Genomic DNA, 42739 nt, shown 5'->3' with positions numbered 1-42739 from the left:
CAGCTGTCCATGTGGTCCGCGACCCGCGACAAGCAGTGCGCGGACGGCGCCAAGCCCCAGGCCGACGCGACGTGCAGCTCCGTCCTCCAGGAGGCCTCCGACACGGAGGCGGCCGCCCGTACTCGTGTCCGGTGGGCCTTCAGCGCGCGTCAGGCGCCCTGGCGCTGGTGCGGGGCCCTGTCCCAGCCCAGCGTCCGCAGAGCGGCGGAGATCCGCGTGTACACCCCGGGACTGCCGGGGCGCCCACAGCCGTTCCCCCAGGACACGAGTCCGATGAGTCTCCCCCTGGCGACCAGCGGCCCTCCGCTGTCCCCCTGGCAGGCGTCGCGCCCGCCGGCTTCCAGCCCGGCACACAGCATGGAGCCCGAGAGGTACCTGCCGTACGCACCCCCCGGATACGCGCGCTCACACTGGGCATCGGGCAGTACGCGCACGCGTGACGCCCGCAGACCGTTGGCGTAGTCCCCCGCGCCCGACGTGTCCCCCCACCCGTAGACCAGCGCCTGGGTGTCCGCTCCGTACGAGGGGTCTCCCTCGGCCGCCATGCCGATGGCCGAGCCGGCGGGCAGGGCACTGGAGAGGGTGAGGACGGCGAAGTCGCCGGCGTTGCTGACGTCGTCGTGCGCGGGGTTGACCCAGACGTCACGTACGGGGATCTCCTGCCCCTCGTCCGAGAGCAGGTCCGTACGGCCCGCGATGACCTTCAGATCACGTACCTGCTCGGGCGGTGATCCCAGGACCTCCTCGCCCAGGCAGTGGGCCGCCGTGAGCACGGTGGTCCGGCCGACGGCGACGCCCCCGCAGAACTGTCCCGCCCGCGTACCTCCGAACCGGTCACGGCTCGAGAGTGCCACGGTCCACGGACTGTCGGACACGTCGACCGGAAACCCCCCGACGACGATGCTGTCGGTGGATGCGGAGGCGGAGGCGGGCGCGGCGGACGCCAGCGGTATCGCGGTCGCCGCGGCCGCCAGGACGAGCGGCCGGGCGAGTACCCGGGCAAAGAGGCGACGCATGCAGACTCCTCACGGAGGGGTGGACAGGGAACACCCAGGGTGATCCAGCCCGTCGCGCCTCGCACCCGCTGGTCAGCACGAAGGCCCGGTCCCCCGTCGGGGGAACCGGGCCTCTCCGGTCGTGCGCCCGCCTACGCGGGACGCCCGGCCGTCCTAGTCGAGGTAGTCGCGCAGCACCTGAGAGCGCGACGGGTGACGCAGCTTCGACATGGTCTTGGACTCGATCTGGCGGATGCGCTCGCGCGTGACGCCGTACACCTTACCGATCTCGTCGAGGGTCTTCGGCTGACCGTCGGTGAGACCGAAGCGCATGGAGACGACGCCCGCCTCGCGCTCGGACAGGGTGTCCAGGACGGAGTGCAGCTGCTCCTGGAGGAGCGTGAAGCTGACGGCGTCGGCCGGGACGACGGCCTCGGAGTCCTCGATGAGGTCACCGAACTCGCTGTCGCCGTCCTCGCCCAGCGGGGTGTGCAGGGAGATGGGCTCGCGGCCGTACTTCTGGACCTCGATGACCTTCTCCGGGGTCATGTCGAGTTCCTTGGCCAGTTCCTCCGGGGTGGGCTCGCGGCCCAGGTCCTGGAGCATCTGGCGCTGCACGCGCGCGAGCTTGTTGATGACCTCGACCATGTGCACCGGGATACGGATGGTGCGGGCCTGGTCGGCCATCGCGCGCGTGATCGCCTGACGGATCCACCAGGTGGCGTACGTGGAGAACTTGTAGCCCTTGGTGTAGTCGAACTTCTCGACCGCGCGGATCAGACCGAGGTTGCCCTCCTGGATCAGGTCCAGGAAGAGCATGCCGCGGCCCGTGTAGCGCTTGGCGAGCGAGACCACCAGGCGGAGGTTGGCCTCCAGGAGGTGGTTCTTGGCGCGGCGGCCGTCCTCGGCGATGATCTCCAGCTCACGCTTGAGCTTGGGTGCCAGCTTGTCGGAGTTCGCCAGCTTGTCCTCGGCGAACAGGCCCGCCTCGATGCGCTTGGCGAGCTCGACCTCCTGCTCTGCGTTGAGCAGGGGGACCTTGCCGATCTGCTTGAGGTAGTCCTTGACCGGGTCGGCGGTGGCGCCGGCCGCGGCGACCTGCTGGGCGGGAGCGTCGTCCTCGTCCTCGTCGGACAGCACGAAGCCGGCGTTCTCGGTGCCCTCGGGCTCGTCGGTCGCGGCCTTCGGCTCCTCGATCGCCTCGTCCTCGAGAAGCTCGCCGTCGTCCTTCTTGCCAGTGGTCTTCTTGGCCGCCGTCTTCTTGGCGGTCGTCTTCTTCGTCGCCGTCTTCTTGGCGGTGGTCTTCTTGGCCGCCGCCTTCTTGGCCGGCGCCTCTTCCTCGACTGCGGGGTCGGTGGCGGGCGCCGCCGGGGTGGCGGGGGCGGTGGCCTTCCTGCTGGTCACCGTCTTCGCCGCGACCGTCTTGGTGGCGGTGCGCTTGGCGGGACTCTTCGCTGCGACGCTCTTTCGGGTGCGCTTGGGCTCTGCGGCACTGACCATCAGCGTCACACCCTCTTCCTCGAGGATCTGGTTGAGGCTGCGCAGTACGTTCTTCCACTGAGTGGCCGGAATCTGGTCAGCTTCGAAGGCCCGACGCACGTCGTCGCCGGCGATCTGCCCCTCAGCCTTTCCCCGCTCGATGAGCGCCATGACAGAGACGGATTCGGCGATCTCCGGCGGGAGCGTACGGGATGTGCTGGCCGACACGAACAACCTCTCGGAACGTTGGAAAACGGCTTCCGGCCCCGTCCAGGGAGGACAGGAGCCGACCGCCGGCTTGGGGATGGGCCGACGGCGCGGGCGGGGGCCGGGGAGATGCACAGCGCCGTGAACGGCGTCCGTATTCCCTCCGCGGCTGTCACCTCTTAGGTCATCGTGTTGTTCCCACGAGCGTTACGCCCAATCCGCGTGGCCCGAGTCACACCCCGTAAGCACACAAAACCGGTCTTACGCGATCAAAGAGGGTCACCAATCGCTCTGGTTCCACCGCACCCCAGCCTCAAGCGGTTCATCACACCGTCGGAACGCCGGGGCACCGTCGGACCCCGCGGGAGCCCGGAGGTCCCGCGGGGTCCACGGCGGCGGACCGGCCGGCCGCGGCCAGAGGAGGGGGCTGGTGCGGTCGGCCTGCGCCGTGTCGGCGGAGCCGGTCAGTGCTCCCGCGGGGCGGGGACCACGCGGTCCACCTCGGGGTGGACGGCCAGGAGCTGACGCATGGCCGCCTCGGCCGCGGCGCCGTCACCGGCCGCCAGGGCGTCGACGATCCGGCTGTGCTGCGCCAGCGAGGCGTCGTTCGGCCGGTCACAGCCCGTGACCGGTCCGCCGGAGACATGGAGGGCGGCGGAGACGATCCCCGAGAGGTGGCCCAGCATGCGATTGCCGGCTACCTGGATGAGCAGGGTGTGGAACTCGGCATCGGCGCGGGAGAAGGTGAGCGCGTCACCCTGCCCCATGGCGTGCCCCATGATCCCGACCATGTCGCACAGCCGCTGCTGCACATCCTCGCGCCCGTGCCCGGCGGCGAGGCGTGCGGCGAGCGGTTCGATGGTCCAGCGCAGCTCACTGAGCTCGCGGCGCTGGTCGTCGCGCTGCGGCCCGAAGGCACGCCATTCGATGATGTCGGGGTCGAGGAGGTTCCAGTCACTGACGGGACGTACCCGCGTACCGACGTTCGGGCGGGCACTGACCAGGCCCTTGGCCTCCAGGACCCGGAGCGATTCACGGACGACGGTGCGGGAAACCTCGAAGCGCTGGCCGATCTCCTCGGGCACCAGGGGACGGTCGGCCCCGAGGTCGCCCGAAACGATCATCTGGCCGAGCTGCTGGACGAGTTGCCCGTGCAGTCCGCGCCCCCGGCTGCCCGCGGTACGCCGGCCCACGCGCCCCAGCTCGGGCTCCACGCCTTCCCAGGCGGGCACTCCGACACGGTCGGCGGCGGGCGCCTCGGAGTACGGATAGCGGTCGAGTTCGCCCGGGTTCGCGAGGCCGGAGTCGGCGGAGCGGGCGGCGGTCATCATGGTGTGCGCAAGGGTAGTCACGCATCCTTTGTCGGCCTCGCCTCCAACTCCCTTGAGGTCTTTGGTGAAAAGCACACGAAAGGGTGATCGCTCACCCCGTCGCAATTGACGCCTTATCGGAAAGAAATGGGCTTTCCCCGGGGAGTTGCGCACACGGGCGAACCGGAAGGGATCGGACGGCCGTCATCGGGCCCTGCCGCGCAGGGTCATGAGCAGGTATGTGCAGAGCAGCGCGGTCAGCGACAACGTCATTGCACTGCCCACGGGTTGGGCGAACACCCGCAGGACCTCGCCGAGATGACGCTGCCCGCCGAACGGCCACTGCGTCAGGAGCACCTCCCGCATCCTCATCGGGAGACCGACGGCGGTCCGTACGGACGGGCCCTCCCAGACCCTTTGTACGAGGGGTACGACGACGACGGGAACGGCGACCACCGCGGCCAGCCCGGCCGAGGTGGACCGGAAGATTCCGGCGGCCAGCACACCGGACCAGGCGCATCCGACGCAGAGTCCGAGCCAACCGGCGCTCAGCGCGGGCCAGTCGGCGGGAACCCGTGAGAGCTCCTGCCCGTAGAACAGGTGGAGCATCTCGGCGTCGCAGCCCACCGTGAGGACGGCCAGGACGATCGCGGTGGCCGCGGAGACGACGAGTTTCGCGGTCAGGAGCCCGAGCCGACGGGGCACGGTCCCGCGGTCCGCGGCGAGGGCGGGGTGGCGGAACTCGTCGCCGAAGGCCAGTGCGCCGAGCAGTCCCGCCCCGAGCGCGGCGGGCGGCAGCGGCAGCTCCCGCGGCCAGGCGGCCAGCAGGCGCGGCTGCGGGGTGTGCCCGATGCGGGCGAGGAGCACCGCGAGGACGGCGGACAGGAGCAGGACGGTCGCCCCGGCGATGAAGCCGGTACCGACGCCGGTCGCGCGGCGCAGCTCGTACCTGAGCGGGCGCAGGGGGCTCGGGGCGGAGCGAACGGAGATGGGGGGCGGAAGGGGGGACAGGGGGCGGCCGGACGCCGCCGCGGCCGGGTTGAGCGTGGAGCGTGGGTCCCGTGGGCCTTGGGCGGTAGCAGTGGCTGCGGGCTCTGGGCGGGAAGGATCCGATACCGGGGCGCTTTCCTCGGCGTCCGGTTCGGCCTCGCCCTCGACTCGGGGTGCCTCGTCCGGCACAGGCACGCCGGGGGCCGAGGGGGCTGCTTCAGCACTTGAGGCCGGGACCCCGTCCGCCGTCGGCCGCCCGGCCTCGTCGGCGGTGGTGGCGGCCCCGGGGGCAGCGGTCCGCTGCGATCCGGCGGGGCCGGGGATCCGGTAGGGGCCGGTCGTCCCCGGCACCTCGACGGGCACCTGCCGCAGGCGGGCGGACGGGCGGCGGGTTTTCGGGGCCGCGGAGTCCTCTGCGGCGGCCGAAGGACCCACGCCGCCGGTGGAGGAGGGCCCCGCGGCGGGGGAAGGGCTCGTGCTGTCGGGGGCGGCGTCCGCGCCCGCCGTGTCAGGGTCAGCGCCGGTCGGCCGTCCGGGCGCCGGAGACACCTCCTCATCGAGGCCCCGGTGCCGGCGAGGCGGGCGCGACGGCCCCCCGGAGTCCCTCCCCGCTCCCGGCCCCATGTCACCCACCTCGTCGGCAAGTTGGTGTACGAGGATGCCGTGACGGAAGGCCGTCTCGCCGATGTCGGCACACGTACTGCCGTACACGGCCAGACGGTTGCCGCTCTCCTGCACGACCTCGACGGAACGGCGGCCCGTACGCGCCTCCTTGGCCAGGAGTGCGGCGAGACGGGCGGCGTGGGGAGTGCGCACGGCGACGCGGGGGCGCAGGCGGGTCCGCGAGAAGTCCGCGGCCTCCTGGTCGGCGACGACTCTGCCCCGTTCCAGTGTGACGACGTGGTCGGCGGTGCGCGCCGCCTCCTTGGGGTCGGACGTGCTGAACAGGACGGTGCCGCCCTGCGCCGCGTGGGCACGCAGGGCGCCGTGCAGCCAGCGGGCCTCGCGGGCGGAGAGCGCGCCGGCGGGGTCGTCGAGCACCAGGGTGTGCGGATCGGCCAGCAGGGCGCAGGCGAGACCGAGACGCCGGTCCATGCCGCGCGCCAGGGTGCCGAGGGGTTCGTCGCGCAGGCTCACGAGGCCCACCGACTCCAGCACTTCGTCGCCGCGCCGGACCGGCACACCGGCGGCGGCGCACAGCATCCGCAGATGACCGCGTACGGTGCGGGACGGGTGCCCGGGCACATCGCCCAGCAGCACGCCGACTTCGCGCGAGGGGTGGGCGATGCGGTGGAGGGGGCGGCCTCTGAAGTAGGTGATGCCACGGCCGCGTTGCAGTTCGAGCATGAGTCTGAGCACCGTCGTCTTCCCCGCGCCCGGGGCTCCGAGCAGTGCGGTGACGCGGCCCGCGCACGCCTCGAAGGTGACGTCGTCGACGGCGGGCGGATGCTCCTTGCGGGGGTTGCTGGTCAATCCGAAGGCCTGGATCACCCGCAGCAAGATAGCGCGCGATGCTGTACTTTTCGGGCATCATGGGACCTTTTGCATGCAAAGTGGACGATCGCGCTCGCCGTCGTCCGCCGCCCGCACCTGGCCCCTCTAGCCCCCGTCACACCTCGGGGCGCAGCATCGGGGGGTTGAGGAGCGTCGCGCCGCCGGCCCGGAAGAGCTGGGCCGGACGGCCGCCCTGGCGAGTGGTCGTACCGCCGGTGGGGACGAGGAAGCCCGGGGTGCCCGTCACCTTGCGATGGAAGTTGCGCGGGTCGAGGGCCACGCTCCACACCGCCTCGTAGACCCGCCGCAACTCGCCGACGGTGAACTCTGCCGGGCAGAACGCGGTGGCCAGCGACGAGTACTCGATCTTCGAGCGGGCCCGTTCCACCCCGTCCGCCAGGATCTGGGCGTGATCGAAGGCGAGCGGCACCACCGCCTCGCCGTCATGGCCGTGACCGCCGCGTTCCAGCAGCTCCTCGACCGGCGCCCAGCGCGCGTTGCTGGCGTCGCCGCCCGCCCGGGGTGCGGGCAGGTCGGGGGCGAGTGCGAGATGCGCGACACTCACCACCCGCATACGGGGGTCGCGCTCGGGATCGCCGTAGGTCGCGAGCTGCTCCAGGTGGGCGCCGTTGTCCTGGGCGGGCGCGGCGGGGTCGTGGACGCGCAGCCCCGTCTCCTCGACCAGCTCCCGTGCCGCCGCCTGCGCCAGGTCCTCGTCGGCCCGTACGAAACCGCCGGGCAGGGCCCAGCGCCCCTGGAACGGCGGCTCGCCACGGCGCACCGCCAGCGCACACAGGGAGTGGCGACGTACGGTCAGCACGACCAGGTCCACGGTGACGGCGAAGGGCGGAAAGGCTGACGGGTCGTAGGGCATGCGGCGATCATAGTCGTCTGCCTGACGATAAACACTCCCTTCCCCGGCCGCTTCGATGGCTGATCCACTTCGGTGCGGCGACGGCCCCTACGCCGGTGGTCCGGCACCGTGCGGACCACGTCGTACCAGGTCAAACAATCGGTCGCACCCCTACTCCCCCGCCGTTGCGGACTTCTCCGAACATGCGTCTCCCGGTCGGGTGCCGTGCCCGCCCATGGCCTCCTTGCCCGAGGCCCGAGGGCGCGTACGGCCCGGCCGCGTCCCGCCGGGGCGTGTGCCGTCCGACGCCCGGCGGCGGGCGGTCCCGTCGGTCACGGTGCCCGACCGACTCCGGCGCCGGCGGGCGAGGCGGGGCCTCACCGCGTTCGGGTCTTCGCCCGTCGCACGGCGCACCGGCCGGTCGGCCGGCTCCTCGTCCTGCGGCACACCCTCCTTCGGCCCACCGTCGTCCGGGGCACTGTCCTCCGTGGTGCCGTCGCCCGACGCGCCCGCTTCCGTACGCCCTCCCTCGGCGCGCTCGGCGCGCAGGCAGCGGCGGACCGACTCGGGGTCGAGACCCTCGTTGCAGGCCTGGTGCAGGAGCCGGGCGAAGAGGTAGTCCGGGTCTGCGCCCAGCGCCATGGCGAGGGCTTCCCGGGCCTCCAGCTCGTCCCCGGCCGACCAGGCGACCCATCCCGCGAGGGTGAGGGGCGCGGCGGCGTGCTCGCGGTACGGCCCGACACAGCGACGGGCCAGTGCTCGCCACAGGCGCAGCGCGGGACCCGCCTCGTCCCCCTCCATCCACGCCGCCGCGCGATCGCGGGTCGTGCGGTCCTGGAGGCCGAGGATCAGCGCCGCCGCCTCGTCGTGTCCGAGCAGCCGGTCGTCCCGCAGGTCCTGCGCGGCCGTGCCGGACGCCGGAGGGGCGTCGGCCAGGCGTGCCATGACCCGCTCGGTCAGGGCGAGCGTCTCCTCGGCCACGTCCGCGCGCCGGGCGTCGTCGAGGAGACGGGAGACGATCGTCAGGCCGGCCGAGTCCAGGGCGGCCTCCTGGTCCAGCGCCGCGGAGTGCTCCCACGGCTGCAGCCTGGCCCGCAGCTCGCGCAACGAGCCACGCACCTGGATCCCGGCGTAGGTGGCAGCCGCGGCCAGCACGGACGTGCCCGGCAGCCCCATGGGGACGCCCTCGGAGGGGCAGCAGGTCTCGTCGTCGCAGCAGTACGACCAGAAGCGCCCGTCGGAGATGCACAGCGCCTCGACCACCGGCACGTCGAGGGATCCGCACTCGATGCGCAGCTTCTGGGCCAGTGGCCGCAGGCGTTCCATCACCTGCCGGCCGGATTCGCCCGGGCAGGGTTCCTGGCAGAGGTAGGCGACCATCTGCTCGGGCCGGACGCCTCGCCGCTCGCTGCCGGTCACCAGGCCGTTGACCAGTTGCCCGGCCGCGCTCGGCCAGTCCTCCTCTTTCGCCGGGATGCCGAGGCGGGCCCGGCCGCCGAATCGGCCCCGCCCGTCCCGGTCGCGCAGGGCGACCAGGACGATGCTGTCCTCGGGGCGGTATCCGAGCAGGTAGGGCAGGGCGTCCGCCAGTTCCGCCGGGGTGCGCAGGGTGACCTGGGGCTCGTCACCGGGGTTGTCGTACGAGGTCCGGTCCGCCCGGTCCGGGACGGGGCCGGTGATGTCGCCGTTCTCCGCGGGTCCGGTCGTTTCGCTGTGGTTCGTCATGACCCGACGATCTCGCGGATCATGATGTTCCGCTTCACCCTGTGGATAACTTCCATCAGGGACACGTCATCCCGGGGTCCCTGCCCTCGCGTCCCATCGTCCTCCCGTTGCTCCTGTTCCACCGTCCTCCCGTCCTCCCGTCCTCCCGTCCTCCCGTCCCACCGCCCCTCACGCCGACTGTCAGTCCCGTCCTGTTGTATGGAACGCATGGAGCACACGAACAACGCGGACCTGCGGACAGCGGCCGACGCCGTCCTCGCCCGTCTCGTCGGGGACGCCTCCGGCGCCGCCCGCCTGCGGGAGGACCAGTGGCGGGCGATCGAGGCGCTGGTCGCGGACCGGCGCCGGGCCCTGGTCGTCCAGCGCACGGGCTGGGGCAAGTCCGCGGTCTACTTCGTGGCCACCGCGCTCCTGCGGGACCGGGGCAGCGGCCCCACCGTGATCGTCTCCCCGCTGCTCGCGCTGATGCGGAACCAGGTCGAGGCCGCGGCCCGGGCCGGCATCCGTGCCCGCACCATCAACTCCTCCAACACCGAGGAGTGGGGCGCGGTCCAGGACGAGATCGCCGCCGGCGATGTGGACGTCCTGCTGGTGAGCCCCGAACGGCTCAACAATCCCGACTTCCGCGACCAGGTGCTGCCCGAGCTCGCCGCCGCCACCGGGCTGCTCGTGGTGGACGAGGCCCACTGCATCTCCGACTGGGGCCACGACTTCCGTCCGGACTACCGGCGGCTGCGCACCATGCTCTCCGACCTCCCGCCCGGAGTGCCGGTCCTGGCGACGACCGCCACCGCCAACGCCCGCGTGACCGCCGATGTCGCGGAGCAACTGGGCACCGGCGGCACTTCGGACGCCCTGGTGCTGCGCGGACCGCTGGACCGGGAGAGCCTCAGCCTGAACGTGCTGCGGCTGTCCGACGCCGCGCACCGCATGGCCTGGCTCGCCGACCATCTCCACGAGCTGCCGGGCTCCGGGATCATCTACACCCTCACCGTGGCCGCCGCCGAAGAGGTCACCGCGTTCCTCAGGCAGCGCGGCCACACCGTCGCCCCCTACACGGGAAAGACCGAGAACGCCGACCGCCAGCAGGCCGAGGACGACCTGCTCGCGAACCGGGTCAAGGCCCTGGTCGCCACCTCAGCGCTGGGCATGGGGTTCGACAAGCCCGACCTGGGTTTCGTGGTGCACCTCGGCTCGCCGTCCTCCCCCATCGCCTACTACCAGCAGGTCGGCCGCGCCGGACGCGGTGTCGATCACGCCGAGGTGCTTCTCCTGCCTGGCAAGGAGGACGAGGCGATCTGGCAGTACTTCGCCTCGCTGGCCTTCCCGGCCGAGGACCTGGTGCGCCGCACACTCGACGTCCTCGCCCGCGCGGAGCGGCCCTTGTCGCTGCCGGCCCTGGAGCCTCTGGTGGAGCTGCGCCGCTCCCGCCTGGAGACGATGCTCAAGGTCCTCGACGTGGACGGCGCCGTGCAGCGGGTCAAGGGCGGCTGGATCGCGACCGGCCGGCCGTGGACGTACGACGCCGAGCGGTACGACTGGGTCGCGCGGCAGCGCCGGGCGGAGCAGCAGGCGATGCGCGACTACGCGTCCACGACGGACTGCCGGATGGAGTTCCTCCAGCGGCAGTTGGACGACGAGGGTGCCAAGCCCTGCGGCCACTGCGACAACTGCGCGGGCCCGCGTTTCACGGCCGACACCTCCCCCGCCTCCCTGGACGCCGCACGGGTCGACCTGGGCCGGGCGGGCGTCGAGGTGGAGCCGCGCCGCATGTGGCCGACCGGCCTCCCGGCGATCGGCGTCGAGCTGAAGGGCCGTATCCCCGCCGGGGAACAGGCGGCGACGGGGCGGGCGTTGGGACGTCTCTCCGACATCGGCTGGGGCAACAGGCTGCGTCCGATGCTGGCGGCGCACGCCCCCGACGGCCCGGTGCCGGACGATGTCGCGAAGGCCGTCGTGACAGTGCTGGCCGACTGGGCGAAGGGGCCGGGCGGCTGGGCCTCCGGAGCCGCCGGCGCCCCGCCGCGTCCCGTCGGCGTGGTGACCGTCGCCTCGCGCTCGCGTCCGCAGCTGATCCGTTCACTGGGAGCGCGTATCGCCGAAGTGGGCCGGCTGCCGCTGCTCGGCTCGGTCGAGTACACGGGAGAGGCGCCGGCGGTCTCCCGCAGCAACAGCGCGCAGCGGCTCAAGGCGCTCGACGGCATGCTCGCGGTGCCCCCCGCCCTGGCCGAGGCGCTCGGTGGCCAGGAGGGCCCGGTTCTCCTCGTGGACGACTACACGGAGACGGGCTGGACCCTCGCGGTCGCCGCCCGGCTGCTCCGTCGTGCGGGCGCCTCGGGGGTGTTGCCGCTGGTCCTGGCCGTGCAGGGCTGACAGCCCGCGGTCACTGGCGCGGCCGGTCCGGGGCCGCTCGCCGGCGCCCGGGGCGGTGCGCCCCATGCGTCGCCCGACACCTCCCTGGGTAGGGATATAGAACGCGCTTCATCCGATAACGGTCGACGGCCCCAATTGCTCGTTGCCGCATCCCAGTTCGACAGGAAGAATTGAAGTCCGCTCCCCGCACGGCTCGTCCGTGACCCGGCAGGGCTTCACTGCGGTGCGCGCTCCCCCGAATCCGACCCCGCCCGCAGTGTGGGCGCGTAGCCGAAGGGAGGAACGTGACCTTCGGATTCGCCTCGTCCTCGGCGGCGTCTTTGTCGCCGTCCACCGCCTCCGCCACCCGCCTGCTCGAGCCCGCGGAGTGGGCGTCGGCCGGAATCCCGCTGCTGCGCAATCCGCGGGAGGTCGTCAGCGGACTTCACTCGCGGCACCGCCCCGAGCCGGCGACCGCCATCGTGGCCGTGCTCGACCCGGACGAACGGCTGCGCGCGAGCGCCTCGTTCACCAGTCGCCGCGCACCGGCGGACGGCTGGCTGTTCCGCAACGCGCTGCTGGCCCAGCTCCGCCGGGTCATCCCGCACGACCTGCGGCGCCGCACCCCGGTGCGCACCGCGGTCCTGCTCTACTGCCGTGAGGGCGACGCCCGCTGGACGGAGGAGGACGGCGCGTGGATGTGGGGGCTGCGTGACGCCTGCACGTTGCACGGGCTGCGCTGCGGGGCGTACATCACGCTGACCCGTGACGGATGGCAGGTCCTCGGCGAGGGCCGCGGTGGCCGCCGGCCCAACGCGGATTCGGTGCCGGAGCCGTTCGCCACGTCGGAGGCACCGCCTCCGCCGCCGCGCACCGGCGGTGTCGCCTCGGACGTGCTGCGCCGCGCGGCGGCCCGCTGAGCGAGGGACGTCCAGGACGCCGGTTCCACGCACCCCCTGGAGCCCCACAAGACGCGGGGTGCCGCCCCTCCCCCGGCCCGGCCGGCACCGCTGGATGCTCCAGCCACGCCCGTGAGCCGGGCACCACCGGCAGATCCAGCCGCACCCGCCCGGCACGCCGTCCACACCGCACCGGCCGGACGGCGTTCCCGCCGGTCGCGCCGTCGAAGCACGCCGATGCCCGCACCATGCACGTGTGACGCGGCGGTCACCGGCGTCGTGCCCGGCCGCCACGGCCGAGCCCCGGCGCCCGGGCGCGAACGGATCAGGCGCTCGCGCCCAGCACCGAGTTGATCCGCTGCGGGTCACCGCAGACGATCAACAGGGCGCCCGCCCGGGAGTGGGCCGCCGACAGTGCGGTGACCGCGGCGGCCTCGGGACCGCCGTTGAGCGCGACGACGACCACGGGACGCGCCTTGGCACGGTCGGCGACGGCGGCGTCCGCGTAGAAGACGTCGTCGCCCGCGTCGTGCTGCGCCCAGTAGGCCGCATCGCCGAAGGACAGCTCGTGGGCGGCCCACGGGTGCAGCTCGCCGGTGGTGACCACCAGCACGTCACCCGGGGTGCGGCCCGAGTCCAGCAGCAGGTCCACGGCCTCCTCGGCCGCGTCGAGCGCGCCCTCGGGAGAAGCCGGGATCAGCTGGATCTGCGGGCCGGCCGGGGTTGCGGCCGGGGTGGCCGGACCCGAGGGTCCTGGCTTGGCCGGAGCCGCGTCGCGCGAGGTGCGTTGCGCCGGCGGCGCCGGCCGCACAGGGCCGGGGCGACCGGGGCGCGGCGGGGCCGCGGGACGGGGACCGGGTACGGGGCGGGGGGTCGGCGCGGTGCGGCCGCTGGCCGGAGTGGCGCGGGGACCCTGGGCCTTCTCGTGAATCTGAGGCTCCTCGGGAATGAGAGGCATGAGCTGATTTTTATCAAACGTTGGTGCGGCTCGCGTCGGCGGGTGGCGCATGCCTGCGAGCGGAACCGTCAGAAGTCGAAGCCGAGCTGGCCCTCGATCTCCGGAACGCTTCCGTCCACCCAGGTGCGGACCTTCTTGAGGTGCCGCCACCGGGGCAGCGCATCAAGATACGCCCACGACAACCGGTGGTACGGGGTGGGACCCCGCTCCGCCAGTGCGGCCTTGTGCACGGGCGACGGATACCCGGCGTTGTCCGCAAAACCGAAGTCTGCATGGTCGATACCCAGTTCGGCCATCATTTTGTCGCGCTGGACCTTGGCGAGCACCGAGGCCGCCGCGACCGCCACACACGACTGGTCACCCTTGATCACCGTACGGACCCGCCAGGGCGCCCCGAGATAGTCGTGCTTGCCGTCGAGGATGACGGCTTCGGGCCGGACCGGCAGGGCCTCCAGGGCACGCACCGCGGCCATGCGCAGCGCCGCGGTCATCCCCCGTTCGTCGATCTCCTCCGGGGACGCGTGCCCCAGCGCGTAGGAGGTCACCCAGGTCTGCAACTCCGCGGCGAGCTCGGTCCGCCGCTTGACGGTGAGCAGCTTGGAGTCGGTGAGGCCCGCCGGGGGGCGGCGCAGTCCGGTGATCGCGGCGCAGACGGTGACCGGACCGGCCCACGCACCGCGCCCCACCTCGTCGACACCGGCGATGACCTTGGCTCCGGTCGTGGCGCGGAGAGAGCGCTCGACGGTGTGGGTAGGTGGTTCGTACGGCATGGCGCCCTTAGCCTACGCCGCCCGGAGCCCCCGGTGACACCCCGGCCTCCCGATGCGTTCCGGACCTCGCCGAGCCATGGCTCAGGAGCCTTCGGGGCGCAGCAGCGGGACCATCAGCAGGTCGATCATCTCGTCGATCTCCTGGTCACTCCATTCGCTTCCGCGAATCTTCGATCGGTACATCATCATCGCCGGTACGGCGTCGAAGACATAGCTGTTGGCCGCCTCCTCGCGCACCTCCCCGCGCTCTATGCCGCGGGTGATGACCTCGTGAAGCATCTTGATGGTCGGCTCGATGACCCCTTCGAAGATCACCGCATGGAATCGCTCAGCCTGCATCGTGTCGCATTCGTGAATGACTGCCCGCAGGGCGAAACCGGGGCGCGAGAACATCGCGTCGCGAGCCCGCCGGCACAGCGCCAGGAGATCGTCGCGCACGCTCCCGAGGTCGGGCACGGTGTCGTAGTCCGGCAGCCCGGACCGCAGGGCGTCCGCGACGAGCTCCTCCTTGGACGACCAGCGACGGTAGACCGCCGCCTTGCCCGTCTGGGCACCGGCGGCCACGCCCTCCATGGTCAGGCCGTTCCAGCCGACGGTGCCGAGCTGCTCGAGCGCGGCGTCGAGGATCGCGCGTTCGAGGACCGCACCGCGTCGGCGGGAGGGCGTCTGGACGGGGTCGGCCCAGTGCGAGGGAACCATTTCGAGGGTCTCCAGGGAACAAGAAGCGGTTTTCGGGGGACGGAGACGTGGCGCGCGCCCACAACGGGGGACGGGACACGCGACAACGACGTGAGTGAACGCTTGCGTTCACTGTCGTGGAGTCACTACCGTTGACGCAACAGTGAACGCGATCGTTCACTAAGTCATTCGTGGGGGACACATAGTGACGACCTCTTCCTTGCTCAAAGACCAGAAGCCGGGAGCCGCCCGCCGGGAGGGGCATCCCGGCATCGCGTTGACCGTCATCGCGGCCTGCCAACTCATGGTGGTACTCGACGCGACGATTGTGAACATCGCGCTCCCGCACATTCAAGAGGCACTCGCGTTCAGCACCACCGACCTGACATGGGTCGTCAGTGCCTACACGCTCACCTTCGGCGGTCTGCTGCTGCTCGGTGGCCGCGCCGGTGACATCCTCGGCCGGCGCCGCGTCTTCATGACCGGCATCCTGCTGTTCACCCTCGCCTCGCTGCTCGGCGGCTTCGCCCAGGAGCCCTGGCAGCTGCTGGCGGCACGCGTCCTGCAGGGTGTGGGAGGCGCGATCGCGTCGCCCACCTCGCTCGCGCTCATCACGACGACCTTTCCGGAGGGACCGGAGCGGAACCGGGCCTTCGGTGTCTTCGCCGCGGTCTCCGCGGGCGGTGGCGCCATCGGCCTGCTGGCGGGCGGCATGCTCACCGAGTGGCTGGACTGGCGCTGGGTGCTCTTCGTCAACGTGCCGATCGGCGTCCTGATCGCCGTGCTGACCCCGCTCTACATCAGCGAGTCCGAACGGCACTCCGGGCGCTTCGACATCGCCGGAGCGGTGACCTCGACGGCGGGAATGGCCTTGCTCGTCTACGGTTTCATCCGCGCCGCGGACGAAGGCTGGCGGGACACCCTCACCATCGGGTCCTTCGCGGCTGCCGCCGTGCTGCTGCTGGCCTTCACGCTCATCGAGTCGCGGGCCAAGGAGCCGATCACCCCGCTGAAGATGTTCGCCGACCGCAACCGCTCCGGCACCTACGTGATCATGCTGTGCCTGGCCGCGGCGATGTTCGGCATGTTCTTCTACATCGTGCTGTTCGTCCAGAACGTGCTGGGCTACACCCCGATCCAGGCCGGTCTCGCCTTCCTGCCGGTCACGGTCGTGATCGCGATCGGGGCGGGCCTGTCGCAGCGCTTCCTGCCCGTGTTCGGCCCGAAGCCGTTCATGCTCGCGGGCTCGGCGCTCGCCGCACTCGGACTGGGCTGGCAGGCGCTCATCAGCTCCGACAGCTCCTACGTGGGCGGCGTGCTCGGCCCCATGCTGGTCTTCGGCTTCGGCATGGGCCTGAACTTCGTGACGCTGACGCTCACCGCGGTCTCCGGCGTCGCCCCGCACGAGGCCGGCGCCGCGTCCGGGCTGCTCAACGCGATGCAGCAGGTGGGCGGATCGATCGGCCTGGCCATCCTGACGACCGTGTTCGGCACGGCCAGCAAGGACGAGGCGGCCAAGGTGCTGCCGGACTTCCTCGCCAACAGCTCGCCCGAGCAGAAGGCGGAGTTCGCCAGGACCCACCAGCTGCCCGCTCCCTGGGGGCACGAGGTGCTGGCCGAGGGCATCTCGGCGGCCTTCATCCCCGCGGCCGCCATGGCCGTACTCGCCCTGGCCACGGCGTGGCTGGTGATCCGGGTCCGCAAGAGCGACCTGGAAGCACTCGCCGGCACGGCCGGACCCGGAATGGGCTGAGGAGCGAACCGGACGCAAGCACCCTCGGAGCCCGCGGGCCTCCTCCTCCCGGGCATGGGAGAGGAGGCCCGCGAGTCACCGGGCCGACGAGTCCGTACCGGCCGTCCAGCCCGGCAGCGCCTCGGTCCGGGCGACCCACTCGGCCGGCGGCGCGCCCGCCCGGCCGGAGGCGGCGATCACGCCGCCCACGATCGCGCAGGTCGTGTCCACGTCGCCGCCGACCTGGGCGGTCGTCCAGAAGGCGTGCTCGTAGTCGCCGAGGGCGCGGGCGGCGGACCAGAGCGCGAAGGGAACCGTGTCATGGGCGGTCGTCCGCCTGCCGCAGCCCAGTACGGCCGCGACGGTGGCCGCGTCGCCGTAGTCGAGCATGTCCCGGGCGCGGCGGAGCCCGGCGCCGACGGCGCTCTTCGGCACGAGGGCGATCACATCGTCGAGGAGCGCGTGCGCCTCGGGCGGACCGTCGGCCGACGCGGCCAGCGACGCCGCGGCGGCGACCGCCATGGCGCCGACCACCGCCTCGCGGTGCTGGTGCGTGGGATAGGCCGAGATCTCGGCCTGGTGGGTCGCCTGCTCCGGGTCGTCCGCGTACCAGGCGCCCAGGGGCGCGATGCGCATCGCGGCACCGTTGCCCCAGGAACCCTGGCCGTTGAACAGGGCGGCGGCGAGCTCGCGCCAGTCGCCGCCCTCCCGGACCAGCCGCAGCAGCCGGTTGACGGCAGGACCGTAGCCGCGGTCGAAGTCGTGGTGGCCGGCGAAGGAGTGGGCCAGGGCGTCCTGGTCGATGCGGTGGTGGACGGCCAGTACGGACACCACGGAGGCGGCCATCTCGGTGTCGTCGGTCCACTGCCAGGTGCCCGGCGGCAGCTCCCGCCGCTTGAGCAGCGGATAGTTCTCGGGCACGAAGAACTGTGAGCCCAGCGCGTCCCCCACCGACAGTCCGCGGAGGCTGGCCAGGGCCCTGTCCAGGCGCCCGTCAGGAGATGAATGAGCGGTCATCGCCCTGCCACCTTATCCCGTGATCCCATACGGTTCCGGATCCCGCCAGCGGGCGAAGGGCCGGTCCAGCGTGTACTTGCCGTCCTCGCCCAGAACGAGCATCCGGACTTCCCCGTTCCCGGGGTTGGACAACGACTCGAACTCCGCGACCGTCCAGTGGAACCACCGCATGCAGAACAGGCGCATCGCCAGTCCGTGGGTGACCAGGAGGACGTTCGGCGGGTGATCGGGGTCCTCGAAGCTGCGGAACAGGCTCTCCAGGAAGTTGCCGACCCGGTCGTAGACGTCGGCGCCGGACTCGCCCTGCGCGAAACGGTAGAAGAAATGGCCGTAGGCGTCGCGGTAGGCCTTCTGCAGGCGCACGTCGTCGCGGTCCTGCCAGTTCCCCCAGTCCTGCTCGCGCAGCCGGGGCTCCTCCCGTATCCGTATGAGCCCGGGGTCGAGATGCAAGGCGCGCAGCGTCTCGTGCGTGCGGCGGTACGGGGAGACGTACACGCTCACCCGTTCGCGGCCGAACACCTCGCGCAGCAGCTTGCCCGTCTCCTCGGCCTCCGCCCAGCCCTGCTCCGTCAGGGCGAGCGCGTGGTCGGGTTCGCGCTCGTACACGGAGTCGTCGACGTTGCCCGTCGACTCGCCGTGCCGGACAAGAACGATGCGCCGTGGTCGTGCCATGCCTGAACCCTAGATCGTGGAACGCGGGAGGGAGGACTCCCGCCTGCCCCGTACGGCGTAGGTCACACGGTCCAGGAGGGTTCCAGCTGCACGATGTCCCCGGTGAGGGCCGCGACGTCGGCCTCCGTCTGGGCGCGCAGGGCGAGCCGCTCCACCCGCTCGGCACGGTACTTGCCGTGCTCGGCGGCCGACCGCCACATCGACAGCACGAGGTACTCGTGGCCGGGTGCCTCGCCGAACAGCCCGCGGATCATGCCGGGCGAGCCGGCCATCGCGGGGTTCCAGACCTTTTCCTGCATCAGCACGTAGTGCTCGGCCCGGTCCTCGTGGGCACGGCAGAGCGCCACCCGCAGCAGGTCGGCGTCGGTGAAACGGGGCTCGAACCCGGTCTTCACGTCGAACCGGTGGTCGAACAGTCTGACCTGGGCGTCCTTGAAGGTGCCGGCCTGGGCCGCGGCCAGCCGGTCGTGCGAGCGAGCCATGAAGGAGTCGTAGAAGGCCCTGCTCTCCCAGAAGGCGAAGACGTGGGCCACGTCCGGCCGCCCCCGGCTCCAGCCACCCCCTTGCCCCCGAAACCCGGGCTCCCCCGGAAGCCCCGCCCACTTCCGCTGCCCACGCTCGAAACCGCGGCGGTCCACCACGGTGCAGCGCATCCACTTGACCAGCACCGCGCCATGGTAAGGCCAGGGAACGTGGCACCGGTCACTCTCCGGCCGACCGCTCCTCCGCTGCCGCCCGCGGCCACATGGCAGGATGGACAACAGGCCGGCACCGCTCGGCAGTTGGGGTGGCGGGGCAAGCAGGACCGGGGAAGGGGAAGTCTGTGAACGGCCTCAGCAAGGGGATCCGCAAGGTCGAGGTCGCGCTGCGTTGGGACCCGAGCCCGGCGGGACAGCCACCCGCCGACCTGGACATCGTCGCCGGGACCTACACGGCGGACGATCCGTACGGGGATCCCTCGTACGTGGTGCACTTCGACAGCCGCTCCCCCGACGGCACCATCTATCTGAACCGGGACAGCCGGGACGGCAAGGGCTTCGGGTACGACGAGGTCATGATGCTGGAGCTGGAGCGGCTCGACGCCCGGTACGCGCGCGTGGTCGTGGGCGTCGTGATCCAGCAGCGCTCCGGGGAGCGGACCTTCGCCGGCGTGGCCCGTCCGGGCCTGCGCGTCCGGGAGGGGTACACGGAGCTGGCCGAGGACGGTTTCGCCGGTGTCCCCGGGGCGACCGCGGCGACGGTCGCGGAGTTCGTCCGGGACGAGACGGGGGCGTGGGAGTTCCGCGCCGGTGTCCACGGCTTCGAGGGCGACCCGGCGACGTTCACCGCCACGATGGGCGCGGCCCGCAGGCCCTGACCCCGGTGGCACGAGTGAGGGGCGCGGGCCGTGGCCCGCGCCCCTCACTCATGGGGTCCTACCGCTCAGCTGCAGCCGCTGGTCGAGCCGCAGCCCTCGCAGATGTAGCAGGAACCGGCCCGCTGCATCTTCGTGCCGCAGGAGAAGCACAGCGGGGCGTCGGCCTGGATGCCCAGCTGCATCTCCACCAGCTCGGCGCTGGTGTGCGCCTGCTTCGGAGCCGGCTTGGCCACCTCGGCCTCGGCCTTCGGCGTGGCGACGGCCTTCAGCTCCTGGGCGCGGGGCGCCGACTGGGCCAGGCCCTCGACGTCGACCTCGTCGTCCGACGGCTCGTACGAACCGGTCTCCAGGTGCCGCTGGCGCTCCTCGGCGGAGTGGATGCCGAGGGCGGAGCGGGTCTCGAAGGGCAGGAAGTCCAGCGCCAGGCGGCGGAAGATGTAGTCGACGATCGACTGTGCCATCCGCACGTCAGGGTCGTCCGTCATGCCGGCCGGCTCGAAGCGCATGTTGGTGAACTTCGAGACGTACGTCTCCAGCGGCACGCCGTACTGGAGGCCGACGGAGACCGCGATGGAGAAGGCGTCCATCATGCCCGCGAGGGTGGAGCCCTGCTTGGACATCTTCAGGAAGACCTCGCCGAGACCGTCGTCCGGGTAGGAGTTGGCGGTCATGTAGCCCTCGGCGCCACCGACGGTGAAGGAGGTGGTGATGCCGGGGCGTCCCTTCGGGAGGCGCTTGCGGACGGGGCGGTACTCGACGACCTTCTCGACCGCGGCGCGGATCGTCTCCTCGGCCTTCTCGGTGACCTCGGCCTTCTCCTTCTCCTTGGTCTTCGCGGAGAGCGGCTGGCCGACCTTGCAGTTGTCCCGGTAGATCGCGAGCGCCTTGACGCCGAGCTTCCAGGCCTCGTAGTAGATCTCCTCGACCTCCTCGACGGTCGCCGTCTCCGGCATGTTGACCGTCTTGGAGATGGCGCCGGAGATCCAGGGCTGGATCGCGGCCATCATCCGGACGTGGCCCATCGGCGAGATGGCGCGCTCGCCCATGGCGCAGTCGAAGACCTCGTAGTGCTCGGTCTTGAGGCCGGGGGCGTCGATCACATTGCCGTTCTCGGCGATGTGGGCGACGATCGCCTCGATCTGCTCCTCCTGGTAGCCCAGGCGGCGCAGTGCCTGCGGCACGGTGCCGTTGACGATCTGCATCGAGCCGCCGCCGACCAGCTTCTTGAACTTGACCAGGGCGAGGTCGGGCTCGACACCGGTGGTGTCGCAGGACATGGCCAGACCGATGGTGCCGGTCGGGGCGAGCACGGAGGCCTGCGAGTTACGGAAACCGTTCTTCTCGCCGAGCCGCAGCACGTCCTGCCAGGCCTCGGTTGCGGCGGCCCACACCGGGGTGTCCAGGTCGTCCATGCGCACGGCGGTGCCGTTGGCGTCGGAGTGCTGCTTCATGACGCGCTGGTGGGCGTCCGCGTTGCGGGCGTAGCCGTCGTACGGGCCGACGACCGCGGCGAGCTCGGCGGAGCGGCGGTAGGCCGTGCCGGTCATCAGGGAGGTGATGGCACCGGCGAGGGCGCGGCCGCCGTCGGAGTCGTAGGCGTGGCCGGTGGCCATCAGCAGGGCGCCGAGGTTGGCGTAGCCGATGCCGAGCTGGCGGAAGGCGCGGGTGTTCTCGCCGATCTTCTGGGTCGGGAAGTCCGCGAAGCAGATGGAGATGTCCATCGCGGTGATGACCAGCTCGACGACCTTCTGGAAGCGCTCGGTCTCGAAGGTCTGGTTTCCCAGGCCGTCGTCGTTGAGGAACTTCATCAGGTTCAGCGAGGCCAGGTTGCAGGACGTGTTGTCCAGGTGCATGTACTCGCTGCAGGGGTTCGAGCCGTTGATCCGGCCGGACTCCGGGCAGGTGTGCCAGTGGTTGATGGTGTCGTCGTACTGGATGCCCGGGTCGGCGCAGGCCCAGGCGGCCTCGGCCATCTTCCGGAAGAGGGACTTGGCCTCGATCTCCTCGATGACCTCGCCGGTCATGCGGGCCCGCAGTCCGAACTTGCCGCCCTGCTCGACGGCCTTCATGAACTCGTCGTTCACGCGGACCGAGTTGTTGGCGTTCTGGTACTGGACGGACGTGATGTCGTCGCCGCCCAGGTCCATGTCGAAGCCCGCGTCGCGCAGGGCGCGGATCTTCTCCTCCTCCTTCACCTTGGTCTCGATGAAGTTCTCCACGTCGGGGTGGTCGACGTCCAGGATGACCATCTTGGCCGCACGGCGGGTGGCGCCGCCGGACTTGATGGTGCCGGCGGAGGCGTCGGCGCCGCGCATGAAGGAGACCGGTCCGGAGGCGTTGCCGCCGGAGGAGAGAAGCTCCTTGGAGGAGCGGATCCGGGAGAGGTTCAGGCCGGCACCGGAGCCGCCCTTGAAGATCATGCCCTCTTCCTTGTACCAGTCGAGGATCGACTCCATGGAGTCGTCGACGGACAGGATGAAGCAGGCGGAGACCTGCTGCGGCTGGGGCGTGCCGACGTTGAACCAGACCGGGCTGTTGAAGCTGAAGATCTGGTGCAGGAGGGCGTAGGCCAGCTCGTGCTCGAAGATCTCGGCGTCGGCGGGCGAGGCGAAGTACTTGTTGTCCTCACCGGCCTTCCGGTACGTCTTCACGATGCGGTCGATCAGCTGCTTGAGGCCGGTCTCGCGCTGCGGGGTGCCGACGGCACCGCGGAAGTACTTGCTGGTGACGATGTTGACCGCGTTCACCGACCAGAAGTCGGGGAACTCGACGCCGCGCTGCTCGAAGTTGACCGAGCCGTCGCGCCAGTTGGTCATGACGACGTCACGACGCTCCCAGGTCACCTCGTCGTAGGGGTGGATCCCGGGAGTGGTGTGGACGCGCTCGACACGGAGTCCCTTGCCCGCCTTGGTGCCCTTGGCGCGGGAGCTCCGTGCCGGACCGCTCGCCGTCTCTGTCATGCCGCCTCCCTGTACGGGCGAAAACGCCCTGAAGTGCCGCGATTGTTCCCGTGGCACGGTGTTCTGTCTGGTGTTGCGGGCACCTCTGGCTCCGCCCGCAACAGGTCTTTTCTCTCGCCGCCGCCCGGCCGGGCCCGGACCGCCGGGTCCGGATCCGGCCCGCCGGTCAGTCGGCGGCGCCTGCGGGCTCGGGGACCTGTGCCGTCCCCGTGGACCCGCGATCGTCTTCCCGGCTCCCCGCGTCGGCCTCGTCGCAGTCTTCGCCGGGACGCCCCGTCGCCTCCCTCAGCTCCGCGATCGCGGCCTCGAAGTCCTCGAGCGAGTCGAACGCCCGGTAGACCGAGGCGAACCGCAGATAGGCGACCAGGTCGAGTTCCTGCAGCGGGCCAAGTATCGCCAGCCCCACGTCGTGAGTGGTCAGCTCGGCGCTTCCGGTGGCCCGCACCGCCTCCTCGACCCGCTGGCCCAGCTGGGCGAGCGCGTCCTCGGTCACGGGCCGGCCCTGGCAGGCCTTGCGCACGCCGTTGATGACCTTGGTGCGGCTGAAGGGCTCGGTGACCCCGGACCGCTTCACCACCATGAGCGAGCACGTCTCCACGGTCGTGAAGCGGCGAGAGCAGTCGGGGCACTGACGGCGCCTGCGGATCGACGTGCCGTCGTCGGTCGTACGACTGTCGACGACGCGGCTGTCGGGGTGCCTGCAGAAGGGGCAGTGCATGAACTCCCAACCCTCCTCACAGCAGACTCGAATAGCCTCGTGAGGGCCTTCAGGCCCCTCGAAGCAGCCCCCAGCATAGGCGATCGCGGCGGGCTCGAAGACCCGGGGAGACACAACTTGTGGGCTGCTCTCGCAATCCAACCACTAGATGTGGTGCTTGACTCATACATTCACGCCCCGCACGCGTGTCGCGTCGGTGCGTACAGGGCCGCGAGGGCCTCCAGCGCGCACGGGCGCGTACGGACGCGCCCGTGGGACCCCGGGGCATGCGGAGATACGGTGGGCGCGGCGGGGAGGGGCCGTGGGACTACCGCAGAGATGGGCACCGGCCCCCGTCGAACAGGACGCCTGATGGCAGACTGGAGCGGCAGCCGGCGAGGTCGCCGCCCGGCGGTGAACAGTACAGCAATGAGCCCATTTGTCCGCTGGGCATCGCGACAGCTATACACCCAGTTTCCTTCTCCGGGCGGTCGATTCGCGTTTTTTCACTCGAACGTGTGTTTGGCGCAACCTTTCGAAAGCCACTACCGTTGTGCTGCAGGGAGACCATCGAGAGGGGCCGACGTGACCACCACCGCCGACAGTGCCGCGATCACTGCCCAGGACCGCCCCCAGGGCCGACCTGAGCCGGTGCATGCGATGAGCGACGCCACGCTTGCCGAGGGGCCCAAGCGCTCCTTGCCGGGCCGACCTCCCGGCATCCGGGCGGACAGTTCCGGACTGACCGATCGCCAGCGCAGGGTGATCGAGGTCATCAGGGACTCGGTGCAGCGCCGCGGCTACCCGCCGTCGATGCGGGAGATCGGCCAGGCCGTCGGCCTTTCCAGCACCTCCTCCGTCGCACACCAGCTGATGGCGCTCGAGCGCAAGGGCTTCCTGCGCCGCGACCCGCACCGCCCGCGCGCGTACGAGGTGCGCGGCTCCGACCAGGCCGCCTCCGTGCAGCCCACGGACACTGCAGGCAAGCCCGCCGCGTCGTACGTGCCACTGGTCGGGCGGATCGCGGCCGGTGGCCCGATCCTCGCCGAGGAGTCCGTGGAGGACGTCTTCCCCCTGCCCCGCCAGCTGGTCGGTGACGGCGAGCTGTTCGTGCTGAAGGTCGTCGGCGACTCGATGATCGAGGCCGCCATCTGCGACGGCGACTGGGTCACGGTCCGCCGCCAGCCGGTCGCCGAGAACGGCGACATCGTCGCCGCGATGCTCGACGGCGAGGCCACCGTCAAGCGCTTCAAGCGCGAGGACGGCCACGTCTGGCTCCTCCCGCACAACGCGGCGTACGAGCCCATCCCCGGTGACGACGCGACCATCCTCGGCAAGGTGGTGGCCGTACTGCGCCGCGTCTGAGCGCCACGCTGCGCGGGTCCTGCACGACAGCGACCCGCCGCCCCGACCGGGCCCCGGGACCTCTGCGCCGGTTCCGGGGTCCTGCGCTGTCCGGGCTTCCTCAGCCGCCTTCCGTCTGCCGCGCCGCCGCGTCGATGGCGGCCAGCGACTTGCGCACCTGGTTACGGTCCGTGGTGAACCAGAAGTCGGGCAGCGACGCCTTCAGATAGCTTCCGTATCGGGCCGTGGCCAGCCGCTGGTCCAGTACGGCGACGACACCGCGGTCGCCCGACGCCCGGACGAGACGGCCGGCGCCCTGCGCCATGAGCAGCGCGGCATGGGTGGCGGCGACCGCCATGAAACCGTTGCCGCCGGCCTCCTCGACCGCCTTCTGGCGGGCGCTCATCAGCGGGTCGTCGGGGCGCGGGAACGGGATCTTGTCCATGACGACCAGCTGGCAGCTGGGGCCCGGGACGTCCACGCCTTGCCACAGGGACAGCGTGCCGAACAGACAGGTCCGCGGATCGGCGGCGAAGTTCTTGATCAGCTCGCCTAGGGTCTCCTCGCCCTGGAGGAGGATCGGGTACTCGGGGATACGGGAGCGCAGCTCCTCCGCGGCCAGCTGGGCCGCCCGCATCGAGGAGAACAGGCCCAGCGTGCGGCCGCCGGCCGCCTGGATCAGGTCCGTCAGCTCGTCGAGCATGTCGCCGCGGTCGCCGTCCCGTGCGGGCCGGGCCAGGTGCTTGGCGACGTACAGGATGCCCTGCTTGCGGTAGTCGAAGGGCGAGCCGACGTCGACGCCCTTCCACTGGGGCACGTCCTCGCCCTGGGTGCCCTCGGGGGCGAGGCCGAGGGAGGCGCCCACGCCGTTGAAGTCGCCGCCCAGCTTCAGGGTGGCCGAGGTCAGCACGACCGAGCGGTCGGTGAAGAGCTTCTCGCGCAGCAAGCCCGAGACGGACATGGGAGCGACGCGGAGCGAGGCACCGAAGCGGTCGTGGCGCTCGTACCAGACGACGTCCCACTCGGAGCCGTTGGTGATGCGCTCCGCCACGTCGTGGACGGACTCCACCGAGGCCAGGGCCTGCTTGCGGACGGCGTCCTCGTCCTGCACGGACTTGTCCCGCGTGGTGCCGATCGCGGAGATGACCGTGCGGCAGGCGTCCCGCAGTGCCATCAGGGCGTAGCCGAGGTCCTCCGGGATCTCCTCCAGCCGGCCCGGCAGCGCCAGCTCCATCAGCCGCTCGAAGCCCTCCGCGGCCGTCTGGAGCTGGTCGGCGGCTTTCTCGTTGACGAGCTTCGCGGCCCGCCGCACCGCTCGGTTGACCTGGCCGGGGGTGAGCTCGCCGGTGGCCACGCCGGTGACCCGGGAGACCAGCTCGTGCGCCTCGTCGACGATCAGCACCTCGTGCTGCGGCAGCACCGGCGCGCCCTCGATGGCGTCGATGGCGAGCAGCGCGTGGTTGGTGACGACGACCTCGGAGAGCTTGGCGCGCTCGCGGGCCATCTCGGCGAAGCACTCCGCGCCGTAGGCACACTTCGAGGCGCCCAGGCACTCCCGCGAGGACACCGACACCTGCGCCCAGGCCCGGTCGGAGACGCCGGGCGTGAGGTCGTCGCGGTCGCCCGTCTCCGTCTCGTCCGCCCAGTCCCGCATCCGCAGCAGGTCCTGGCCCAGCTTGCTGGTGGGGGCGGCGGCCTCGAACTGGTCGAACAGGCCCTCTTCCTCGTCCTGTGGGACGCCCTCGTGGAGGCGGTGCAGGCACAGGTAGTTCGACCGGCCCTTCAGCATCGCGAACTCCGGGCGGCGGCGCAGCTGGGGGTGCAGGGCGTCGACCGTGCGCGGCAGGTCCCGCTCCACGAGCTGGCGCTGCAGGGCCAGCGTCGCGGTGGCCACGACGACGCGCTCCCCGTGCGCCAGCGCGGGAACCAGATAGCCGAGCGACTTGCCGGTGCCGGTGCCGGCCTGGACCAGCAGATGGGAGCCGTCGTCGATCGCTTCCGCGACCGCTTCGGCCATGGCCACCTGGCCGGGACGCTCCGTACCGCCGACGGCGGCGACGGCGGCGTGCAGGAGTTCGGGGAGTGAGGGCTTCGTCATAGCGCGACCACCCTACGGCCCGGGACTGACAAACGGGTCACGGCGGCGGTGAGCAGGGACGGAAGGCGGCGCGGGAACGGCGGGGGCACGGTCGGGCTCCTCGGCAGGCGGGACGGGTGGGCAAGGTCTACGCCGGCTCTCCCGCGCCCCGCTCCCGCACCAGGAGGGCTGCTCGCTTGCCGGGCAGGTCGATCTCGGCGACGGCGTGGAATCCGGCACCGAGGAAGGCCGCGACGGACGGCGTGTTGCGCACGTCCGGTTCGGCGAGGACGCGGGTGCAGCGGGCCCGGCGGGTGAGGACCAGGCCGGCCACCGCCCTGATCAGCGTCGTGCCGAGGCCCCGCCCACGGTCCGCGGCGTCGCCGATGAGGAGGTGGAGGCCGGTGTCGTGCGGCCGGACGGGGCAGTGGCGGGCCAGGGGGTCGAGGTCGGCGCGGTAGATCTCCCAGTAGCTCATCGGCGTCCCCTCCAGCAGGCCGAGGCACGGGACGCTGCGCCCGTCGCCGGCGAGCTGGGCCCGCAGGTGGTCCTCGGTGACGCTCTGCGGCCCGGTCAGCTCCCAGAACGCGGCGACGGCGGGGTCGTTCATCCAGCGGCAGATGAGCGCCGCGTCCTGGTCGAGGCGGACGGGCACCAGCTGGAACAGGCCCTCGGGGGTGGCGGTCGGGCCCCAGTCGGCGACGTGGTCGAGCAGGTCGTCGCTGCCCGAGGCGTCAGGCACCGGGGCGGCCGGCCGTTCCCGGAAGAGGGTGACGAACTCCTCGGGCAGTTCCAGGTCCAGGGTGTCTTCCTCGTCCGTGTCCGTGTCCGTGCCGGGTTCCGGGTCGGTGCCTGCGTCTGGGCGCGCGTCGGTGGAAGCCACGGTGTCGCTCCTTGCGGAAGGTCGGGTCGGGCGTGGGCATCGGGTGATCGGTCGGGTGTCGTCGGGTGATCGGTCGGGTGTTCAGGAGTGCAGGGGGTTGGTGATCGTGACGTAGACGGACTGGGTGTCGACCGGGCCGACGAGTTCGTCGAGGCCGTGCAGCCGGGTCAGCAGGTTGGCCTTGCAGCGCAGCACGGGCGAGTCGAGCAGCCGGGCGGGCAGCGCGCTGCGCAGCGGGGCCGGGCCCGAGGCGAGCCGGCCGAGGAAGCGGCGGAGGGCGGCGAGCAGCAGCCGCTCGTCGGCGAGGCCCTGGGAGCCGAGGGCCCCGACGAGGCCGAACACGTTGTTGACGGCGAGGTAGTAGGCGAAGCGCTCGTCGGTGACCTCGTCGCAGACGAACGTGTCGCTGCGGACGCCGATGCCGGGAAGCCTGGCGTCGAGTTCCGCGCGGCGGGACTCTCGGAAGTAGTAGCCCTGGTTGTCGCGGTAGCGGCCGCCGGCGGGCCATCCGTCGGCGTCCAGCAGGATCAGCGTGTTCTGCTGGTGGGCCTCCAGGGCGATACCGGCCTCCCCGTCCAGCCACAGCACGGGACGGACGACGTGCTCCAGGTACCGCAGGAACCACTCGGCGGCGACCGCGCCGCGCGGCCGGCCGGTGCGCGCGGCGATACGCGTGAGGATCCCGCCGAGCCGAGAGTCCGCCACGGGGCCGCTCCCGAGCGCCCCGTCGGCCGGCCGGGGCGGTCCGGGCGCGACTAGTGCGGCCACGCAGGAGACGTCGTCCGCGGGACGGAACGGGTTGTGCCGGATGACGGCGTCGAGCCCCCGCACGGGCGTGCCGTCAGGGGCGTCGACGGCGATCCAGGCCGGGTCGCGGACGATGTCGAAGTCCGGGTGCGCGGCCCGCCACCGCCGGGCGAGACCGGAGCGCAGCAGACGGTGGACCTCGACGCCGCGGTGGAGTTCCTTGCGGAGGTTCTCCCGGCGGGAGTTGGTGATGTGCAGCGCGAGGGACAGCTTGAGCATGGCCGGCGCACCGCTGCGGTGGACGGTCCGCACGGAGGAGGTGGGGTGCCAGCGGTCGCCGTGCGGGCCGAGGTCGTGCAGCAGGCCCGCGTCCAGCAGGGCCCGCGTCCCGGGCCGGTGCCGGACCTCGCGGAACTGCCAGGGGTGCAGGGGCAGGGCCGCGTAGCCCTCGGGGAGGGCCAGGCCGGTTCCGGCGAGGCGTGCGGTGAGCCGGGCGGCGGGGACGGGGCGTCCGCGCTCGGTCCAGGCCGAGTCGGTGGCGAGCACGGAGGGTGCGACGGCCAGCCAGTGCAACGGGAAGGAGCCGCGCAGTTCGGGTGAGTACGGCGGGGTCTCGGCGTCGGTCAGCCCCTGACGGCTCTTCGGGGTGGGGTGGAGGGGGTGCCCGAGGAGGAGGGCCTGTTCGGCGGCGAGGAAGAGGTCCGGGCCGTCGCCGCGGCGTTCCCTGCGGTCCCGGAGGAAGAGGGCGGTTCGGCGCACGGAGTCGGCCACCCGGGCGACGAGGTCGGTGCCGTGGGTGCTCGCCTTCCCGGCCGTCTCTCTCGCGAGGAGCGCGGCGACGGTCACCGCGTCCGCCGGCGGTGCGCCGACGGGGGCGCCGGCCAGGCGCGCGGGGCCGAAGCGGTGCAGTCCGGTCGGGGACCAGTAGCGGACGGGGACGACGAGGGCGGTGCCGCTGGCCGGCAGCGGCACGCGCAGAAGGCCGTCGTCCGGCTCCGGCAGTCCGGCCTCGCGGGTCCAGCAGCGCAGCAGGTTCTCCACGGCGGCGGCCTGGGCGGTGGGGTGCGGGTCGGGCGCGTCCGGGTCCATGTGGACCAGGGGCCCGGGGATGCAGGGGGTGGTGGCTGCGGGTGTGGGGGTGGTGTGCAACGCGAGTCCTCGATGACGTGCTGGGACGACGTGCCGTGTCGCGCGGCGTCGGGGGCGTGCGGGGCTCAGCGCGGAGCACCCGCGGTGGGGGACGGGGCATGACGGATGCGGGGCGGCGGGGCCGCCGTCACCGCTCGGACCGCGTCGGCCAGCCGGTCCAGCACCGCCGTCGCCTGTTCATCCGTGATGGTCAGCGGCGGCAGCAGCCGTACGACGCTCGCGGACGGGTCGGCGCGGTCCACGATGAGGCCGCGGCGCAGGCACTCCCGCTGAACGGCGGCGGCGGTCTCGGGGGAAGGGGCGCCGTGCCCGGCGTCCGCCGCCACCAGCTCGACCCCGATCATCAGCCCCCGTCCGCGCACCGCGCCGACGCGGGGATACTCCCCGGCCAGGCTCCGCAGCCGGGTCAGCATGCGCGCGCCCAGGGCGGCGGCGTGCTCGGCGAGCCGGTGGGCGCGGACGTGGGCGAGGGTCGCCGCGCCCGCGGCCAGGGCGAGTTGGTTGCCGCGGAAGGCGCCCTCACCGGAGTCCCGTACACACAGGTCGTCGTGGTGGACGACGGCGGCCAGCGGCAGGCTGCCGCCGATCGCCTTGGAGAGGACGAGGACGTCGGGGGTGATCCCGCTGTGCTCCACGGCCCAGAAGGCCCCCGTCCGTCCGACTCCCGTCTCGGACTCGTCGGCGATCAGCGGTACGGCCCGCTCGGCCGTGGTCCGCCGCATGTGCCGCATCCAGGCGTCGGGGGCGGGCACCACCCGGTCTTCGCCGAGCACCGGCCGGAGCATCACCCCGGCGGGCGGCGCCTGTTCCGCCCAGGGGTCGTCGAGCACGGACTCGGCGCGGTGCGCGCCCGGTTCGGCGCCGTCGGGTCGGCGGTCCTCCCGCGGGCACGGCGGACGCACCAGCCGTGTGCCGCCGCCGGCACCGTCCGGTGCCGTCAACTCGTCGGTCGTGGTGCCGTGGTGGGCGTCGGTGAAGGTGAGCACCCGGTCGCGTCCGGTGGCGGCGCGGACGAGTCCGACGGCGGCGGCGACCGCGTCCGTGCCGGCCGGTCCGCAGAACCGCACGCGCGCGTGGTCGGCCAGGCCGGGCGGCAGGGTCTGCAGCAACTCGGTGACGAAGGCGTCCTCCACGGGCGTGGTGAGGTTCATGACCTGCAAGGGGGCGCCCGAGTCGAGCACCTTGCGGATCGCCTCCAGCACCACCGGGTGGTTGTGCCCCAGGGCGAGCGTCCCGGTGCCCGAGACACAGTCCAGGTAACGCCGGCCGTCCGCGCCCTCGATGGTGAGACCGCGGGCCCGGACCGGCACGACCGGCAGGGCGCGCGCATAGGTACGGGCCGCGGACTCGCGCGCCCCCTGCCGCTTCGCGTACGCGGTTTCCGCCACGGCTCCCTGTCCTCCCGCTGTCCAGAGGCGAGTCGCGTCACGTGTCGCCCAAGTCGCCGCCCTCGGCACGGGGACCGCGTCGGACAGCAGGCCCCACCCCTACCAACCCCCGGCCGACGGCCGGGTTACGGGTTGCCTCAAGATCCTTGCCGTGACGTAACCGTTGCCGTTCCGTCGGAACTCCCCCACAGCGACCGCATAGTGTGTGGTGCCGTTCCAGGACGCCGTGCGGACCTCGCGGACCCGACCCGGGTCAGGCGAGAAGCTCGGCCGCGGCACCACTCGTTCACAGCAGGGGGAGTCAACACCATGCGATCCATACGGCCGTCGTTCACCATGCGCGGGCACAGGGGCGGGCGGCGCAGAACCTCCTCCCTGCCGGCCGCCGTGGCACTCGTCTCCGCGCTCGTGCTCACCGCCACCGCCTGCGAGGGAGGCGACGCCGAGGCGGGCGGTGACGCGTCGGCCTCCGCGACCACGGCGGACGGCGGCAACGGCGAGATCAAGATCCCGGACCACATCAAGGACAAGCTCAAGGAACACGGGATCGACATCGACGAGTGGAAGAAGGGCGCCTGGAAGAACTGGGACAAGGACGACTGGCTGCGCGAGGCGCAGGACTACGTCAACCCGGTCATCGAGGGCCTGTGGGACCCGGACCGCATGCGGGACGCCGAGGAGCCCGGCAAGGAGGTCGACGACAGCGACCTCTCCGGTGACCAGGGCGTCACCGACCCGGAGCCGGCGCCTGTCCAGGCCGAGGCCGTGCCGCCCGCGTACCACGAGAACGCCGCGACGGCGGGCAAGGTGTTCTTCGACTCCCCCGAGGGCACCATGGTCTGCTCGGCGACGGTCGTGCAGGACCCGGCGCACCCCGGCAAGTCCAACATGGTGTGGACGGCCGGCCACTGCGTGCACGCGGGCAAGAAGGGCGGCTGGTACCGCAACATCGCCTTCGTGCCGTCGTACAACGACTCCGGCAGGTCGACCGCCCAGCTGGAGGACGCGACGAAGGAGGAGGTCGCTCCCTACGGCGTGTGGTGGGGTGACTGGGCGCAGACCTCGGACCAGTGGATCGAGCAGGGCGGTGCCACGGGCGGCGACGGCGCACCGTACGACTTCGCGGTCATCCATGTGACGCCGGAGAAGGGGAGCGACGCCAAGTCGCTCGAGGAGACGGTCGGTTCGGCGCTGCCTGTGGACTTCAAGGCGCCCGCCGTGCCGCAGGTGGAGAGCATCACCGCGACCGGCTACCCGGCCGCGCCGCCGTACGACGGACAGAAGCTCTTCCAGTGCGCCGACAAGCCGGGCCGGCTGTCGCTGAACGCCACCGACCCGACGATGTACCGCATCGGCTGCTCCATGACCGGCGGTTCCTCGGGCGGCGGCTGGGTCGCCGCGGGCCCCGACGGCAAGCCGGCGCTGGTGTCCAACACCTCGATCGGCCCGGTGACGGCCGGCTGGCTGGCCGGTCCGCGGCTGGGCGAGGAGGCCAAGGGCGTGTACGACGCGGTCAGCGGCAAGTTCTCCGGTCAGTGACCGGGCGCTGAGCACACAGCGCGGTGGGGTGCGCCCGGCGCACGCCGGCACCCCACCGCGCGTTTCCATGAGGTTCGTCGATCCGACGGGGGTCTTCTCACCATGCGTTCCACACTTGTGTCCGTCGCGCCACGGCGTGGGCGGCGGCGCACCGCACTCGCCGCCGGGCTGGTCGCCGCCCTGGCGCTCACCGCGACCGCCTGCGGCGGTGCCGGCGACGACGAGGCCGACGCCAGGCCGAGCGGCAGCACGTCCCAGGCGGCCGGCGCCGGCGACGACGGCACGCTCGAGGTTCCGGCCGGCCTCGCGGACCGGCTCAAGGAGCACGGCATCGACGTCGACGACTGGAAGGACGGCGGCTGGAAGGACTGGGACAGGGACAAGTGGCTCAGTGAGGCCCAGGATTTCGTCAACCCGGTGATAGAGGGCCTGTGGAAGCCGGACCGGATGAAGTCCGCGAAGGCAGCTGACAAGACGCTCACCACGAAGGACGCCGCGGCCGACCAGGGTGTCAGCGATCCGGAGCCGGCGCCCGTCCGGGCCGAGGCGGAGGAGCGGCCGTACCACGAGCACGCCGCCCCGGTCGGCAAGGTCTTCTTCGACTCGCCCGAGGGCCCGATGGTCTGCTCCGGCACGGTCGTCACCGACGTGAACCACCCGGGGAAGTCGAACCTCGTGTGGACCGCCGGTCACTGCGTGCACGCGGGCGGCAGCGGCGGCTGGTACCGCAACATCGCCTTCGTGCCGGCGTACAACGACCTCGGCAAGTCGGAGGCCGAGTTGTCCGGCGCCACCTCCGTCGAGATGGCGCCGTACGGCACGTGGTGGGCCGACTGGGCGTCGACGTCGAACCAGTGGATCCAGGGCGGTTCGGAGTCCGGCGGTGACGGGGCGGCGTACGACTACTCGGTGCTGCACGTGAAGCCGGAGCAGGGCAGCAAGTCGCTGGAGGAGACGGTGGGTGCCGCGCTGGACGTGGACTTCTCCGCCCCGTCCGCGGCCGAGGCCGGCAGCATGGGCGCCTGGGGCTACCCGGCCGCGCCGCCGTACAACGGCCTGAAGATGTTCAAGTGCGTCGACCGGCCCGGCCGGCTGTCGCTGAGCCCGTCGCTGCCGACGATGTACCGCATCGGCTGCTCCATGACCGGCGGTTCGTCCGGCGGCGGCTGGTTCCGGGTGGTGGACGGCGAGACGAAGCTGGTCTCGAACACGTCGATCGGCCCGCTGGAGAACACCTGGCTGGCGGGCCCGCAGCTCGGCCCGGAGGCCGAGGCGATGTACCAGAACATGAGCAGGACCTACGGCGGTCAGTGATCCCCACGGGCGATCACCGATCCGCACGGGCCGAGGGCCCGCCCCCTGCGTCGGCAGGGGGCGGGCCCTCGGTCGTCACCGTCTTCAGGCGAGCGGCGCCGGAGCGTACGGGGTGAGCTCCGCCGCCAGCTCCTCGTGCACCCGGACCTTGATCAGGGTGCCCTCCGGGGTGTGCTCCTCGGAGATCACCTCGCCCTCGTCGTGGGCGCGGGCGACCAGCTTGCCGCGGGTGTACGGCACGAGCGCCTCGATCTCGACCGACGGGCGCGGCAGCTCGCTGTCGATCAGTGCGAGCAGCTGGTCGATGTTCCGCCCGGTGCGGGCCGAGACGGCGATGGACCGCTTCTCGACGCGCATCAGCCGCTGGAGGGTGAGCGGGTCGGCCAGGTCGGCCTTGTTGATCACGACGATCTCCGGCACGTCGGTGGCGCCGACGTCCCTGATCACCTCGCGCACGGCGGCCAGCTGCTCCTCCGGGGCCGGGTGCGAACCGTCCACCACGTGCAGGATCAGATCGGCGTCGCCGACCTCCTCCATCGTGGAGCGGAACGCCTCGACCAGGTGGTGCGGCAGATGCCGGACGAAGCCGACGGTGTCCGCCAGCGTGTACAGCCGCCCGCTCGGGGTCTCCGCGCGGCGCACGGTCGGGTCGAGGGTGGCGAACAGCGCGTTCTCCACCAGCACGCCCGCGCCGGTGAGGCGGTTGAGCAGGGAGGACTTGCCGGCGTTGGTGTAGCCCGCGATGGCCACGGACGGCACCTTGTTGCGCCGGCGCTCCTGGCGCTTGATCTCGCGGCCGGTCTTCATCTCCGCGATCTCCCGGCGCATCTTCGCCATCTTCTCGCGGATGCGGCGCCGGTCCGTCTCGATCTTGGTCTCACCGGGACCACGGGTGGCGAGGCCGCCGCCCTTGCCGCCGCCCATCTGCCGGGACAGCGACTGACCCCAGCCGCGCAGCCGCGGCAGCATGTACTGCATCTGCGCGAGCGCGACCTGCGCCTTGCCCTCTCGGGACTTGGCGTGCTGAGCGAAGATGTCCAGGATGAGGGCGGTGCGGTCGATGACCTTGACCTTGACGACGTCCTCGAGGTGGATCAGCTGGCCGGGGCTCAGCTCACCGTCGCAGATGACGGTGTCGGCGCCCGTCTCGATGACGACGTCCCGCAGCTCCTGGGCCTTGCCGGAGCCGATGTAGGTGGCCGCGTCGGGCTTGTCGCGGCGCTGGATCACGCCGTCGAGCACGAGTGCGCCCGCGGTCTCCGCGAGGGCGGCGAGCTCCGCGAGGGAGTTCTCGGCGTCCTGCACGGTGCCCGTGGTCCAGACGCCGACGAGGACGACCCGCTCCAGGCGGAGCTGGCGGTACTCGACCTCGGTGACGTCCTCGAGCTCGGTGGACAGGCCCGCCACCCGGCGCAGAGCCGCGCGGTCGGAGCGGTCGAACTGCTCGCCGTCCCATTCCGAGTCGATCTCGTGGCTCCAGGCGACGTCCTCTTCCATCAGGGCATCGGCCCGAAGGCCCTCGGGGTAGGTCTGCGCGAGACGCTTGGTGTCCTGGGGGGAAGAAGAGGAGGTCATTGGATCCTTACGTAGCTGGGAACGTGTCGCGCGGCCGTGCTGCCGCGGCACTGTGTACAACGCGCGAGCCGCCGGGGAGATTCCCGCGGCCCGTACCGCGCCGTCCCGAAGATGGTCGCACGGCACGGGCCGTCTCGTCACCGGCTTATTCGCCGCGGGCCTTGTCGGTGGGGGCCGGGGGTGCCTTGTCGGCCGTCGCCGGCTTCCAGTCGGGGTGGCCGGGCATCGGCGGGGTCTTCTCGCCGTACAGCCAGCCCTGGAGGAAGCCGCTCAGGTCACGGCCCGCGACCTCGGAGGCGAGGCGCACGAAGTCCGCGGTCGTCGCCGTGCTGTCCCGGTGCCGGGCGACCCACTCGCGTTCGAGGCGCTCGAAGGCCGGGGTGCCGATCTCCTGGCGCAGGGCGTAGAGCACGAGGGCGGCGCCGTCGTACACGTTGGCGCGGAAGATGCCGGTCTTGGCGCCCTTCTCGGGCGGCTTCGGTGCGGCCGGGGGTCCACCGGCCGCGCGCCAGCGGTCGGACGCGCCGTACGCGGCCTTCATCCTCGCCTCCAGGGGCCGGTCCGCCTTCTCCTCGGCGTACAACGCCTCGTACCAGGTGGCGTGGCCTTCGTTGAGCCAGAGGTCGGACCAGGAGTGCGGGCTGACGCTGTCGCCGAACCACTGGTGGGACAGCTCGTGCACCATGATCGACTCGACGTACCAGCGGGGGTAGGCGGAGTCGCCGAACAGCTCCCGTTCGAAGAGGGACAGTGTCTGCGTCTCGAGTTCGAAACCGGTGGTGGCGTCGGCCATGAGCACGCCGTAGGTCTCGAAGGGATAGCGCCCGGCCTTGCTCTCCATCCAGGCGATCTGGCCGGGGGTCTTCTTCAGCCACGGTTCCAGTGCGGCGCGGTGCTGCGTCGGCACGACGTCGCGGACGGGGAGCCCGTGGGGGCCGGTGCGGTGCAGCACGGTGGAGCGGCCGATGGAGACCTGGGCCAGTTCGGTCGCCATGGGGTGGGCGGTCCGGTACGTCCACGTCGTCGCCCCGCCGGCCCGGTCGACGGCGGCGGGCAGTCCGTTCGCGACCGCGGTGAGCCCGTCGGGGGCGGTGACCCGGATGGTGAAGCGCGCCTTGTCGGAGGGGTGGTCGTTGCAGGGGAACACCAGGTGGGCGACGTCGGCCTGGTTGGCCATGGCGAGCCCGTCGGCGGTGCGCACCCAGCCGCCCTGGCGCTCCTCCGGGTAGACGGGATCGCTGCTGTGCCGCACGGTGATCCGCGTCCGCTCGCCCTCGCCGAGCGGCTTCTCGGGCGTGACGACGAGGTCCTCCCCCGCGGTGACGAAGGGGGCGGGCTCGCCGTCGACCTCGACCGAGTCGACCTTTCCGTGGGCGAAGTCGAGGTTGATCCGGTCGAGACCGGCCGTCGTCCGGGCGTCGATGGTGGTGACGGCCTTCAGCGGCTTGCCGTTGTTCCCGGAGTAGGTGAAGGACAGGTCGTACGCGGCCACGTCGTAGCCGGGGTTGCCCAGGTGCGGGAAGAGCCGGTCGCCGACGCCCAGGGGGGCCGGCGGGGCGCTCGCGGAGACCAGGCAGACGGAGACGGCCGAGGCGAGCAGCGCCGTGGCCCTGAGCCGGCGGCGGGAGCGCGTGCGAGGGCGGGAGGCCGGGGGGTGAGGGGTGTGCAGCATCCCTCACGGCTATCAGCGCGCACGGGCGCCGCGGCGACGGCGCGCGCCCGGAGCACCCGAATGGACAGAACCCCGCACCGGCACCGTACGGGTGCGCTGCCGGCGCTGCCCGGGCTCAGGCGCCGGTCGGCTGCGGCTGCGCCCTGCTCACGTCGTAGACACCGGCCACGTCACGCATGGCGCGCATCAGGGCGGGCAGCCTGGCGGCGTCGGGGAGCAGCACGGTGTAGGAGTGCCGGACCCGCTGCCGGTCGGGGGGCTCGACGGTGGCGGAGATGATCTCGGCCCCTTCGAGGGCCATGGCCTCGGTGAGGTCGGCGAGCAGATGCGGGCGGCCGAACGATTCGGCGAGCAGGGTGACCCGGCACTCGCTGGTCTCGCCCCAGCGCACGCCGACCTCCGGGCGCCCCCCGCTCTTCATGCGCGCCACCACGGCGCACTCGGCGCGGTGCACGGTGACCACTCCCCCGCGCACGGCGAAGCCGGTGATCTCGTCGGGCGGTACGGGTGTGCAGCAGCGGGCCAGCCGTACGGTCGCGCCGGGCCGGTCCACGAGCACGTCGGCGGGCTCGGGACGGGCGGCCGGTCCGCCGGACGCCGGACGCGGGGCGGGCGCGTCCGGCTCCCGGGCGGGCGCGGCGGGCCGCTCGCGGGGCACGTCCTCGGCGTCCGCCGGCGCCGGCGCCGGGCGGGCCGCGAGCCGGCGCTGGATGGCGATCCGGGCCGCGGGGGTGTGGGCGTGCTCCAGCCACTCCCGGGAGGGCTCGGAGGCGGGGTCCTGCCCCATCAGGAGCTGCACGGTGTCGCCGTCCCGGAGCACCGTGCTCATCGTCGCCAGGCGGCCGTTGACATAGGCGCCCATGGCGGCGTGCGCGTCCTCGCCGTACTGGGCGTAGGCGGCGTCCACGCAGGTCGCGCCGTCGGGCAGTCCGAGGGTGCCGCCGTCGGGGCGGAAGACGGTGATCTCGCGGTCCTGCGCCAGGTCCTCGCGCAGGGTGGACCAGAAGGTGTCGGGGTCGGGTGCGCCCCGCTGCCAGTCGAGCAGCCGGGAGAGCCAGCCGGGCCGGGTGGGGTCGGCGCGCTCGCCGTCGCCCGCGCCCTGTTCCTCGGCCGGTGTGGCGTACGGGTTGCCGAGTGCGACGACGCCGGCCTCGGCGACCTTGTGCATCTGATGGGTGCGGATCAGGACCTCGATCACCTGTCCGTCCTGAGCGCGGGCGACGGCCGTGTGCAGCGACTGGTACAGGTTGAACTTGGGTACGGCGATGAAGTCCTTGAACTCCGAGACGACGGGCGTCATACAGGTGTGCAGTTCGCCGAGGACGGCGTAACAGTCGGCGTCCTCCTGGACGAGGACCAGCAGGCGGCCGAAGTCGGCGCCGGAGAGCGGGCCGCGTTTACGGGAGACGCGGTGCACGGAGACGAAGTGCCGGGGGCGGATGAGGACCTCGGCGGTGATGCCGGCGTCGCGCAGCACCTTGCGCACCTCGTCGGCGACGGTGGCGAGCGGGTCGTCCGCGCGGGCCGCGTTCTCGGCGATCAGCTCGCGGGTGTGGGCGTGCTCCTCGGGGTGCAGCACCGCGAAGACGAGGTCCTCGAGCTCGGACTTGAGCGCCTGGACGCCGAGCCGCTCGGCGAGCGGGATGAGGACGTCCCGGGTGACCTTGGCGATGCGCTCCTGTTTCTCCTGGCGCATGACGCCGAGGGTGCGCATGTTGTGCAGGCGGTCCGCGAGTTTGATCGACATCACGCGGACGTCGTTGCCGGTGGCGACGAGCATCTTGCGGAAGGTCTCGGGCTCGGCGGCGGCGCCGTAGTCGACCTTCTCCAGCTTGGTGACGCCGTCGACGAGATAGCGGACCTCGGCGCCGAACTGGTCGCCGACCTGATCCAGCGTCACGTCCGTGTCCTCGACGGTGTCGTGGAGGAGGGACGCGGTCAGGGTCGTGGTCTCCGCGCCGAGCTCGGCGAGGATCAGGGTGACGGCGAGCGGGTGGGTGATGTACGGCTCGCCGCTCTTGCGCATCTGACCGCGGTGCGAGGACTCGGCCAGCAGATAGGCGCGGCGCAGGGGGTCGAGGTCGGCGTCGGGATGGTGGGCGCGGTGGGCCTCCACGACGTGGCTGATGGCGTCGGGCAGCCGGTCGCGCGCGGCCGGCCCGAGGAGCGCGGCACGGCCCAGCCGGCGCAGGTCGATCCGGGGCCGGGCCTTCCTGCGGGGCGCCGCCGGGGTGGCGGCACCGGTGGCCGGCGGCGTCACCGGGCCTGAGCTCGCGGGATTCACGGCCTCCGCATTCATGGGCACCTCCGGCTGCACGGACCGGCGGACGGGGTGCCCCAGGGCGGACACGGCTCAGGGGATGGCATCGATCCCCCGTCCGGGCCGGTGCTTGATGCTATCGAGCCCATCACGTGCCGCTGACCGCCTCTCGCCGAGCGTGAAACGGATCACCCATTCGAGCGAAGGCCCGAGAGTTTACGTTTTCGCACTGAGTGTCATGGACCGGGCTGTGGTTCAGTTCAGGACCCCCTCCAGCCATGAGGCGTCGATCTCGCCCGCGGCCACGATGACCGCGGGACCGGTCATCTCGATCTCGCCGTCGGGCCTCTCGGTGATCACCAGGGTGCCGCCGGGGACGTCGACGGTGTACGTCACCGGGGTGCCGGTGACCGCCGGGTCGGCGCCGTCCCTGCGGGCGGTGGCGACGGCGACGGCGCACGCGCCGGTGCCGCACGAGCGCGTCTCCCCGGAGCCGCGCTCGTGCACACGCATCGCCACGTGGCGGGTACCCCGGTCGGCCACGAACTCCACGTTCACCCCGTCCGGATAGGCCTCGGCCGGCCGGAACGGCGGCGGGTCGTACAGGTTGCCCGCGTGGTCCAGGTCGGTGACGAAGGCCACGGCGTGCGGATTGCCCATGTTCACGTTCCGCGCGGGCCAGCTGCGCTCGCCGACGCTCACCTCGACGTCGCCCTCGGGAAGCAGTGCCCGGCCCATACCGACGGTGACGTCGCCGTTCTTGGCGAGGTGGACCCGCTTCACACCCCCTCGGGTGGCGACGGCGAGGTCGCCCGCGGTGACGTGGCCGGCGTGCTGGAGGTAGCGCGCGAAGACCCGCACGCCGTTGCCGCACATCTCGGCGACCGAGCCGTCGCCGTTGCGGTAGTCCATGAACCACTCCGCCTCGGCCGCCATGTCCTTGGCCTCGGGGTGCGCCGCGGACCGCACCACGTGCAGCAGTCCGTCGCCGCCGATGCCCGCGCGGCGGTCGCACAGGGCGGCGACGGCGGCGGGCGGCAGGTCGAGGGCGTTCTCCGGGTCCGGGACGATCACGAAGTCGTTCTCGGTGCCGTGACCCTTGAGGAAGGCGATCCGCGTGCTCATTCCTCGATCGTACGGCGTGGCGGTGCCCCGACGACGAGCGCTTCCGGTCCCTGGGACAGGGCGTCCGCCCGCACCGGTGCGCAGGGCCTCGGCAGGCCGGTCGTGCTGGGCGGTGGTGTCAGCCGCGCAGGCGGGCCACCCGCCACACGGCCAGGACGACGACGGCGGCGACGGCGACGGCGTAGGCGACGATCACCCGCCAGTCGGCACGGCGTGCCGAACCGCGCTGCGGCAGGCCCGGCCAGGTGTAGCCGACCCGGCGGGCGGCCATCATGCCCCAGCCGGCCGCGCAGGAGCAGATCAGCAGCCCCAGCATCGCGATCACGGCCCCGCTGTCGCCGAAGTCGAAGGCGAGCGGGAAGGCGAACATCAGGGAGCCGAGCGAGGCAAGGCACACGATGGGGGCGAGCTGCCAGATCCGCAGGCGCCGCTGCGGACGCAGCTCCACCTCGACCTCGTCCCCGTACATCTCGTCGGGCGCGGGGCCGTCGTCCGCCACGCCGTCCGGCGCGTCGTCGGGACCGTCCGGGCTCAGACGGGCTCCGTCGGGCTCCGTCTCGCCGGGGCCGGCGGTGCCGTGCTCGGTGCTCGGTGCGGTGTCGCGAGGGCCGGCCTCCATCGCCACGCGCCCTCCCAACTTGGACTCACTCGGTCGATCGAAGCTCGATGATGGCACGGCGCCGGAGGCCGCGATGACGGCCGGGGCGTCCCGATGCCATCACGTGATCAGGCTGTAACCGGTCGTTCGACCAACGACAGCGCCAGCCGCGGAAGTTCCGTGCGATCCGCCACAGTCCCGCTCAGCCAGTGCACCCGCGGATCGCGCCTGAACCACGAATCCTGACGGCGCGCGAAGCGCTTGGTGGCACGGACGGTCTCGCTCCGTGCCTCGTCCAGCGTGCACTCACCGGCGAGCGCCGCGAGCACCTGCTGATAGCCCAGCGCGCGCGAGGCCGTACGCCCCTCGCGCAGTCCCCGCGCCTCCAGCGCGCGCACCTCGTCCACCAGACCGGCCTCCCACATCCGGTCGACGCGGCGCGCGATGCGCTCGTCCAGTTCGGGACGGGCCACGTCGACGCCGATCTGCACGGTGTCGTAGACCGAGTCGTGTCCGGGGAGGTTGGCGGTGAACGGCCTGCCGGTGATCTCGATCACCTCCAGGGCCCGCACGATCCGGCGTCCGTTGCTCGGCAGGATCGCGCGCGCGGCCCCGGGGTCGGCGGCGGCCAGTCGCGCGTGCAGTGCCCCCGAGCCGCGCAGCGCGAGCTCCTCCTCCAGCCGGGTCCTGACCTCGGGGTCGGTGCCGGGGAACTCCAGGTTGTCGACGGCGCCGCGGACGTAGAGCCCAGAGCCGCCGACGAGGACCGGCCAGCGTCCCGCGGCGAGCAGCGCGTCGATCCGCTCCCGGGCGAGGCGCTGGTACTCGGCGACCGACGCCGTGACGGTCACGTCCCAGATGTCGAGCAGGTGGTGCGGGACGCCGCCGCGCTCCTCGGGCGTCAGCTTGGCGGTACCGACGTCCATCCCTCGGTACAGCTGCATGGAGTCGGCGTTGACGACCTCGCCGCCGAGCCGCTGGGCCAGGAATACGCCCAGATCGGACTTTCCGGCCGCGGTGGGACCGACGACGGCGATGACGCGGGGTGCGGGGGGTGCGCTGCTCACCGCCCCAGTCTCCCAAACCTCGCACCCTGCTCTCGAACGAGTTACGTGACGGTGCGGGACGGGGGCTCGTTGCCCGTTGCGGGGTCCTCGCCCCTGACGCCCGGGGCCGCGACCGCGCTGCGCGAACGGACGCACCGGAGGCCGCGGGATGTCGCCCGCACGAGTAACGTATGGAGTTGATATGGGCGTTTTTGCACGGCTTTTCCGGAGGTCGACGACCGCCGAGGAAGCGTCGGCCGCCGAGTCGCGGGCCGGGACACCGGTCCCCGAGAACGCGGCGGACGAGAGCGCGGCCGGGACGGACGGACCGGCCGGCGCCGAGGAGACGGCTCCTGCGGTGGCGGGCACCAGGGAGGCCGCCGACTCCGAGAGCGTCGGCATCCCCAGGCAGCAGTCCACGGGGGAGGCCGTCGACAACGAGGCCGACAAGGGCGCCCGCACCTGACCGCCCCGTGAGGGAAGGCGAACCATGGGTCTGCTGGACAACTTGAAGGCCAAGCTGGAACCGGCGAAGGGCAAGGTCTCCGACCTCGCGCAGCAGCACGGCGACAAGATCGACCGCGGCCTCGACAAGGTGGCGAAGACCGTCGACGAGAAGACCAAGGGCAAGTACAGCGACCGGATCCAGACGGGTACGGGCAAGGCCAAGGGCGCCATGGACCGCCTCGCGCACAAGGAGCACGAGGGAGGCGCTCAGGGCACCCCGCCCGGGGACACGCCTCCGGCGGGACCGCCGCCCGCGTCCTGATCCACCCGCGCACCACCGGCACGCCGACCGGCACCTCGGCGGACGGCCGCGCACTCGGCGACGAGGAGGCCGAGGCCGGCACCTGCGACTCACGGCGCGGAAAGGGCC

Annotated in this window: 33 protein-coding genes; 9 read left to right on the top strand and 24 right to left on the bottom strand. The window is 72.2% G+C overall.

What is annotated here, in order from left to right; all coding sequences use genetic code 11:
• Positions 1-149 precede the first annotated feature (149 nt).
• From AB0E77_RS31340 to AB0E77_RS31315, 6 genes are all read right to left on the bottom strand, one after another.
• Positions 150-1016, bottom strand: a complete 867-nt coding sequence (locus AB0E77_RS31340) for a serine protease (protein ID WP_361577489.1) — start codon at positions 1014-1016, stop codon at positions 150-152.
• Positions 1017-1169: 153 nt separating this feature from the next.
• Positions 1170-2702, bottom strand: a complete 1533-nt coding sequence (locus tag AB0E77_RS31335; protein ID WP_361577486.1) for an RNA polymerase sigma factor — start codon at positions 2700-2702, stop codon at positions 1170-1172.
• A gap of 443 nt (positions 2703-3145) precedes the next feature.
• Positions 3146-4033 carry an FCD domain-containing protein gene (locus AB0E77_RS31330; RefSeq protein ID WP_361577483.1) on the bottom strand — a complete coding sequence of 296 codons (888 nt, stop codon included), beginning with the start codon at positions 4031-4033 and terminating at the stop codon, positions 3146-3148.
• Positions 4034-4195: 162 nt separating this feature from the next.
• Entirely contained in the window at positions 4196-6472 is a 2277-nt protein-coding gene (locus tag AB0E77_RS31325; protein WP_361577480.1) for an ATP-binding cassette domain-containing protein, read from the bottom strand.
• Between the two features lie 118 nt (positions 6473-6590).
• On the bottom strand, positions 6591-7349 hold the full coding sequence (locus AB0E77_RS31320) for an NUDIX hydrolase (protein ID WP_361577477.1): 759 nt from the start codon (positions 7347-7349) through the stop codon (positions 6591-6593).
• A 150-nt stretch (positions 7350-7499) separates the two neighbouring features.
• Positions 7500-9053, bottom strand: a complete 1554-nt coding sequence (locus AB0E77_RS31315) for a DUF4192 domain-containing protein (protein WP_361577475.1) — start codon at positions 9051-9053, stop codon at positions 7500-7502.
• Between the two features lie 207 nt (positions 9054-9260).
• On the opposite strand from AB0E77_RS31315, the gene AB0E77_RS31310 reads away from it, so the two are divergent.
• Together AB0E77_RS31310 and AB0E77_RS31305 are read left to right on the top strand one after the other, a co-directional pair.
• Complete coding sequence (locus AB0E77_RS31310) at positions 9261-11426, top strand: RecQ family ATP-dependent DNA helicase (RefSeq protein ID WP_361577472.1); 2166 nt, start codon at positions 9261-9263, stop codon at positions 11424-11426.
• 284 nt (positions 11427-11710) lie between these two features.
• Positions 11711-12325: a hypothetical protein gene (locus tag AB0E77_RS31305; protein ID WP_361577469.1), complete on the top strand. Its 615-nt coding sequence runs from the start codon at positions 11711-11713 to the stop codon at positions 12323-12325.
• A 304-nt stretch (positions 12326-12629) separates the two neighbouring features.
• Here AB0E77_RS31305 and AB0E77_RS31300 read toward each other — a convergent pair whose 3' ends face one another.
• The 3 genes from AB0E77_RS31300 to AB0E77_RS31290 form a co-directional block, all read right to left on the bottom strand.
• Positions 12630-13262, bottom strand: coding sequence for a hypothetical protein (locus AB0E77_RS31300; protein WP_361577466.1), 633 nt, complete (start codon positions 13260-13262; stop codon positions 12630-12632).
• A gap of 68 nt (positions 13263-13330) precedes the next feature.
• Entirely contained in the window at positions 13331-14032 is a 702-nt protein-coding gene (locus AB0E77_RS31295; RefSeq protein WP_361577464.1) for a ribonuclease HII, read from the bottom strand.
• Positions 14033-14113: 81 nt separating this feature from the next.
• Positions 14114-14731 (bottom strand): TetR/AcrR family transcriptional regulator, encoded by a 618-nt coding sequence (locus AB0E77_RS31290; protein ID WP_361577461.1) that lies wholly within the window; start codon positions 14729-14731, stop codon positions 14114-14116.
• 184 nt (positions 14732-14915) lie between these two features.
• On the opposite strand from AB0E77_RS31290, the gene AB0E77_RS31285 reads away from it, so the two are divergent.
• A complete protein-coding gene (locus tag AB0E77_RS31285; RefSeq protein ID WP_361577458.1) occupies positions 14916-16463 on the top strand; it encodes an MFS transporter in 1548 nt (515 codons plus the stop codon).
• Between the two features lie 75 nt (positions 16464-16538).
• Here the strand turns inward: AB0E77_RS31285 and AB0E77_RS31280 are convergent, their stop codons facing one another.
• From AB0E77_RS31280 to AB0E77_RS31270, 3 genes are all read right to left on the bottom strand, one after another.
• Positions 16539-17459, bottom strand: coding sequence for an ADP-ribosylglycohydrolase family protein (locus AB0E77_RS31280; protein WP_361577455.1), 921 nt, complete (start codon positions 17457-17459; stop codon positions 16539-16541).
• A gap of 12 nt (positions 17460-17471) precedes the next feature.
• The gene (locus tag AB0E77_RS31275; RefSeq protein ID WP_361577453.1) at positions 17472-18131 is read right to left on the bottom strand and encodes a histidine phosphatase family protein; all 660 of its coding nucleotides are present in this window, start codon (positions 18129-18131) and stop codon (positions 17472-17474) included.
• A 62-nt stretch (positions 18132-18193) separates the two neighbouring features.
• Positions 18194-18799, bottom strand: a complete 606-nt coding sequence (locus AB0E77_RS31270) for a YdbC family protein (protein ID WP_361577450.1) — start codon at positions 18797-18799, stop codon at positions 18194-18196.
• Between the two features lie 155 nt (positions 18800-18954).
• On the opposite strand from AB0E77_RS31270, the gene AB0E77_RS31265 reads away from it, so the two are divergent.
• Positions 18955-19488 carry a TerD family protein gene (locus tag AB0E77_RS31265; protein ID WP_361577447.1) on the top strand — a complete coding sequence of 178 codons (534 nt, stop codon included), beginning with the start codon at positions 18955-18957 and terminating at the stop codon, positions 19486-19488.
• Between the two features lie 65 nt (positions 19489-19553).
• Here the strand turns inward: AB0E77_RS31265 and AB0E77_RS31260 are convergent, their stop codons facing one another.
• Both AB0E77_RS31260 and nrdR read right to left on the bottom strand, forming a co-directional pair.
• The gene (locus tag AB0E77_RS31260) at positions 19554-22448 is read right to left on the bottom strand and encodes a vitamin B12-dependent ribonucleotide reductase (RefSeq protein WP_361577444.1); all 2895 of its coding nucleotides are present in this window, start codon (positions 22446-22448) and stop codon (positions 19554-19556) included.
• Between the two features lie 166 nt (positions 22449-22614).
• Positions 22615-23166: a transcriptional regulator NrdR gene (gene nrdR, locus AB0E77_RS31255; protein ID WP_361577441.1), complete on the bottom strand. Its 552-nt coding sequence runs from the start codon at positions 23164-23166 to the stop codon at positions 22615-22617.
• A 564-nt stretch (positions 23167-23730) separates the two neighbouring features.
• Between nrdR and lexA the strand changes: the two genes are divergently transcribed.
• On the top strand, positions 23731-24510 hold the full coding sequence (gene lexA / locus AB0E77_RS31250) for a transcriptional repressor LexA (protein ID WP_361577438.1): 780 nt from the start codon (positions 23731-23733) through the stop codon (positions 24508-24510).
• Between the two features lie 100 nt (positions 24511-24610).
• Here lexA and AB0E77_RS31245 read toward each other — a convergent pair whose 3' ends face one another.
• From AB0E77_RS31245 to AB0E77_RS31230, 4 genes are all read right to left on the bottom strand, one after another.
• On the bottom strand, positions 24611-26587 hold the full coding sequence (locus tag AB0E77_RS31245) for an ATP-dependent DNA helicase (protein WP_361577435.1): 1977 nt from the start codon (positions 26585-26587) through the stop codon (positions 24611-24613).
• A gap of 127 nt (positions 26588-26714) precedes the next feature.
• Complete coding sequence (locus tag AB0E77_RS31240) at positions 26715-27449, bottom strand: GNAT family N-acetyltransferase (RefSeq protein ID WP_361577432.1); 735 nt, start codon at positions 27447-27449, stop codon at positions 26715-26717.
• Positions 27450-27530: 81 nt separating this feature from the next.
• Entirely contained in the window at positions 27531-29306 is a 1776-nt protein-coding gene (locus tag AB0E77_RS31235; protein WP_361577495.1) for an IucA/IucC family protein, read from the bottom strand.
• 104 nt (positions 29307-29410) lie between these two features.
• Positions 29411-30733 (bottom strand): aminotransferase class III-fold pyridoxal phosphate-dependent enzyme, encoded by a 1323-nt coding sequence (locus AB0E77_RS31230; RefSeq protein ID WP_361577429.1) that lies wholly within the window; start codon positions 30731-30733, stop codon positions 29411-29413.
• Between the two features lie 309 nt (positions 30734-31042).
• Here AB0E77_RS31230 and AB0E77_RS31225 point away from each other — a divergent pair, with 309 nt between their 5' ends.
• Both AB0E77_RS31225 and AB0E77_RS31220 read left to right on the top strand, forming a co-directional pair.
• Positions 31043-32272: a hypothetical protein gene (locus AB0E77_RS31225; protein ID WP_361577426.1), complete on the top strand. Its 1230-nt coding sequence runs from the start codon at positions 31043-31045 to the stop codon at positions 32270-32272.
• 102 nt (positions 32273-32374) lie between these two features.
• Complete coding sequence (locus AB0E77_RS31220; protein ID WP_361577424.1) at positions 32375-33586, top strand: hypothetical protein; 1212 nt, start codon at positions 32375-32377, stop codon at positions 33584-33586.
• 84 nt (positions 33587-33670) lie between these two features.
• Here the strand turns inward: AB0E77_RS31220 and hflX are convergent, their stop codons facing one another.
• The 6 genes from hflX to miaA all read right to left on the bottom strand — a co-directional run bounded on the left by hflX (position 33671) and on the right by miaA (position 41883).
• Complete coding sequence (gene hflX, locus AB0E77_RS31215; protein WP_361577421.1) at positions 33671-35161, bottom strand: GTPase HflX; 1491 nt, start codon at positions 35159-35161, stop codon at positions 33671-33673.
• 145 nt (positions 35162-35306) lie between these two features.
• Positions 35307-36833, bottom strand: a complete 1527-nt coding sequence (locus tag AB0E77_RS31210; protein ID WP_361577418.1) for a M1 family metallopeptidase — start codon at positions 36831-36833, stop codon at positions 35307-35309.
• A 115-nt stretch (positions 36834-36948) separates the two neighbouring features.
• The gene (locus AB0E77_RS31205; protein WP_361577415.1) at positions 36949-39132 is read right to left on the bottom strand and encodes an HD domain-containing protein; all 2184 of its coding nucleotides are present in this window, start codon (positions 39130-39132) and stop codon (positions 36949-36951) included.
• 216 nt (positions 39133-39348) lie between these two features.
• Positions 39349-40218, bottom strand: a complete 870-nt coding sequence (gene dapF, locus AB0E77_RS31200) for a diaminopimelate epimerase (RefSeq protein ID WP_361577412.1) — start codon at positions 40216-40218, stop codon at positions 39349-39351.
• Between the two features lie 118 nt (positions 40219-40336).
• Positions 40337-40837: a hypothetical protein gene (locus AB0E77_RS31195; RefSeq protein ID WP_361577492.1), complete on the bottom strand. Its 501-nt coding sequence runs from the start codon at positions 40835-40837 to the stop codon at positions 40337-40339.
• A gap of 107 nt (positions 40838-40944) precedes the next feature.
• Complete coding sequence (miaA, locus tag AB0E77_RS31190; protein ID WP_361577409.1) at positions 40945-41883, bottom strand: tRNA (adenosine(37)-N6)-dimethylallyltransferase MiaA; 939 nt, start codon at positions 41881-41883, stop codon at positions 40945-40947.
• A gap of 181 nt (positions 41884-42064) precedes the next feature.
• Between miaA and AB0E77_RS31185 the strand changes: the two genes are divergently transcribed.
• Together AB0E77_RS31185 and AB0E77_RS31180 are read left to right on the top strand one after the other, a co-directional pair.
• The gene (locus tag AB0E77_RS31185; RefSeq protein WP_361577406.1) at positions 42065-42328 is read left to right on the top strand and encodes a hypothetical protein; all 264 of its coding nucleotides are present in this window, start codon (positions 42065-42067) and stop codon (positions 42326-42328) included.
• A 24-nt stretch (positions 42329-42352) separates the two neighbouring features.
• Positions 42353-42631 carry an antitoxin gene (locus tag AB0E77_RS31180; protein ID WP_361577403.1) on the top strand — a complete coding sequence of 93 codons (279 nt, stop codon included), beginning with the start codon at positions 42353-42355 and terminating at the stop codon, positions 42629-42631.
• The last annotated feature ends 108 nt before the right edge of the window (positions 42632-42739 follow it).

It is taken from the genome of Streptomyces sp. NPDC032940 (assembly GCF_040636935.1).
Classification (GTDB): domain Bacteria; phylum Actinomycetota; class Actinomycetes; order Streptomycetales; family Streptomycetaceae; genus Streptomyces.
Note: the sequence above shows the minus strand (reverse complement) of the source record. Positions and strands in the feature narration are given on the sequence as shown.

Bases quoted from the DNA above. Each gene is read 5' to 3' on its own strand.
- AB0E77_RS31185 (WP_361577406.1), top strand. From the start codon at position 42,065: ATGGGCGTTTTTGCACGGCTTTTCCGGAGGTCGACGACCGCCGAGGAA.
- AB0E77_RS31315 (WP_361577475.1), bottom strand. From the start codon at position 9,053: ATGACGAACCACAGCGAAACGACCGGACCCGCGGAGAACGGCGACATC.
- hflX (WP_361577421.1), bottom strand. From the start codon at position 35,161: ATGACCTCCTCTTCTTCCCCCCAGGACACCAAGCGTCTCGCGCAGACC.
- AB0E77_RS31205 (WP_361577415.1), bottom strand. From the start codon at position 39,132: ATGAATGCGGAGGCCGTGAATCCCGCGAGCTCAGGCCCGGTGACGCCG.
- dapF (WP_361577412.1), bottom strand. From the start codon at position 40,218: ATGAGCACGCGGATCGCCTTCCTCAAGGGTCACGGCACCGAGAACGAC.
- AB0E77_RS31275 (WP_361577453.1), bottom strand. From the start codon at position 18,131: ATGGCACGACCACGGCGCATCGTTCTTGTCCGGCACGGCGAGTCGACG.
- AB0E77_RS31210 (WP_361577418.1), bottom strand. From the start codon at position 36,833: ATGCTGCACACCCCTCACCCCCCGGCCTCCCGCCCTCGCACGCGCTCC.
- AB0E77_RS31310 (WP_361577472.1), top strand. From the start codon at position 9,261: ATGGAGCACACGAACAACGCGGACCTGCGGACAGCGGCCGACGCCGTC.
- AB0E77_RS31225 (WP_361577426.1), top strand. From the start codon at position 31,043: ATGCGATCCATACGGCCGTCGTTCACCATGCGCGGGCACAGGGGCGGG.
- AB0E77_RS31220 (WP_361577424.1), top strand. From the start codon at position 32,375: ATGCGTTCCACACTTGTGTCCGTCGCGCCACGGCGTGGGCGGCGGCGC.
- AB0E77_RS31320 (WP_361577477.1), bottom strand. From the start codon at position 7,349: ATGCCCTACGACCCGTCAGCCTTTCCGCCCTTCGCCGTCACCGTGGAC.
- AB0E77_RS31340 (WP_361577489.1), bottom strand. From the start codon at position 1,016: ATGCGTCGCCTCTTTGCCCGGGTACTCGCCCGGCCGCTCGTCCTGGCG.
- AB0E77_RS31295 (WP_361577464.1), bottom strand. From the start codon at position 14,032: ATGCCGTACGAACCACCTACCCACACCGTCGAGCGCTCTCTCCGCGCC.
- AB0E77_RS31195 (WP_361577492.1), bottom strand. From the start codon at position 40,837: ATGGAGGCCGGCCCTCGCGACACCGCACCGAGCACCGAGCACGGCACC.
- nrdR (WP_361577441.1), bottom strand. From the start codon at position 23,166: ATGCACTGCCCCTTCTGCAGGCACCCCGACAGCCGCGTCGTCGACAGT.
- AB0E77_RS31245 (WP_361577435.1), bottom strand. From the start codon at position 26,587: ATGACGAAGCCCTCACTCCCCGAACTCCTGCACGCCGCCGTCGCCGCC.
- AB0E77_RS31280 (WP_361577455.1), bottom strand. From the start codon at position 17,459: ATGACCGCTCATTCATCTCCTGACGGGCGCCTGGACAGGGCCCTGGCC.
- AB0E77_RS31260 (WP_361577444.1), bottom strand. From the start codon at position 22,448: ATGACAGAGACGGCGAGCGGTCCGGCACGGAGCTCCCGCGCCAAGGGC.
- AB0E77_RS31300 (WP_361577466.1), bottom strand. From the start codon at position 13,262: ATGCCTCTCATTCCCGAGGAGCCTCAGATTCACGAGAAGGCCCAGGGT.
- AB0E77_RS31290 (WP_361577461.1), bottom strand. From the start codon at position 14,731: ATGGTTCCCTCGCACTGGGCCGACCCCGTCCAGACGCCCTCCCGCCGA.
- AB0E77_RS31180 (WP_361577403.1), top strand. From the start codon at position 42,353: ATGGGTCTGCTGGACAACTTGAAGGCCAAGCTGGAACCGGCGAAGGGC.